The following is a 57671-nucleotide window of genomic DNA, read 5'->3' as shown; positions in this document are numbered from 1 at the left end:
ATCCAGCCAAGGCTAAGAATATCACTAACACTGCCACGCATATTTTGATCAGATGCGAGCGTAGCTCAATCAGGTGCTCAGTGATGGGCATATCAGCCAATGAACTTAATATATCACCAGATTTCTCGTTACTGGCTGTCTCAGTTGTTTTTTCTAAATCTGCATCGGCAATTTTTTCTTGACGACTTTTTTTGCGCTTAAATAAATTCATCAATCAGTCTCCTGCTTATTGACAGAAGCCTGTGTTTTTAAAGAAAGATCTAAATAGCTGTTTAATAAGACATCGGCTTTATAGTTTGGTAAATAGGGCGGCTGTGGCAAACGACGCGCTTTATCATAAGCGCCCAAACGGAACCACATATTTTCCCACGGTTTGGTGGTGATGATTTGAGTAATTGGTTGAATATTATCACTAGAGGCAGTTTTTGAGGTTTCGTCGTCAGTACCATGTTTCAATAATTGCTCAGAATCTGCTAATTTTTCGTCTTGCCCGTAGGCGTAGTCAAACGCCTTTGGCGTGACAGGTGGCGTGTTTTTTTGATCGCTAGCATCTTGCTGATTATTGCTTGTTTTATTATTGCGATCGTCAGAGTCTAGGTCATGCGTGGCTTTCAGAGTCTGGTTTTGTGAAGACTCAAATTCCTGCATACTGCCACGCATTTCTGCCATCTCACGCCGCATTTCTGCCTCAGTTTCACGGATTTTAGCCAGCTCTTTTTGCATTTGTTGCCGTGTTTCAGCTAGGTCTAGCTCAGCCTCTATTTCAGACTGTAGGGTAGAGACTGTACGGCGAATTTTGGCATACCACTGCCCAGCAGTACGTGCTGCTTGTGGCAGTTTTTCTGGGCCCAAGACAATTAAGGCAATGACGCCAAAGAGGAGTAATTCAGAAAACCCAATATCAAACATAATGGTTGATTATCACTATCTAGATGCCAGCAGTATCATACCCAGCACTATACTTGGTATTATCAATGGTGCTTATCGTCAACAGGTGCAGTATTGATATCGCTATCCTGCACCTTACTGGTTGCCGCGTGATCTGTTGGGTGTGCATTGCCATCATGGTCGAGAACTGCATGCTTTTTGGCATGCTCTGTATTCTCATCTTTGACCGCTTCTTTAAAGCCTTTGACGGCACCGCCCAAATCCTTGCCCGCATTTCTAAGTTTTGAGGTGCCAAATACGACCACCACTACCACCAATAATATCAGCCAATGTGTAATGGAAAAACTGCCCATAATGATATCCTTAATGTCTTGATTGTAATATCTATATATGAATGCTTTTATGTTATAGAATATTGATCTGTTAAACAAAAAATATAGATAAAAGATGCGAAGCTAAAAGAGTTATATTATAACCTGCCATTGTGACAAAAAGGTGAAAGCAATCATAATCAAAACAAGTAGAGATTTGTTTTACGACTTCGCCCGTTATCTTTACTGGATTAACTTTACCGTGTCACAATTTATCGCGAGGCCTTTTCGTCGATGCCTGATAGCCCAAAGCGACGACCCAGCTCGTTTAACACAGCATCCGACTCTATATCGAACCACGCTAGCCCCACCAACGTATGAAACCAGACATCGGCAACCTCATAAATGAGCTCATGACGAGCCTCGTCATATTGTGCTTTGTTAGTTTTCTCATCGCAATTGGCAAAGTCTTTGGCAGCGATAATGCTTTCTGTGCTTTCTTCGCCCACTTTTTCTAGGATTTTATTCAACCCTTTTGCATATAAGCTTGCCACATAAGAGCTGTCGGCATCCGCTTGTTTGCGCTCTGCCAATACGTTATCAAGCTGCTGTAAAATGGAGGTGTTACCTGTTGCGGTATTATGATCTTCAACTGCGTTATTCGTACTATCCGCATTCATAGCATCATTTGTATCAGTATTATGGCTGTGAGAAGTAGCGCCAGACGCTTCAGAAGATTGATAAATATCTGCTGGGTCTTTTAATACTTTATCGACGGTTTGCCATTCAGGGGTCTGCCCAGACAAATCCAAACGCTGATAAAAGCAAGACTCGCGACCAGTATGACAGGCGATACCACCAGCCTGAGTCACACTCAACACAATCACATCAGCATCACAATCTAAGCGAATATCATGGACAGTCTGAGTATGCCCTGATGATTCGCCCTTATGCCACAGCTTGGCACGTGAACGTGAAAAATACACGGCAGTTTTTGTTTGTGCTGTTAATTGAAGTGCTTCAGCATTCATCCAAGCCATCATCAAAATGCGCCCTGACTCGTGATCTTGAGCAATCGCAGGAATCAAACCATCAGCGTTAAACTTTATGGCAGTTAGCCAAGCAGGTAAAGTCATAATCTGTCTATCGTCTTATAATTAGGAAGTGGTCATTAGTCAGTAAGAAAAGTTAAAGCTCGAATAAATGCGGATATAAGGCTTTCTTAATCGTGTTATCCAGCGTGGTTATTTTATTTAGGCGAAAATCATAATTGACAAAATGCTGCCTTGCCTTTGCTACTATTTCGCCATTGTGCATACGCATGGCTTTGAACACAATATTGCCACCATTATCACATAATGGCTCAACGCCGACCTCAAACAAAAGCTCTTCACGCGCCCGTACACAGCTAAAAATGCTCAGCTGTAGCTTATTAATAATCAAGCCTTGATGATCGGCATTGATCTCTTTAATCCCTTTAGAGTATAAAAAGCGCTGCATTGCTTCAGTCAGTAGGGCAGTCAATGATTGCAGTGCTAAATGTTGACCCATATCAATTTCGGTATTGCGCACCCGCATCACCGTTTCAAACACAAATATTCCGTCATCAAAGTTTAGTTCTTGGTTTGACAACGTCGTCTCCTAGAGTGATTGTCCATAATCATTTGTTCTGTTGAGCAATTGGCAAGCTAGCTGAATAGTTAAAAATAAACATGCATCGTATGATCTACGGTCAGTAGATGCAGTAATTGGCGTTGTTTATTGGCACTTAAAATGTTGCGACGCTCAGTCTCTACTTAAGCACAGCTTAAACCGAGATTCAATCTATTTACAAAAAAATTCGTGGTTTATGAAGCTTTATAGAGATTTCAATAATGTATGGTGCTATCGAACACTATTCAATAGTACCTGACATGAGTTTTTATCCAGCAACAAACATGAAATGAGGCAAAGAGCGCTGAAGCCTTGTGTCTGGTTTATGGTAAATAATTGATCGTGGCTGCATGGTTATTAGCGCTATTTTATCTTATTCATATCTTATAAATTAATGGTAGCTAAAAAAGAAAGGTTTTTATGACGCTTAAAACGGCTAGGACATGTACTTTTGTTAAGACGAATGACAAGCATGAATTGTCTATTAGAAGAGGGCTGAAACTTTACTTGGCAAAATAGCACACTATCTGCTAAAATAGCGCCTCCCACCTCGAGGCAAATAGAGGTCTAGTGGTTGTTTTTAAAGCCACTATTCATTCTAACTATTTGACGACCAGGTTCTATTAAAGACAAAGAGGCAAATCATCATGAAAGTTAAGATGAAAACCAGAAGCGGTGCAGCTAAACGCTTCAAAAAAACAGCAAACGGCTTCAAGCGTAAGCAAGCAAACAAAAGCCATATCTTGACCAAGAAATCAGCTAAGCGTATTCGCCAGTTGCGCGGTCTTAAGATGGTGGACAAGTCTGACGAAGCAGCAGTTCGTCGTATGTGCCCATACATCTAATAGCCTATCGTCATATGTATTTAATCAAGCGCTGTTTAATTCATAGCTACTTAGTTAAAAATATTTGACCTTGCAATTTGATAACGATGTCTACTATTTGATGACATCGTGATTCGTTTAATAATGATTAACAATATCTTGGAGTAATTTATGGCCCGTGTAAAACGTGGTGTACAGGCGAATCGTCGTCACAAAAAAATCTTAAAACGCGCAAAAGGCTACTACGGTGCCCGTTCACGTGTTTACCGCGTAGCGGTACAAGCAGTGACCAAAGCTGGTCAATATGCTTATCGTGACCGTCGCAACAAAAAACGTACCTTCCGTCGTCTTTGGATTGCACGTATCAATGCTGGTGCACGCTTAAACGGCTTAAGCTATAGCCGCTTTATCAATGGTATGAAAAAAGCCAACATCTCAATCGATCGTCGCGTACTTGCTGACATCGCTATGCATGATGCAGCGACTTTCACAGCATTGGTCGAAAAAGCAAAAGCGGAACTAGCATAAATATTAACTATCCTTTAGATATTAAATAGATATAACGCTTATCTGATTAAGCCTCTAAACGAATAGGACTAATATTGATTAATAGGTCGATATTAATAAAAGCTACCGCTGGTCGGTGGCTTTTTTTATATTAAATTATTTTATGGCTAGTTTTATTAATGCTTAAGCTCATTGTGCTTTTCGTGATATTGCACATCTAATCGTCTAAATATTCAAGCCATTCATATAACTGGTATTTATTTTTTGTTATTCGAAAGTAATTAGGTACAATTAGCGAAACAAAAGTAGTTAAATAAAAGTAACTAATTACGAGCAACTAATTGAAAGTAGCTAAATACGAATAACTAAATACGAATAACTAATTAAAAGTAACTGGGTAAATGGTTTGCAATATTTGGTCAAGTCCCTACAATTAATAGTCTGTTTAAATCAGGAATGATGCGTCTTATGACTACCCCTGTTGCCACCAACGATTTGTCGGCGCTACCGACTTTGTCTTCAGAGCTCAATGAGCTAAATGAAGCTCAGCTAACTGAATTTGCCAGTGCTGCTGAATCTTTAATCTTACAAGTAACTGATGCGCGTGTGCTGCAAGAGTTGCGTGTGCAATTGACTGGCAAAAAGAGCCCATTAACCGGCTGGTCAAAGCAGATGGGTAAGCTCAGCAGCGACGATAAAAAAACTTACGGTGGCTGGTTACATCAAGTGCGGAGCCGTATTCAAGAATCATTGACCAATCAGCAGCAGCAGCTGGAAGTCGCGGCATTAAACGCCAAGCTTGCAAGCGAGAGCATTGATATTACATTGCCTGCTCGCGGTGGTCAAAAAGGCCATTTGCATCCAGTGACCATGATTACCCAGCGTATGCAGCAGTATTTTATACAAGCAGGTTTTAACGTCGCCACCGGCCCTGAAGTTGAGAGCGATTACTATAACTTTGAAGCGCTTAATATCCCATCGCATCATCCTGCACGTGCGATGCACGATACATTCTACTTTGATGCGCATTATTTATTGCGTACGCACACCAGTCCAGTGCAAATTCGCACCATGGAAAAGAATGAGCCACCGATTCGTATTATTTGTCCCGGTCGCGTCTATCGTAATGACTCGGACCAAACTCATTCGCCGATGTTTCATCAGTTAGAAGGGCTTATGGTTACTGAGTCGAGCACCTTTGCTGAGCTAAAAGGCTTGATTAGTGAGTTCTTAGAAGCTTTCTTTGCCAAAGAATTAACCGTTCGTTTCCGTCCGTCATTTTTCCCATTCACTGAGCCTTCTGCTGAAGTTGATATCTTAGATGACAATGGCAAATGGCTTGAGGTCATGGGCTGCGGTATGGTGCATCCACAAGTGCTGACCAACTGCGGTATTGATGCCGAAAAATACACTGGCTTTGCCTTTGGTATGGGTATTGAGCGCTTTGCGATGCTCTATTATGGTATTGATGATTTGCGCCTGTTTTTCCAAAACGACGTACGCTTCTTAAAACAGTTTGGCTAACGTTTCCCTCGTTGATATAACAGGTTAATACGTCATCCTTTATTCTAAAGTCTTTATTATAAAATTCTGATCCGAGATATTTATGAAAATTAGTGAGCAGTGGCTACGTCAATGGGTAAACCCCAACAATACCAGTGAGCAGTTGGCCGAACAACTCACCATGGCAGGGCTAGAGATTGATGATCGCTATGCGGTCGCCCGTGCCTTTAGTGGTGTGGTCGTCGGTGAAGTCGTCAGCGTCGAGCAACATCCAGACGCTGATAAACTGCGAGTTACGCAGGTAAATATCGGTGAAGCTGAGCTGCTACAAATCGTATGCGGTGCGCCTAATGTCTACGTCGGTATGAAAGCACCTGTTGCGACCGTTGGTGCAGTGCTCCCAAGCGATGACAAGAAAGGCTTTAAAATTAAAAATGGCAACCTACGTGGTGTCGACTCTAACGGTATGCTCTGCGGTGCTTCTGAAATTGATTTAACCGATAGCATTGATGGTCTTCTTGAGCTACCAGCTGATGCACCGATTGGTACAGATATCCGTGAATATCTGGGTCTAGATAACCAAATACTGGATATCTCTATCACACCAAACCGTGGTGATTGTTTTAGTGTCCGTGGTATTGCGCGTGAAATATCAGTCATTAACGACTTGCCTGTACAGATGCCAGAAATTTCTGACAATGTAGCGGTTGCTGATAATGGCACAACGCCAGCCGTAACTGTCAATGCAGTTGAGGCGTGTCCGCGCTATTTGCTACAATCAATCAGCAATATTGATCGTAGCATTGATACCCCAAAATGGATGCAAGATGCGCTGGTTCAGTCAGGACTACGTTCACACAACTTTTTGGTTGATGTGACCAACTATGTATTGATGGAATTGGGTCAGCCACTACATGCTTTTGATGCCGATACTATCGAGGGCGATATAGTTGTGCGTTTGGCACAGCCTGCTGAGACCATTACCTTGCTGAATGAGCAAACCATTACCTTAACGGGCGATGAGTTGGTGATAGCTGATGATAAAGGGGCTCTTGCGCTTGCTGGTATCATGGGTGGTCAGCGTAGTAGTGTGACTGATAGCACGACCAATATTATTGTAGAAAGCGCTTTCTTTGGTCAGCTTGCTATTGCTGCACGTGCACGCCGTTTTGGTTTGCATACTGATGCCTCACAACGCTTTGAGCGTGGCGTAGATTTTGAATTACCAGCGCTGGCACTGGCGCGTGCTGTTGATTTGATTACTAGCGTTACTGGTGGTCAGGCAGGTTTTATAGTCAAAGCAGAAAATACTGAGCACTTGCCAGCACGTGCGCCAATTACTTTGCCAATCGCTAAAGTCCGTGATGTTATCGGTATTGAGATTGACCCAGAGGTTATGGTGCGTATCTTAACCCAATTAGGGTTTGAGGTAGAGCAGCAAGCGGATAGCCTTATTTGCACGCCGCCTTCTTATCGCTTTGATATGAGTATTAAAGAAGATCTCATCGAAGAGATTGCCCGCATTTATGGTTATGACAATATTCCAAGCGTGTTGCCGCACTTGCAGGTAAGCATGGATTATGATGATACGGCGGACTTGACTCACGAGATGAAGCTAGCATTGGTCGATAACGGCTATATGGAAGCGATCAGCTTTAGCTTTAGTGATGCAAAAATAGAAGCATTACTTGATGATGAGGCATTGGGAGAAGTATTAGCACTAGCCAATCCTATCTCTAGTGATTTAGCAGTGATGCGTCGTACTTTACTATCAAGTTTATTGCCTTGCGTACAATACAATCTCAATCGTCAGCAGCCACGCGTACGTTTCTTTGAAACAGGTCTTAGCTTTGTTGGTCAAAGTATTAGTGATTTGGTACAGACGCCAAGTATTGCCTTGGTCGCAGTCGGTGATATTTGGGATGAGCAGGCTTATCAAAACCGTGCGCTAGACTTTTATGACCTTAAGCACGATATCGAGCAACTGCTACCATCGCAAATCGATAGCATGCGTATCCGCTACGAGCGTAGTGAACTTGCCTTCTTACATCCGGGTCAAAGCGCCAAATTATATATCGATGATGCGTATGTCGGTTGGCTTGGTCAATTGCATCCTAATACGGCCAAACAGCTAGACTTACCGGCTACTTGGGTCGCCCAATTATCACTTGCACCTTTGCTAACGCTGGCTCGTGAACAGCAGGCGATTAACACGCCAAGTAAATTCCCACAAGTCCGCCGCGATATTGCCATCTTGATAGATAGCGAGATCAGTTTACAGGCATTAGAATCGACGATTCGTGCTGCCGCAGGTGAGCTATTGACTGATCTATGGTTATTCGATGTTTACCAAGGTGATAAAGTACCAGCAGGTCAGCGCTCATTGGCATTTGCGTTGATATGGCAGGATAGGTCGCAGACCTTGTCTGATGAAGCCGTGAAAACAGCGACTGACAAGGTGGTACAAGCACTAACTGAGCAACATGCTGCAAAACTGCGTGACAGCTAACACATAACATTCATAATAGCCTATGCTCTATAGCCTTTCTTGTTATGAGGCTATAGAGCATTGCTATTTATAAAGATTGTTATCTTAGATAAAATTTTATAAAAAAAGTTAAGTGGTTATTAACAAAGGATTTTAATTCAGACTTTATTAAAAGAATAACAAAAAACCTTTATACTAACTAAGCTTAACCCTCATACCGCTAAACCATGATATTCGACATCACGACATAGCATAGGAGTCGTACTGTGAGCACCTTAACCAAATCTGACATGATTGAGCATTTGATGAGTCATCTTAACCTGACACGCCAAGAAGGCCGCTGTTTGGTAGAGAATTTTTTTGATGAGTTGTCAGAGAGTTTGATTGATGGCAACGAGGTCAAGCTTTCAGGCTTTGGCAACTTCGAGCTTAAAGATAAAAGTAGCCGTCCAGGACGCAACCCTAAGACAGGAGAGCCCGTGGCTGTATCAGCACGCCGTGTGGTCACCTTTAAAACGGGGCAAAAATTTCGTCAACAGGTTGATGAGCGTCTATTTGATGAATAGCTGTCACTCATCTCTATAAAATTATGACCAGTGAAAGATCTTATAATGTCGCGATGATTTTTCTAAATCAGTGTGCGTTGTCTACAGCTGTCAATACAAAGTGTGACAACAAGCGCTAAATTTTCTAAGCCATTATCAAATATATTAAATAATAGGCATAAAAAAAGAGAGCATAGGCTCTCTTTTTTTACTACAGTATGTCTATCGTTGGATACGATAAAATTACTGAGCTGGTTCTTCAACAACAACTTCGTCAGATGCTGCAACAGCAGTATCAGTTTCGCTAGCTACGTCTACGCTAGTAGTAGTACCGTCTACAGGAACTTCAGCGTCCATTTCGTCAGTAGCAGTTGCAGCTTGTGCATCAGCGATGTCAGCTTCAGCGCCGGCAACAGCAGCGTCAGCATCAGCAGTCATTTCGCCTTCAGCAGCAGCTTCGTTTAGCTCTTCTGAAGCGTCTTGCACTTCTTCTTGCGCGTCAGATAAATCTTCAGCAGCGTTTTCTTTGTTGCTGTCACAGGCAGTTAGGCCCATAGTTGCAGTCATGATACCAGCTAGAGCAAGTAATTTAAGTTTCATAAGGTTTTCTCCGGGAAAATGAAATGAGCAGTAGCAGCAACAAAGGTTGAATGTCCGAGATGTCTCAGAATTCAACTAGTCTTAGTCACAGCTACTCAGCTTCCACGCATTCTATATGTTTTCTTTTCAAATGAAAAGACCCTGTACAATTGAGTAACAATAAAATTGTAGAAAGTATTTTACATAGCTTATCTAATATAATTTTTAATACAACAACCTCAATTAATCGACGTATAATTAATGCAAATCGAGCCATTTTCGTAACCGATTGGCGAACATTATGGTGTGGCGTTGCCTCTTAAATAGATTCTATTAGACAAGTTTTAGTAAATAAAGCAGATATCAAGTCAATTGCTTATTAGGGCGGGAACAGCCAAATATAACTAAATTCAAATAATTTCGATACAAGGAAGCCGAGCGCAAGTTATACATTAGTATGCTTAGCGAGGATGACGATGTAGCGGATTTATATGGATTTGACTATATCGAAAGAACAGAAGATATTTAAGATATCTATTAATTGTGACTCATGGAAAGTCGAGTCAACAAATAAGCAATGCAAATAACTACCCATGCGCATGGCAGGGTGTATCGTATGTTTCGGGAGTAAGAGTATGAAATGGCAAGGCAGACGAGGTAGCTCCAACGTACGCACGAGTAGCGGTGGTGGCAAAATGATTGGCGGTGGTATCGGTGGTATTATTATCGCGGGTATTTTGTGGTTAGTATTTGGCGTTAACCCCATGACCGCTTTACAAACGGGCCAAGTAGTAGCAGGTGGCGGTAGCAATACCTCAACTGAGCCGGCGACCAGTGAGGATCGTGATACGCAGTTTGTAAAAGTAGTGTTAGCCGACACAGAAGAAGTGTGGCATCAAATATTTAATGAAGGCGGTAGTACCTATCAAGAGCCGTCATTGATACTGTTTAATGGACAAGTCAGCTCGGCTTGCGGTAGTGCCAGCTCTGCAACGGGTCCATTCTATTGTCCAGGAGACCAGACGGTCTATCTAGATACTTCTTTCTTTGTAGAAATGCGGCAAAACCTTGGTATTACGGGTGATCAACAAGGATCAGGTAATAGCGAAAACCAAGGAAAAGCGGGAGATTTTGCGCAAGCTTATGTGATCTCGCATGAAGTTGGTCATCATGTGCAGACGCTATTGGGTATTACCCAGCAGGTCAATGAGGCGAGTCGCCAAGTCACGCGTGCAGAAGCCAATAAGCTCTCCGTATTACAAGAGCTACAAGCTGATTGCTTCGCGGGTGTATGGGCACAGCGTAATCAGGAACGTGTCCAGTTTTTAGAAGCGGGCGATATAGATGAAGCCATCAATGCAGCCAGCCAAATTGGTGACGATCGTTTGGCGCGTGCAAGTGGAGGCGCGGTAGTCCCTGATAACTTTACCCATGGTACCAGTCAACAGCGTGTGCAATGGTTCACTCGTGGTTTGGAGAGCGGTAATGTGCAGACCTGTGATACCTTTAGTGGGGCATTATAGACGCACTGGCTTTTGACCAATAAACCAAATGCTAAACACAAAAAAGCCTGCAATCGATTGCAGGCTTTTTTTGTCTTAAAACATTCTAAGCAGAGTTATGCGTATACAGAATAAATGCATTTAACCTAATTAGAGATTATCTGCTGTTATTTAAAATATAAGCACCAGCACCACCTATTGCAGCACCACCAAGTGCGCCACGAGCGATGTCTTTGCTATCGCCGCCACTTTTGATAAGTGCACCAGCAGCAGCGCCAGCAGCAGCACCTTTAGTAGTGTTACTCAAACCACTGTTATATCCGTTACAGCCACCCATAATAAGAGCCGAGCTAGTAAGTGCAGTCATTGCAAGAGTTTTAGCAAATTTCATAATGTCACCTGTTGAGTCGTTAAATTTAAAATAGAATATACATGATATTTTCGAAGACGTTCTACTATTTTCTATAGTAATCGTTTAGTAACTTTCTAATCGTGGTAAAAACGCTAATCTTTGCGAATATACTGTAAATTATGTTTCCCCACTGTATCGATGGTAGCGCCTTTGCTTGGGATTATTGTATTTTACTCAACAATACGCTAACTGTTTTCGTGTGCCCTATTTTCTTTAGCTATAAAAAAAAGACCGCTTGGGAGCGATCTTTTTTATAATAGCAGTGATAAGACGATTAGTTTTGCGATTTACGTTTCATTTGCTCAAAGAATTCATCATTAGTCTTTGCTTCTTTTAAGCGATCCAATAAGAATTCGGTGGCTTGCACGCCATCCATCGGCTGTAGCAATTTACGTAAAATCCAAACTTTGCGCAATTTATCTTCATCAAGCAGGCGCTCTTCGCGGCGAGTACCAGATTTTTTGATATTAATCGCAGGGAAGACGCGTTTTTCAGCCAAATCACGCTCAAGCGTAATCTCTTGGTTACCGGTACCTTTAAATTCTTCAAAGATAACGCTATCCATCTTACTACCAGTATCTATAAGGGCGCTGGCAATAATCGTTAAGCTACCACCTTCTTCAACATTACGTGCGGCACCGAAGAAACGTTTTGGACGTTCCAGTGCATTGGCATCCAGACCACCGGTCAACACTTTACCCGATGAAGGAATGACGGTGTTGTAGGCGCGGGCGAGACGAGTAATAGAATCCAATAGGATAACCACGTCTTGCTTGTGCTCCACCAGACGCTTAGCTTTTTCGATGACCATTTCGGCAACCTGTACATGGCGCTGAGGTGGCTCATCAAAGGTTGAAGCAACCACTTCGCCGCGTACCGTACGTACCATCTCGGTGACTTCTTCTGGACGCTCATCGATCAGTAGCACGATTAGATAGCACTCAGGATTGTTACGAGTGATGGATTGGGCAATGGTCTGTAGCAACATTGTTTTACCGGCTTTTGGCGGTGCGACAATAATAGAGCGCTGACCTTTACCAATCGGAGCAATCAGGTCGATGATACGGCCAGTCAAATCCTCAGTAGTACCATTGCCTAGCTCGAGCTTTAACTGCTCAGTTGGGAATAGGGGAGTCAAGTTTTCGAAGATAAGCTTATGACGTGAGCGATCTGGGGTATCAAAGTTGATTTCACCCACTTTCAATAGCGCAAAATAACGCTCAGAATCTTTTGGCGGGCGAATGGTACCAGCGATACTATCGCCAGTCTTTAGGCTAAAGCGACGAATTTGGCTGGGGCTGACATAGATATCATCAGGGCCTGCTAAATAAGAGCCTTCTGAGGAGCGTAAAAAACCAAAACCATCAGGGAGAACCTCAAGTACACCATCACCGTAGATGGCTTCACCGTTACGAGCATGGGTTTTTAGGATAGCAAAGATGATGTCTTGTTTACGGCTACGCGCCATATTATCAAGACCCATTTCTTTGGCGATGGCCAATAGCTCGGCGATTGAGTTTTTCTTTAATTCAGTTAGATTCATAGATAGGTCATTAGCAATTGGTCAGATGAGAGATGCCATTAGCAGCACGAATCACGATATTGATTAAAACAACGATTGTAGGGCGATAGAGGGTGTGGGCACAGAGCTGGATTTATGTAGTAAAAATTTTATGTGTCAGCTTACGTACGCGTTGCGGGTTTTGCTGCAAGGTCATAAGAAATGAAGATAAAGAAGGCCACATAAGAGTCTGCGTCAAAAACTCAGTATCAGTAATTGTGTTTAGTCATTTCGTTCAGTAATGGTGTTTATAATGACGATTGTGTTTTTGTTGATAAACACGAGGAGAATAGCGACAAGATACTTAGGAAAACCGTTAGTTTTCGCTTGTCAGCAGACTATACGGTTTTCATAATGGCATTGTCAATAATTTTTGCTAAAAAAGTCATATAATTGCGCTTTTTGCATAAAAAACAAGCAAAAAAGCCATTACCTATACAAGATAATGGCTTTTTCGATCAATCTGGCTTTCTGTGCATGTGCAGGTATTTAAATGAGTTAAAACCAGCAGTATCACTTATAGGTGTTTATCTATTACTTTAGCCAATTCAGCTTTTGGTTGTAAACCCATTACTGAGTCAACTTTTTCGCCATCTTTGAATACAAATAGCGTTGGGATGTTACGAATACCAAAACGGCTGGCCGCTTGTGGGTTGTTGTCCACATCAACTTTGACGATTTTGATTTTGCCTTGATACTCAGATGCTAGGTCTTCTAGAATAGGGGCAATTGCTTTACAAGGACCACACCACGTTGCCCAAAAATCTACCAATACTGGTACATCTGATTGTAGGACGTCTTGGTCAAAATTTGCATCGGTGGTGTTAACAATAAGGTCTGACATAGTTTTTCTCTCTTGTTTTATTATTTCTATCGCTACTCATCGACATGCATATTGGTTTAATAATAGATTGGTCAGTAGCTAAAGAAGCGTTAAGAAGTGGTGAAAATGTGCCATTATATTAACATGTTTGCCCAGATTTGACAGATACAGGCTGGTTAAATTGCTCAACAATTACTATTAGCACAATAAATCAACACATAACGACACAAGTACTGTTTTACCTGTCACCTTTGCCATCTATTGTCGTTTTAGCTCTGTGCTCGAACATGGTTCTCATGGTCTGGTTCAGTTTCAACTTTTAGCAATAAACCTTATGTCGATAGGTCAGTTTAGATGCGATCTTCGGCTTAGCATTTTTAATGCACGACAGTATTTATTCTCAAGCTCAACAATATAAGTAGCTTCTTTTATGCCTTTTACTGATGAAAAAATCCTAACCCTTAACGCCCAAGAAAGCGCCTATCCGCTTGAGTTTTTCAAAGAATTCGCGAAAGACGTTACCGTTTACGAGGATGAAGATATCTGGGTGGTCGATAAGCCAGCAGGACTGCTGAGTGTCGATGGCAAAACGCTAAAGGTGAGTTTGCTGGCGCGACTAGAGCGTGCCAATCCTGCGGTTAAATTGATTCACCGACTGGATATGGATACCTCTGGTTTATTGATTTTTGCAAAAAATGCCGCTGCGCAAACCAATATCAGTAAGCAGTTTATTGAACGTCTGCCGCAAAAAAAGTATCAAGCACGGGTTTTTGGCGCATGGGAGAGCGTGGGTGCAAAAGGCAAAATCTCAGTGCCAGTACGCTATGAGCCAAGCACCAAACCGCGCCACATCGTTGACCACGACTGGTCAAAGCACGCGCTAACCTTGTATGAAGTGCTTGCGCATGAAGACTGCAACGGTCAAACGGTCACGCGAGTGATGTTAAAACCAGTCACTGGGCGCAGTCATCAGTTACGTGTCCATATGGTGCACGTCGGTCACGTCATGATAGGCGATCCCATTTATGCTGAAGGGAATGCGTTGACAATTGCGCCACGGCTCAATCTGCATGCGCAGCAACTGCGTCTTAAGCATCCGGTACTAGGCGCATGGATGGACTGGGAGAGTCCCAGCCCTTTTTAAGGCGTCTGCTTTGGTTTATAGGTTGTTTAAACATTATTACCAATATTGTGTTATGGGATAAAAAATAAGTAAGCTAACTATAGGGATAAAATTATGCTTAAGATCACGGCGACCAGACAAGCCATCAAGAAGCGCTTTAAACGCAAAAAATCACCAGCGGCGGCGCCAGTAGATTGTGATGTGCTTATCGTCGGTGCAGGGCTTGCCGGTATCGGGATGGCCTGTCAATTACAACAACGCAAGTCAAAAAAGAAAGTGAGTAAGCAGGCAAAAACGCCACCATTTATCGTATTAGAAAAGCGCTCGGATCTAGGTGGTACTTGGGATTTATTTACGTATCCTGGTATTCGCTCTGACTCTGATGCCTTGACCTTTGGCTATAGTTTTAGACCGTGGTTGGATCATCGAATGCTGGCAGCGGGTGAGGACATTAAAAGTTATATCGCTGATACGGCGCGTGAATTTGGCATTACTGAACATATTCGCTATCAGCATGAAGTGCAGCAGCTGTCGTGGTCAAGTCGTGATCAACGGTGGTCAGCCATGATTAAAAATCATGCGAGCGGCGAGGTATCTACCTTGAGCGCTAATTTCGTCGTCGGTGCCACGGGCTATTACGACTATGAGCAGGGTTATCAACCGCATTTTGAAAAGGAAGAAGATTTCCAAGGTCAAATTGTCCATCCGCAGCATTGGCACGACGTTGATTATCATGATAAAAAAGTGGTCATTATTGGTAGCGGTGCCACAGCGATGACGTTGTTGCCTGCGATGGTCAATGAAGACGACGGTCAATGCGTGCAGCACGTTACGATGTTGCAACGTTCGCCGACTTATGTGGCAAGCGTACCTGGCGATGATTATGCGCTTGACTGGCTATCTGCTAAATTCTCGCCTTTATCAAAACAGCAAGCTTATACGCTATTGCGGGCGCGTAATGTTTTAAGACAGCAAGGCGTTTATCAGTTTGCTGCCCACGCACCGAAAGTGTTAAAAGCGCTATTAACCTATGGCGTGAAAAGAGAGCTAAAAGGTAGTGGTGTCGCTGTTGATCATTTTGTTCCTGCGTACAATCCATGGGATGAGCGACTCTGTGCGGTGCCAGATGGTGACTTATTCAATACCTTACACAGCAAAAGAGCAGGGGTGGTCACTGACCAAATCAGCCACTTTACTAAAACGGGCATCATGCTTGAGTCGGGTAAACATCTTGATGCTGATATTATTGTCACCGCAACGGGATTGAAGCTGCAAATGCTCGGCGGCGCGTCATTGTATATTGATGGTCAGCCAGTCAAAGTGGGTGCACGTATGACCTACAAAGCAGTCCTAGTTGAGGATGTGCCCAATATGGCCGTGATGTTTGGTTATATCAATGCCTCGTGGACTTTAAAGGTAGACTTAGCCTCTCAGTATATCGTACGGCTACTTGATTATATGCAGACCCATCGTTATCAGGTCGCTGTGCCACAAGCTGAGACCAAGCGTGAAAAAGTACAAGTTCAGTCAGATACGGTGATGGGTGCGCTATCGGCGGGTTATATTAAGCGAGCTCAGGACGAGTTACCCAAGCAAGGCGATCGCTACCCTTGGCATGTGACGAATAATTATGTCAGCGACCGTATCATGCTCAAACACCGTAAAATAAAAGACGACTGGTTACGTTTTAGCCGTTAGCATTTTGGTGGTCATCAATAAAGTCAGCGACTTGGTTGCTTAGCATTTGCCATAAGGTTTCTTGCGCACTCTTGCTGCCCCACGCATTGTGCGGACTAAATATGACGCGTGGATGGTTAGCAAGGGTCAATAAAGGGTCGTCTTTGACAATCGGCTCTTGCTCAAATACATCGCTGGCATAACCGATGACTTGCTCATTATTGATGGCATCGGTCAGTGCTTGGCTATCGACAACGCCGCCGCGAGCCACATTGACGATAAGTGGTTGCTTGGTCATTTTTGCCAAGGTGTCTTTATTAATCAAGTGGTGGGTTTGTTCGTTTAATGGACAATGCAAGCTCAGCACATCAGACTGCGCCAGTACATCCTCAAACGCAGTATAGTCATCATTGCGTGGCGTGCGCCCCTGATGCTCTGCCCACAAGACTGTCATGCCAAAGGCACGGGCGATTTCAGTGACGCGTTTACCGATAGTACCGATGCCGATTATCCCTAGCGTCTTATCTTCTAAGTCGATTAATGGAATATCAAGCAGGCAAAAATTACCGTTATTTGCCCACGTACCATCGGTAACTTTATTATGATAATGCAGACCAGCACGCATCGCATTTAGCATCAGCATAAAGGTATGCTCAGGGACGCTTTTGACCGCGTAACCAGCGACATTATAAAGCGGAATGTTACGCTTCCTACAAGCCTCTTGGTCGACGTTATTCATACCGGTCGCTGTCAACTGGATAAGCTTTAGGTTGGGGAGTTTGCTTATTACGTCAGCGTCAATTTGGACTTTATTAGTGATGATAATATCAGCGTCTTTGCAGCGCGCCAAAATGACCTCATTGTCTTTTGGCGTGTCATCATAAGTCACATAATCACTGATGCCTGTCGGTGCTGGCAAGTCGACGCCATCAGAAAACGTACCTTTATCTAAAAAAACCGCTTGCATGGCTATTCCTTATCTCATTGTTATTTTAAATGGGTTTGCATGATTATCGACTTAATGTAGCACGTTGGTGATTTTAGTCAAAAAGCGCAAAGTAAAAAACCTCTACTTCAATATTGAAATAGAGGTTTTAATTTTTGCGACAGGAGTTTTTGTGCTCATGTCATTTTTACGCTTATAAAGAGAAACGTTTGCGCAATTTGCCAATTAGGCTACGTACGCGACTGCTTAAATCAATGCGCACATCGTTTTCAGGGTCATGTTCGACTTCATAACGCTTCACCAACTCAGGACTGGCTTTCAGTTTTGTATGATGTTGGAATGCACGGTTGACACTAATCTCGAGTAGGCTAGCGCGCATTGGCTTCGGTAAGCAGCGATAGACTTGACCTTTATTAATCAAATCAATCAGCAAGCCTGCATCTTGGAATTCGGTCTGTACTAAAACCACCAAGTGCGGCGCATCTTGTTTTAAGGTAAAGATAATCGGGGCGATATTTTCGCCGCTGACATTAATATCGGTGATACAAACACCGATATCTTCGTTCGCCAGATAATCATAAGCCTCTTCTAAGCCTTCAGCGTGCAGTACTTTATAGCTGTTAGAGAACTGCTTGCGTATCTGCTCAATCAGCTCGTTGGTCTCATCAATCACCAACAGTGTTTGCTTATTACCTGAGCTATCAAATTGGTTGGCATCTTCGTCTGGATTATAGGTCAAGGCGATTTCGGTGGCGCGGCCAATGACGGCCAGTAGCTCTTCAGATTTGCACGGCTTGGTTAAATAACGATAAATCTCACCATCGTTAATAGAGCCAATAATGGCGTTTAAATCGGCATAGCCCGTCAATAAAATGCGCATGGTAGACGGAGAGATGTCTTTTACTTCGCGTAAGATATCCACACCGACTCGCTCAGGCATACGTTGGTCACTGACCGCGACGTGTACATGATTGTTTTTAATATAGTCGATATACTCAGTCGGGTCGGTGGTGATAAAGACGTCATGGGTCTTACGAAACAGCAGTTTCATAGACCGTAAAATGCGTTGTTCGTCGTCAATAAAGGCCAATTTTGGCTTTGATTCAGACCCTAGCTCAACGGCATTGGGCGTATTTTCAGATTCATTCATGATGATATCCTTATGATGAATAATAATTGTCGTTAAATATCTAAATATGTTCTACTTAACAGGGCAGTTGACCCAGCGCTTACGCAACTAGGCTTTGCTCTGTTAAGTCATTATTAATCGGTAGCGTTAAGGTAAAAGTGGTGCCAACGCCTTCGGTCGATACGACTTTGATATCGCCATTATGTTGCTCCATAATTTGCTGGCTGATAGCCATACCAAGTCCTGTACCTTCGCCTGCGCCTTTGGTCGTAAAAAACGGCTCGAATATTTGATTGAGAACTTCTGGGCTCATACCTTTACCGTTATCGCTCACATCGATATAAACATTGCTATCATCGGCGTGCGTCCGCACCTCGATTTTGCCATCCGGTTTTTCTCCCATGGCTTGCGCGGCATTATTGAGCAAGTTCACCAATACTTGGTTAATTTGCGACGGTGAGCATTTAATCTCAGGGGTTGGTGCAAAATCAGTGACAATCTCTTGATGTCTGATAGAGTTACCAGCGATTTTGAGCGAGGCTTCAATACATTCGCGCACATCGATGGTTTTTACTTTTGATTCATCAAGACGGGCAAAGTTACGTAGGTTTAACACCATCTCCGTGATTTGCTCAACGCCAAAGAGTGAATCTTTAATCAGCTCTTTTAGCTCAGATGATAGGTCGTCTTCTTGGATTTCATCAGACGCACGGACAATATCTGCTAGTAACTTGTCAATTTTTCCATCAGAAGCTGCCTCAGACTTAACGCCTTTTAATCCTTGTACCAGTTCAATCAGCTCTTCGTATTGCTCCGTCAACTGACCGATAATTTCTAAATTGTTTTGCACATAAGACAAGGGTGTATTCACTTCATGGGCGACGCCTGCCACCATTTGACCTAGAGTCGCCATTTTTTCTGACCGAATCAATTGCAGCTGGGAGTTTTTCAGCTCTTTTAGCGTGTCTTGTAGCTCAGCAGTACGTTCTTCAACTTTAATCTCTAACTGTTGGTTGATATTGGCAAGCTTACCTTCGTTAGATTGGATTCGATCTAATAGATCATTAATAGAGCCGTTTACCAGTCCAATCTCGTTTCGACCTTCAGCAAATTTAACTTCGCTCAGCTTATTGTATTGCTTATCGTTAATCAGGTTTTCCGCTTGTGAGATTTTATCAGTGGTTTCTTTTAGCGGTTTGAAGGCTAAGAAAGTCAACATAAAATAAATCACGCCCGCCGTGATGAGTAGCGCCAATGCAATCCAGTTAATCAAGTTTTCACTAAGATTATCGGCGATGGCGTTAATTTCAGCATCAGGCTGGACAACGATAAGCTTCCAGTAGGTTTCAGGAATCTCAAAAACGTACGCTTGACTACCGTTGTAGTAGCTGTCTTTCGCCAGCGCAAAGCTCTGTAACAAGCGACTGTCCATGGCGTTCTGCTTGTTCTCACCGTTATTTAGATAAGCGGCGTAGTTGACGAGATAATAACCCTTTGCCGTACCGGTTTCTGCTTTATCAAGCGTGGTCAATACTTGTTGGATTTGCGGTGAGACGTTAGCAGCAACTTGCTCGATGGTCTCGTTACGTTGGACATCTAAGAAATCAAGCACCGGTTGCCAAGCAGGGTCTGAGTTAATCACTTGTTTGATATCAAGCGGCGTACCGGTTTCTTCGTCAATATAGCTTAAGCGTTCAGGGTTAGAGGACGCGATAACTTTATCACTATTATCCAATAATAAAATGTAGCCTGAGCCCGAGCTTTCGCTTAACTTCACGATGTTTTCTTGTAGCTGGTTAAGGGTGAAGTTGACGGTACTGGCACCCCAAAACTGATTGTCACGCTCAATAGCGACGCCGCAGCTCATCGCAAGCTCGCCTTTGGTTTGGCTGGCGCGGACATGGTTCCAGATACAGCTCTCAGGTTTGAGCAGCTTCAAGACACTAAACCAATCTTCTTGATAATAAGGGTTAGCTGGATTTGGGTCGCTCAACACCGCTTGATAGTCACCATTTTGACGTACCATCAAGAAAGGATGGGTGGCGGTGTTTGCCCCAAGTGCCCCATTATCAGGCCAAATACCACCACTACCCAACAGGCTATAATCACGCTTATCAAAGGCATTGGCAGTACTGGCTTGTAAAATCGCTTCTTCTGGAGGCAACGTTTGCGCGCTCTGTTGTAGCAGTAACGCACTACGCATCACTCGATTGATATCAGCAGAGATGCTATTGACTGCCGTATTACCACGTTCCGCGACCAGTTTTGCGGATTCAAGACGGATTTTTTCATAGCCTTCTTTATCAACAACGTAGACGACAACTGCGAGTACGATTGCAAAAGCAATAAATAAAATAGTAGTCACTTGGGTACTAACTTGATTAAAAAAGCCAACTTTTTTGGAGGCACTCATGATGGTGATGGTCCTTGGGTGATAGTGACCACAAAAAAGACTGCCAATACAATTTAATGATTGCAATCAGTCGTGTGGTTATATGGAATTTTGATCAATATAATTTGTATATAACGGCAAAACACCTAGAAGTATAAAAGTTATGGCGATATAACTTAACCGACTGAATTGTCTGTGTGCTCATCACTTAAAAATTTATAGACAGCCATACTGTGCCTACAAATCATGAAAGATAATCAATCACAGATATTGTTCAGTTAAGTGGTATGTTTAAGTGAGCGTTTGGACAATTTAGGTCGTTCAGGTAAGAAAAGGGAGATGTTCTATTGCATTTGTTAACAATACAGAAGCAATTTTATAATGACAATATTTTTTCTTTACTTACGAGTCGTTATCTTATTATTTTATATGACCAACTTATGCTTGGTATTGAAATAATCTTGCATCAATCTGCTCTTGAAAAGTCAACTTAACGCACTCATCTAGCCGCTAACGTTATATAATGGTTCGGCCAAAACGTTGGCTTGATTTATGTGGCTGCTTTGCACTGACGTTTTTTGACGGGTAGCGGCGTGAGTAAGTAACCTTTGCCAGCATTACTAGCCACCATTGCTAACTACCTATTTTCTTATCATCTGAGTACAAAAAGACATCGCCTTATGACTATCTCTATCGCTTCATTGCACAGCACCGAATTCGCCGTTGGTCAACGTTATTTATCTGATACGGAGTCCGAGTTGGGCTTAGGTGTGGTCATCGATGTAGACGACCGATGTGTACATATTTTATTTCCGCAAAGTGAAGAGACGCGCGTCTATGCGAAAAACTCCGCGCCATTATCACGCGTGGTGTTCAAAGTTGGCGATAGCATTTATGACCAAGACGGCAAGTGCTATCTGGTCAATGCCGTTGATGAAGTGATGGGCGTGCTCAAATACGGTGTCGATGAACACGAGCGTGGCATCATGGAAACCCGTCTCGCTGCCAATATCACCTTGGCTAAGCCGCTTGAGCGTCTGCTAGCTGGTCGTATTGAGCGCGGTGATTGGTACGAGCTACGTCAAGATATCTTGCGTATGCAATCGGCGCTTGCTGGTCATCCACTCAAAGGCATGATGGGCGCACGTGTCGATATCATTGAGCATCAGCTCTATATCGCCCACGAAGTCGGCAAACGTATTGCACCGCGCGTGTTGCTCGCTGACGAAGTGGGTCTGGGCAAAACCATCGAAGCGGGTTTGATTATTCATCAGCAGTTGTTAACAGGCAAAGCTGAGCGTGTGCTTATCCTAGTGCCAGACAGTCTACAATATCAGTGGATGATTGAGCTGCGTCGTCGCTTTAACTTAAATTTTGCGCTGTTTGATTTGGTACGTGCGGCAGCCATTAAAGAACACGATCCTGAACAAAATGTCTTTGCGACTGAGCAATGTATCATTGCGGGTATGGATCTGTTGCTCGATCATCCTGACTTGTATGATCAAGCGATGGATGCAGGGTTTGATTTATTGGTCGTCGATGAGGCGCATCATCTGCATTGGGACGAGGCGCAAGGTGGCAACGATAAATATGACTTGATTGCTGACTTTGCCGAAGAGACGCCAGGAGTTATGCTACTGACAGCGACGCCTGAACAGCTTGGGGCACAAAGTCACTTTGCTAGATTGCGTTTGCTCGATCCAGATCGCTTTGATGATTTGGATGAGTTTATCGATGGTCAAGAAGCTTTTGCTGAAACGGCTGCTGTCGCTGGTGTGTTAATCGAAGATAAGCCTTTGAGCGACAGTCAAATTGCCGCGTTAAGCAGTTTGCTAGACATCAGCATGGATGAGTTGGTAACGATTAATGATGATGAAAAACTGCGTACACATGCGCTCAATGAGCTATTAGATCGTCATGGTACAGGCCGTATTTTATTCCGTAATACTCGTGAGAGTGTTAAAGGGTTTTATGGTCGTAGCAGTCAGCCTTATCCGCTGCCATTGCCTGCCGCATGGATAGACAGCTATCAAACCACTGGCAAATTGCGCGAGCAGCTATGGGGCGAAGAAAATCAACCTGATGGTGGCTGGCTAGAAGACGATCCACGTGTGCCATGGTTGATTGAGATTTTGCGCGGTGAGCTTAAGCACAAAAAAGTATTACTGATTGCCCGTAGTGGCGCGACCGTTGAGAGTTTGGAGGCGGTATTACGTCTGCATGCAGGCATTAAGACGGCTATCTTTACTGAGCAGATGACGCTACTTGAGCGTGACCAAGCAGCGGCATTCTTTGCCGACAGTGAAGGCGCACAGATATTATTGTGCTCGGAGATTGGCTCAGAAGGTCGTAACTTCCAGTTTGCCAGCCAGTTGATACTATGGGATTTACCTGCCAATCCAGATACCTTGGAGCAGCGTATCGGTCGCTTAGATCGTATCGGACAAACACAACAAATTATGCTGCACGTGCCTTATGTACAGGGCACAGCGCAAGAGCGATTGTATCATTGGTATCATGATGCGCTGAATATGTTTAATCAGATTTCACCGACCGCGCAGAGTGTACAAGAGCAGTATATCCAAGAGCTTAAGCCGATGCTTGAAGGCGCGGATACCGATGCTAATCGTACGATTCTGCAAGGTATTATTGAAGAAGCACAACAGACGCGATTGGGGCTAGAGGCGCAGCTACAAGCGGGTCGTGATCGCCTATTAGAATATAACTCGTGCCGTCCCCGTGTCGCTGGTCGTATCGCGGACGCCATGCGTGATTTTGATGGTCATAATCTATTGCCGCAGTTTATCGAGCGCTTTTTTGCCTCAGCCAATATTGATCACAATATTCAGCGCGATGGCTCGTGGGTGATTGCCCCGATTGATAGCACCGAGATTAGTGATTATATCGATGGCCTGCCACTTGGTGATGAAGACGGTATGACGTTGACCTTTGAGCGTGAGCAAGCACTACAGCGCGAAGATATCGAATTCATCACTCATGAGCATCCATTGATGCGCGCTATCTATGAGCTGGCGAGTACCAGCACCTTTGGTAATACCACGGTTGCGATGCTAAAAAGTTCTGCTGTGCCACAAGGTATGGTACTGCTCGAAGTGAATTTCCGCGTCGAAGCGATTGCGCCGAGATTGCTCAATTTGCCAGCGACGTTGACGACACAAAATATCCGTGTGTTTATCAGTGAGCAAGGCAGTGATTTATCCGCCCGTATCAGTGCCGATATGATCATGCCGCATATTGAGCGTCTGGATAAAAACCGTGCCCGCCAAGTGATTAAAGTACGTGGCGATGTGATTGAGCAGCGTTATTATGAAGCCGAAGACATTGCCCGTCAGCAGCTTGCAGAGATTGGTGAGCAGGCGAGCGCCCGCTTTAGCCAACAGTGGTCACGTGAAATCAAACGCTTAAAGCACCTACAAACCATCAATCCTAACGTCCGTCCTGCAGAGATTGAACGTCTTGAGCAACTAAAAGCCCAAGGCGAGCAAGCTTTGAGTAATTTATCGCTAGTGCCAGACTCTATCCGCGTGCTAGTGGCAGTAAAACCATAAGTTAAAAGTCTGATATAAAAACGAGGTGTCTAATCGTCTCGTTTTTTTGTTCATTTATCATAATTGATATTAGGGTCTGTTGAACATTCAAATATTAGGACTGATGATCGCTAAAATCGCATCAAACGTTTTATCAAATCAGGCGTAAACCGACGATAATGTTGAGACCTTAGTTAGGTTTACAACAACGTTTGGGGTGATTTTAGCATCAGCCTTTCAGGGCAGGGCTATTTTTTGCCAATACATGGCGAAATTGTCTACCCTAGAACGACTAGGCGTCAAAAATTTCACTGCGTATTGTCTAAAAAATAGCCACTGCCAGTACCACATTTGAATGTTCAACAGACCCTATGTGCTTTAGTCGCTAAGTTAGCGCATTCGACGGATACTGGTGGATACACCGCCGTTATCTAGTCAAAGCTCGCAATTTTGGGTAAGATGTTGACCTTCTTGCCGAATAATGAATGTTTAATCATTGCGATACTTCATCGGTATTTTTTGTTCTAAAATCTCTCTTGTGTATTTTCAGCAAGTGATTTCATATTATTTTACATTCAACCGCAAAGGATCTTGCTCGATATCATATTGATATCGTTGGATGCATGTTTTCAGATGCCCATTTTCAGATGCTTAGCGTTTTTGATAAAAATAAGGAAACATATCGTCATGTCCGATTATTCGCAACTGATTGATGAGCTGCTAACTACGGTGGCGCTTATCGAGGTTACTCCTGATGTCTTTGAGGGTAAAAGCCACGATTATGTCGGCAGTCGTATTTTTGGTGGACAAGTCCTTGCCCAAGCCATCATGGCAGCGGCGCATACACTAGATAAAGACAAACCCTGTCACTCACTGCATGGGTATTTTTTACGCGGTGGGGATATCACTCAGCCCGTCATTTATCAAGTGCGTCGCCTACGTGACGGTCGTAGTCTGTCTGCGCGTGAAGTGACCGCGATTCAATATAAAGAAGTGCGTGGTAAGCCACCAGTTGAGCAAGTGATATTTTCGATGATTGCTTCATTTTCACCGATGGAAGAGGGCTTGGAGTATCAAGAAGATATGCCAGTCTATCCGCCGCCTGAAGATTTGCTCGCCGAGCAGGATTTAAAAGAAGAGTATGTCGGTAAAGTGCCAGACGCGCTCAAAGCCCGTTTTATGCGCCGTCGTCATGTCGAGATTAAGCCAGTCAAACCGCGCGATCCGATTCATCCGGAGCCGATGAAACCTAAACAGGCGAACTGGTTGCGCATTCGTGAGCTTGGCAAGCAGCCCATTGCTATTCAGCAAGCACTATTGGCATTCTCTTCTGATTTTTATCTGGTGGGAACCGGCCTGATGTCGCATGGTGTCAGCTTTATGACTAGCGGCTTACAAGCGGCCAGTATCGATCATTCGATGCATTTTCATCGCAATTTTGATTTAAATAATTGGCTATTGTACGACATGTGGAGTGATACCACGTCTAATGCCAAAGGTTTAAACCATGGGCAGTTCTGGCAAGACGGTAAACTGGTTGCCACTGTGCAGCAGGAAGGATTGATGCGCTTGCGAGTGCCAAAGTCTTAAGTTTCTAGTATTTCATAAATAAAAAAAGCGACTCATGATTCATTGTGAGTCGCTTTTTTTATGGTGTATGAGGTGGTTCTTTAAGAAGTTATTCTAGATATGGTTGATTAAAAAATTACTTTAGCATAAAGAGCATTAGATATCTTCTTGGTACGTTCTAGTATCATATTCTCGTTCCACTCTGAATTATCTAAAAAGAATTTAGTTAGTGGAAAGCCGGTTTGAGTTAGTAATGCTAGTTTTTCAGTAATGATCTTATCTTTTAGTCCATGACCGTTGGTATTTGAATCTGTCAAAATAAGGTTTCCTATGCTACCAACTATATCACTTTCTAAATCTATTTTAATTCTAGCTTCAGGTATCAGGTGTTCTATAGTTAAGTTATCATGATTTATATCTAAACCATTGCTGTTATTTCCTACTAACCTTCTCAACGCATACTTAATAATTGATTTGTTTCTAGTCTTATTTGATAAGTAATTCAATTCTAGAAATTTGACTTCAAATTCTTCATAAGAAGGTAACTTATCTTTTAACTTCCTACTTAAACTTGCCAATATTTTCTGCAATTCATCAGGGTTTTCAGTATTTGATAAATCAATAGCATGCTGTGAATACATGGTTGCGATACTACCAGATGATCGTTGTTGTGTAATCGCATTAAAAACGAAGTGGAAATGCTCAATTTTATTTAACATAGTCTTTAATTGTTTGAGCGTGATTTTTCTTTCTTTATAAGCGGATAAGAGAGATAAAACAAAGGATGATTGCTGTTTCACCTTAAAACTATTTAAAGCTTCTAAAGACAATTTAACCTCAAATTGCTCTTTAGTCCATACTGAGTTTTCAGGGCTGAGCATTTCGCAGTAATTTATAGCAGACGTGCTTAAACTTTCTAGTAGTGTTCTAGCGTTACTAGGAGATTTCAGTATATGGCTTTTGATACATGAAAACAGTTTCTTATCAGTTGTATATTCCTGCCTTGAAATCCAATAATGTAATAAAAAAGTGTTTATTACATCATTTTCAGATATATCGTCGAAACCTTTTACAAGTTTGTTCCAAGCTTGCTTAGGGCTATCATAGGTTGTATTTGCAGATTTGATTGTTTTTAAGAGAAGATTTTTGACTAAGTCGGACGTTCTCAAATCTCGACCACGTGCATTTAAAGTTTCAAAAATTAAGTAAGCATCGTCTTCGTTGTCTAGTTGTATAAATACAAGCTTTAACGAAAGAAATTTATCGCGTAATGCTTTTAGCTCAATAATAGAGTCTTCAGGTGTAAAAAGGTCTCTTTGATGACTATTTTCAGAGATTTTTGGAATATGGTCTTCTAGTTTATTTGAAAGAAGATCGTAAGCTAGCTTTAGATTTGTTTCCTCTGCACCTACATCACAATCGAAGTTTATTTTGGAAGGTGATTCGTCAAAAGACTGTATATGTGTTTGTAAATAAGGAAAAGAAGTCTCTGTATCCAATACAAACTCATCAACAAAGTCATTATTAGGCCTTTCAATGTATCTATGAATACCTTTCGCTAAATTAGTATCGCCCAGTTTGGCAAAAGCGTCTCTAATGACAGACAGGACAATAGTTATTGTTGTCAATCTTTGTTGTCCATCCACGATCCCGAAATATGGTTTTTTGGTCTGATATACAACCATAGAGCCTATAAAATAGCTATCAGTAACATCGTTGATGATATCGTCCCAGAAGTTTTCTACTTCAGCTTTACCCCAAGAGTAAGGTCTTTGAAATCTCGGGATCTTGAATATGCCTAAAGAAAAGATATCTTGGATTTCCTTATCATCTGCCTCAATTTTCATTGTTTCTCATTCCGTTGTACTGAATTATTTTCTAAAGATTAATATAACAGATAAATTATTCCGTAATATTTATTCTACTCTCCATCTTCTAAAATCTTAACCATCGCGCGTGGCAATCCAAGTGTTGCCTGCGCATCAACAGCATTTAACCAATGAATATTAATCTCTGCTGCTTGTAAGGCTTCGGTCATTTCAGCAGTTTGCTTAGCGTTTAAAGTGACAGATTGCGGTGTCAAATACCAATGGAAATGGGTCAGCGAATGCTTAATAGGGGCGTCGTCTAATAAAGTTTTACTGACTGCTTTTGCAGCCACTTTATTGTTATTCAGCCACTCGTTAATAATCTGCTCAGCAGTGGTAAATTCTGTTTCATATACTTTTTCATTGCTAGCAACTTTTAATGGTGTATCATCGCTGACTTCTGATTTTTTAGCAGTCGCCTTACTACCAGCTTTGCCTGCTATTTTTTCTACAAACTGCAAAGGCAAACTCCACAGTCCGCCCCAAATACCGTTGTCAGGACGTTGTAGCCACAATATATTGCCATCAGCATCTTCAATCAGCAGTGCATTGCTAAACTTGCTGGGCTTTGGTTGCTTTTTTGCTTTGACTGGATAATCCGTCTCACGCCCTTGCGCATGGGCTAGGCAGTCGTCTTTTAACGGACATAATAGGCAAGCAGGTTTGCTACGGGTACATAATGTCGCACCCATATCCATCATCGCTTGCGCAAATAGTCCAGAGTTCTCTGCTGGCGTTAAACGTTCTGCCAATGCCCACAGTTCTTTGGTCGTGGCTGACTTGGTAATATCGCCGTCAATCGCTGCCCAACGTGTCAGCACTCGTTTGACATTACCATCACAGATGACGCCATAATGATGTAATCCCATCGCCATGATTGCGCCAGCAGTCGATGGCCCAACACCAGAAATAGCTTCCCATCCTGCTAGTGTCTGCGGAAACTCGCCCGTTTCATCGATTACTTCGACCAATTGCTTGGCACCTTTATGTAAATTACGCGCACGCGCATAATAGCCAAGTCCTGCCCAATGCTCTGCTACTGTATCCCACTCTGCTGCGGCCAAATCCTGCACGGTCGGAAACGACGCCATAAAACGTGCAAAGTAGGGCAGCACAGTGGTCACTTGCGTTTGCTGGAGCATGACTTCGGATAACCAAACGATATAAGGGTTGGGCGTGTCGGTCTGGTGCTGTTGCCAAGGTAAGTCATGGCGACCGTTTTCGGCGAACCAATCTAGTAGGCGTGGGGCGAAGGAGTTGAGGTTAGTATCGGCATGGATAAAATTAGTAGCTGTCATAGGCAATGGGCGAACAATTCAAAAGTAAGAAGTTTATATGAGGGTCGCATGTTGGGATTAAAGGCGTTAGCGATAGATACTATCTAAAGTTTGACCTGCTTCATTTTTCCACTCAATCCAGCCATTGGTTGAACGACCTGATACCAATACGCTAGCGCCACTGGGTGTTTTAAATAGTTGGTTTTCAGTAAGTTTATAGCTTTTATCATTTACTGCTATTAGTTTGCCGCTACTGAGCAAGCTCTCTTTTAATCTAGTCACAAATGGCGGTGCTGATGGCGTTTGTGCTTGTCGTATTAATGATCCTGCCAGTAATACAAAGCCATCATCGTCATAATAGCCTTCAGCATTAGCATCCTTAACCTTGTAATAAAATAATACTGGCGTGGGTTTAATTGGAAATGCTTCAATTTCTTTTTCTGCTTTAGCAAGGGAAGAAGTAGTTTTATTTTTATAAGTGTTATTGCTATGTAGGCTATCATGGATAGCCAAAGATTCGAAAATAGGTTGTCCTAGATTTGATAACAGGACATCAAGGGTGTGAAACAGTTCTTCGCAGTCAGCTTTTAACGGGTCGGGAGTATGCGGTCGATTCCCATTATTACCGTTTTTAATTTCATAGCGTCCAACTTGAGTAGCAGTCGCTATAGCTTTATGTTCCATATAAAGTGCATGAGTTTGGGTCATAGAGTTATTGGTCGAGAGCATGACAAAAGCTCGCGTCCAAAAATCCTTATCATCATGTTGGTTAAGACGCCTTTTAAGGTCACCAGTTTGCCCAACATAAAGCAAGGGTTTTTCTGTGCTTTCTGTTTCACCAATTAAGAAGTATAAACCCACTTGATTAGCATCGGGCATCGCAAAAAAGTCATCAATGTGGATACGTGGGATTTCAATCAATCTTACCGTGCGCGTAGTCATCTCTGCCAAACGCAACCCACGAGGGTTACCTTTTGGCAGATAAATTTGAATAGTTTTAGCTGATGGTATTAATGGATTCATAGTCGCTTATATTATTAGTGAATGCTTACTTCCGATTCTTTCGAGTTTTCAAACGACGTAAACGCTTCTCTTCTTCTTTAGCAATTCTTTTCGCTTCTGTAGCGAGTCTTTGTTCGGCGACGACGAGTTCTTCAGCCTCGGTCATTGCTGGCGTTTCTAACGTAATGCGCCCAATTTTAGCGCTACGTAATTCATTCACGAGAATCTCAGACATGCGGTAAGTATCGACTTGATTACCCGAACGTACACAGCCGCGATTACGCCCAGCGACTTCAAAAAACTCCCAATCTGTCTTAGGTAATTCTTCAATTTTATAGCGAGTTTTTAGCAGCTCAGGATAGGCATGCATCAAGTACTCAGCGGTGTAACTGGCCACATCAGCGAAGTCAAAAGCCGTATCACGAATACCACCAGTCGCTGCCAAACGATAGCCAGAGTGTTCGTTTTCGACTTTTGGCCATAGCATTCCGGGGGTATCATAGAGCATGATGTCATCGTCAAGCTTAATCAGCTGCTGCGATTTGGTCACGGCTGGCTCGTCACCTGTCTTTGCCACCGCGCGTCCCGCTAGCGTATTAATCAGCGTTGATTTGCCAACGTTTGGTATACCCATAATCATGGCTTTGATTTGGCGACCCGTGCCGACTTTATTGGGCACCAGTTGTTTACAGATGGCGATGATACGTTTCACATCGTTGGCTTTCTCGGTATCGCAAGCAATGGCTTTGACACCGCTTTGCTGCTCAAGATATTCCATCCACGCTTGGGTCAATTCTGGATCAGCAAGGTCGGCTTTGTTCAGGATTTTGATGACAGGTTTTTCGCCGCGCAATGCCGCAACCATTGGGTTTTCACTACTATAAGGGATACGCGCATCGATGACCTCGATGACCAAATCCATCTGCGGCATGATTTCTTTGATTTCGTTACGGGCTTTGTTCATATGCCCAGGGAACCATTGAATACTTACTCTCTTATCCATCTGCTTTCATAACCTTTTATAAAAAATGCTAAAAGTAAAACAATCAACGTTTACTTTCTAATGGTGTCCAGTTTACTACAGAACCACATTGCTCACGCCACAATTTCACTTAACCAGATTTGTCATTACGCCTAATTTTGGTTTTCTGTTTCCTCGTGCGCGGGTGGTAATGGGGCAAGATAACCAATTAACAGTATCAAGCTGCCTGCACCAAGGAAGGATATCACTCGCCAGATTGCCTCCGTTTGTGACAAATCTACCAAGACCAATTTAAGCACAACGATACCCAGTAGCCCGATGCCCATAAACCAAAGCGCGCGCTGCCAGTAGCGACTGGCGATGATGGTGGCGACTAAAGCCAAGAGCGTCCATAAAATAGTCAATCCTGTCTGTACTTGCTCGCTTTGCCACGCGCCGCCCTGAGCACTGCTCCATAGCGGTGTAGCGATAAAGGCGTGTAGCGTCCTGACCAACATGCTAGATATCAACCAAAAAATGATAAGCCCCAACACAGTTAGTAAAGTATCAGTGGTGAATATACGCTTGGATTTGACATCGGTATTTGATGCAACGTGCCCCTCATCGCGGCGATGTTGGCTCATGTAATATAGACTGCAACCAACGAATAGCGCGAGCCATGAGGTAATGTCGTATAAATTTAGCAGTGGGAAGTAGGGCAGTTCCCAGATCAGGCCATCATAAGACCAGTTGGTAATGACGACCCAAAATAAGGCGATAGATGCGAAGATAGCCGCGCAGCTTAATAGCGCTTGTTGCCAATCAAACCAGTACAGCGAACCTTGATTTAACACCTCATGCGTTTGCGTGTTTTGCTGACGATAACCGGAATCACGATAGCTGAACCATAACCCAGCCAATATCAAAACGGCTGGAATCAAGATAGCCATCACCCCAGCTGAATCTGCGAGTCCATAGTGAGCTGCGGCAGCGATGACTAAAATTCCAGCGCCCAACCAGCTCGCGCCATCGTAGCGTGACAATTCTGAATGCTCGTACCACGTCTTTAACCACAACTGTCCGATGACCAACCCACCAATGATTAGGATAGTAAATAACAACCAATCTGCTGTCTGCCATGCTAAATGGAATTCGAATTTTTGCGGTAGCTGTAGAACAAGCATTAGATAAAACACCACTAATAAGCCGTGACTAAACTGTCTGATCTCTGCCCACGAGCGATAACGATTGATGACCCAGTAAGTACTTAAGCTGATCAGTGCTGCCAGCGCTATCATTGTCGTCGTTGCCAATCGCCAACTGGTAAACCATTGATTAAAATCAAGCAATAATACTTGTAGCAGCCAAGCCATAGCAGTAAAAGTTAAAAATCGTATTAATAGAGGACTGCGCCAAACAAGGTTAAAGATTTTGCTTTGGCTATTGATTGAGGTTAGCCATTGCTGCGCGGCTTGGGTGCTAATACCCAGTGCATTGGCGTAGGTTACTATCGAATCTGAGGTGGTGGTTTGCTCTTGAGAATGTGTTGAGGGATAATCTAAGCCACCGTTTAAGTCATCGTTCAAACTATTATTTAGGATAGCCGGCGAGTTGCTAGCGCGTAAAATAAACACAGTGGTTAGATAAGCCATAGCCGAAATGGTTAAGGCCAATGTTTGGTAGTCTTGAACGGCAAAGACCACCTTTATCATCAACATGCCTATACTGATTAGCTGCAATAGTAAACCAAATAACACTGACCAAGCGCGTAGCGAGCGCCGTCCGAACCACACCAGTGCCAATCCTTGTACCGACCAGCCAAAAGCAATCCATTCGGCATCTAATGCCAACGGAATGACCAGCGCCAAAAAGCCAAATCCTAATGCCAACATGCCTTCGGTAATTAAAGCATAACGCTGACTGCGCTGGACAAACAACCAGCCAAGTCCCAAATAAATGACTGCTAAAACTGCGCTAGTAATGGTTAAAGCGTTAGGTATGTCATCTAATAAGGCAGCAAATAAGCCAAATGCCAATATCGGTACTGAAAACAGTAAGCCTGTATCAATGGGAAATACATAGCCGTTATTTTCTGAATGGATTTTGCCCACGTTATCTGCGTTGTTTGCGTTATCTGTATGAGAGGAATTTTCTTCATTAAGAATGTTATAGGCGATGATTTGTTGCGCGTAGCGAATGACGACAAACAGATAAAGCAGTAAATGTAAGGTAACCAATATCACCAATGACCAACGCTGTGTCTCAATGATGGCGGTTAAGTTCTCACTTATGCCCCAGTAGTAGGCCAAGCCAAAGGTTACCGTCACACCGAATAAGTTCAATATTTTCCATGGTCGATAATGAGCGATGACGGCAATCGTGACGTTCAATAATAGATAATAGCTGAACAAGGTGATCAAGCTGCCAGTATCATCACTGGTCAAGATCGGCGCAAAGAAACCGCCAGATAATGACAGTAAGGCTAAAGGAAAAGCGTTCTGACGGACGGCGAGCGCAATAGTGATAGCGGACAATATGCCAAGCCCGATAAAGCTCGGTAAACTCGGAATGATTTCATAAACACTATAAGCAAAAAAGGTACTCAAATACGCAATGGCTAATCCTGCGCCTTGTAAAGTAATGCCATAGGAGAAACGTTTTGCGGTCAGCTTTAATCCAAGTGCTGCCAATCCTAACCCTGTGACACCTATCGTCATGAGCTTAAAGGCAATTGGAATCTCAATATAATCACTCAGTAAGCGCAGCAGTAATACGACGCCCACCAGCAGTACCAATACGCCGACACGTACCACTAAATTGCCACCGAAAAACCAGTTTTTAATAGAGTGGAATAGCGAGGTGACGATCGGCAAGGAGCTTTCGTCCGGCTGAATAGCGGCAGTTGGCGTTTTACTTTTTATGACGCTCAACGTTTCGTTCATGCCAGTAGTAGAAGTGCTGGATACTGTATTGTCTTGTAGGCTAGATTGAGGCGTCGTTGGGCGTGATGGTGGCCATGCATGCACGGTGGTATTTGTTTCATTGGTTGTATTCAGTTTAGCAGTGTCAACAGCGCTGTCTGCTATTACATGATTATTACTAGAGATAAAGTTGTCAGTTGGTTGAACAGATGAGCGTCTGGCATTACTGTTTCTTTGGTTTCTAAGCTGAATTTGTAGTTTACCCACATCACGACGTAGTTGTCCAATCTGTCGATTTATTCTGACATAGAGTACAACCACAACGATTAATAGTACGGTAAAAGCCAGCCAGCCCAACTGGTTCAATATATAAAACATCTTTATCACTTAATACAATTTATAATGCAGTGATAATGACGTTATTTATCTATAAGTACAAGACTCTCCTTACGCATCAATCAAAATGTTATTGATGAACGGTTGTTTATAAATAAAGAAGGGCCGCTTAAATACTAAGCGGCCCTTCTTTTTCTCTTATTTGCTAGTTAAGCTTTACAGTATACAGAGAGCTTTTACGCTTCTCTGCTATTGCCCTTTATGCCAAGTTTGCTTTCATAAACTCAAGCATGTTTTCCCAGCTTTGTTTGGCAGCGGCTTCATTGTAGCCAAGATCCACTTCATTTTTGGCAGCACGCTCATCGGCATGCGGATTGGTAAATCCATGCTTAGCATTGTCATAGACATCGATAGTGTAATCCACATCGGCAGCGTCTAGCTCTGATTTTAGACCTTCGATGGCCTCCATGGATACCATTGAGTCATCGCGGCCATGGGCGACCAATACTTTGGCAGTGAAGTTTTTGTCCGCTGGCTGTTTCGCTGATGGGTTACCATGGAAGGTTGCCACTGCTTTTAGTGGCATACCGTCACGTGCCATATCTAAGACGATTTTACCGCCGAAGCAATAGCCAATGGCTGCTAAGTTGTCACCATCAACGGCCAATTGATCACTGAAGTCATTGAGAATCAAACGGCAGCGTGCCATTAGCATATCTTGATCTTCTAATACTTGTTCCATCCACATGTTGGCTTGGGCTGCATCCGTGGTTAGTTTGCCTTCGCCATAGACATCCATAGCGACTGCTGCATAACCTGCTGCTGCCAAGCGTTCGACCACTGATTTTGGATGTTCAACCACGCCCCACCATTCTGGAGCCACTAAAATACCTGGCACTGCCGTATCATCTGATGCATTTTCTGGTAGCGCCACATAGCTAATAAGCTCAACACCATTTTCGGTTGTACTGATTAATTCGAAAGTCTTAATTGACATATTATTGTCCTTTTTTATGTTGTAAGTTTTATTTATTCGTCATTGTGAGGGTTCGTTTTTCTGACTTGTACTACCTTAACGCCCATATCCAGTAAAAACAGCTATAATACTGTAACGCTCTTTATCAAAATGTCTCTTTATAAAAAATCGACTACAATGCTATGACTATTAACTTGTTAAATAAATCTGCTGCCAATTTAAACGCTGATGCTGTTCAGCCGCTGAAATCAGACCCAATCGTGAGCTTGTTTCCTGACAGCGAATCAAATGAAACGTCTGAGACATTGCGCCCACAGTTTTGGGAACGCTTTAGCTTAGATAAATTAAACCATAGCGAATGGGAAGCGTTGTGCGATGGCTGCGGCAGTTGCTGTTTGATTAAGTATATCGATGAAGATGAGAATGGCGATGTGGACGAGGAGCTAGTCGAATATACCGATGTCACTTGTCAGCTGATGGACTGTGCGACGGGATACTGTGGTCACTATGCAACACGTCAAGAGCACGTGCCAGATTGTATTCAATTGACCATGGACAACTTACCGCAGATGATGTGGCTACCATCGCACTGCGCTTACAAGCGCTTGTATAAAGGACAAAACCTACCGAGTTGGCATCTGTTACTGACCCAAAATGCGGTAGAGACTCAGCAGAAAATGCGCGCTGTCAATGTGGGCGTAGCAGGTCGCTGTGTCTCTGAAATTGGCATGTCTGATGAAGAGATGGAAACGCGCGTGGTAACGTGGGTTAAGCCTTAATCTATGATTAGTTAGACGCTTGAGCCGCAGATTGGGCTTGTGCCTCAGCGCTTGCTTGCGAATCAGCCAAGGGCGGAATAGGAATGCCTTGGCGAATTTGCGTAGAAAATTCGCGACTGTTAATACCTGATTCTAGATTAGATTGATTGTCAAATCCGCGAACTTTTGGATTGATATGGGTGCGCTCGTACCAAGTGTCCATCGACCAGTTTTGCTCGCCTTGCTGTTCTTCATTTAATTGGGAGTTGGTATCGAGCATGCCGACGTCATAGAGATAGTTTGGTAGCCAGCCAGAGACCCAAATTCGGTAATCCCACGGCAGACGATCACCACTGACCAGACGCGCCATATAAAAGATAATATTGGTACAGTTACTGGTCAAGGTGTTATACCACGCAGGCTGAGCATTTAGCTCATCGGCAGCGGTTAGATAAGACTCAAATAATGATTTGACCTCGCGTTGCTGCAAATGGCTAACCGGCAATAGATAAACTTGCTCACCGCGTTTATTCGTCCGCGTATAGATAATATCGCGCTCTTCTGCCGCAATCAGGCTCAGCTCATAACGTCTAAAAAATCCTGCGAGCGCCGAAAAAGACTCGCCTTGTTCTTTACGAATCTCAAATGAGAAAGCGAGCGGTCTATCATCTTCAAAACGAAAGCTCACCAAAGTATGGGCAATTAGTGGTCCCATCCAATAAGAGTTCGCTACATCGACGCCAGACAATTTTGACATATCAATCGTCCGCGTCTCCCAGCGTGCCGTCGCGTCGTCTTCGGTATGCCAATCAAAGTTGCGGACATTGGTGAGCGTAATCAAATCGGGATTGTTCGGGTTACGCTCATAAGTGATTTTTTGGCTGACTTCTGGCATCCAGTCGCGTTGTTGCTGGGGTTCGATAGACATAAACCAACCAACACCTAAGCACCAAATCGCCGCGTATAGTCCGATTAGCCATTTGACCTTTGTTTGCTGAGTCGTGGTTTTTTTGCCGCTAGCTTGTCTGTCCGCCGTTATATTCTGAGATGCTTGCTTAGCATCAATTGTCCAATAACGCATAAAAAACAAAGCGCTAAGCACGCCAATAATGACGATAGTTGCCAGCCACGTTATAGCTGAGCGCGGACCAAACTGATACCAAATCGCCAATAGTAACCAGACTGCTGATAGCAACAGTGTGACGGCGATAAAAAACCGCACAAGACGATGTCGCCACTTATGTTTTGGCGGCTTACTGTCTGATGATGCATTCTCTAAGTCATGATTTGCAAGACGACTGTTTGCCGCAGAGCTGTGCGAACCAATCGAGAGTAAGCGAGAAAAAAAGGAACGTAGCGACATAGGATTTTTTTTGATGAGTAAAGGCTTTGACCATAGCAAAGTTTATAACACACTGACAGTACAATTTGAGTGAATTTGTCGTTGAATGTCTTTGAGCCTTGCGATAAAGTGAAGCTAATTTAAACTGGTCTATGTATTTATTAATCATAAACGACTGGTTTTATTTAGTACTTTAATCCCCATCTACAATTTTACGATATTAATGTTTTTACGATATTAATTACCATTAACTAAAGAGGTTAAATCACACCACCATGTCTGACGACACTCCCAGCCCGAGTAGTTGGTCGATGCGCGGCTTAAAACGCTGGCTATCGACCGCCCCCGAAACCCGTGATGAACTGATTCGTTTGGTACAGGATTCGCGCCAGTTCTTAGAGCCTGATACTGTGGACATGCTAGAGGGCGTGCTCGATCTGCCTGCGACACAAGTGCGCGAGATCATGACACCGCGTCCGCAAGTGATTGGTATCCACGAGAGCACCAGCCTTGCTGAAGTGATGGATATCATCCTTGAAACCACCCATTCGCGCTATCCCGTCTTTGACAGTCAAGATGATGATGCGGTCATTGGTATCTTATTGGCCAAGGATTTGATTCCTATTCTCGTCCATATGGTGCGTGACCAAGAAGATAAAATCGATAGCAAACGTCTAAAAGATTTGGTACGTCAGCCGCTCTATATTAGTGAGACTGCGCGTTCTGATACCTTGTTGCGCTCACTACAGCGTACCCAAGTACATATGGCGATTGTGGTCGATGAATTTGGCAACTTCGGCGGTGTGGTCACCATGGAAGATTTACTCGAGGAAATCGTCGGTGATATCGTTGATGAGCATGATGACTTCGATGAAGACAGTGATATAAATAATATCATCGCTGATCCCGACAAACCAAATACTTGGCGTGTGCAAGCATCGACAGTCATTGAAGACTGTAATGATGAGCTTGGCAGTCGTTTTGATGATACCGATGTCGATACCATGGGCGGTCTGGTCATGCAGGCGCTGGGTTATGTAGGCGACCTAGAAGGTGAGAGCGTAATGATAGACGACTGGCAAATCACCATTACTGATGTCGAAGGACGTTTTATTCAAAACCTAGAACTGACCAAAACGAATCCTGAGCAGCACCTATTGATAGGCAGTCATTAATGTATTTTTGACGTTATTGTCATACATGCCATTCATAAGTTTTATAACGCACTGATAATTTTTATAAAAACACGATTGCGATCGTGTTTTTTGCTGTCTGTCTGTCTGTCACTTTCAATAGCCACTTTTAGCAGTCACTTTTAGTATCTACTTTTATCAGCCACTTTTAGCAGTCATTTTTTTACTACGCAAATTTACCCATTGATTAGCACAGACTGGTATCATGGGCGGGTTTGATTTTTAGACGCTGTATTTATATCAATCTTATATAGTCAGTGAAAAGTAATATCGATACATCACGCACTGCTGATATCAATTTTTCTTGCTTGCTGTGCCTACGCAGCCAGAGGCTACAAAAAATTGATATCAGCAGTATCGTCGCGTTTTCGGGGTATTTTGACTATATTTATAAGACGATGGTGCTTATAAGAGAATGGTATTTATAAGACAATACTATTGAAAAGATAGGGCGTTTATAACCATTGAGCCAGCTTTAGGTTAAATATCGACTGAATACTAAACATGTAACATTTTAGATAATATGGTTTTGGATAACTGCTATGCGTCTGTCTACTGTTGATTTGCAAAAACGTCTGAACCCCGAAAAACCGAAGGGTTTGCCTATGGGGCTGGCCATATTGATTGCTTGGTTGGCAGGGGCAATCTTTATCTTTGCGCTCGCGCCTTATGGTATTTGGCCAGTAGCACTGGTATCGCCCGCTATCTTATACGCGCTATTGATGCCTGAGATGACAGGCCGCCGCGCCTTTTTTATTGGTCAAGCGTACGGTACGGGATTGTGGTGCGTGGGTGCATTTTGGCTGTATACCTCTATCCATGTCTATGGTGCGACGCCTGCATGGCTGGCGCTGATTATGATTGCGTTGATGGGTCTTGGTATGGGCTTGTTCCACGGACTTTTGGCGTTGGTTTTTAATCGCATGGTCGGTAAGCAGCCCTTGGCTTTTGCGGCGCTTTGGGTGTTGCAAGAGTGGATGAAAACATGGTTATTTACCGGTTTTCCATGGCTGTTCGTGGGTTATGCATTTACCGAGCAGTATTGGCTGTCGTCATTAGCACCTGTTGCTGGTGTTTTTGCGGTTTCTTTCGTGGCTATATTACTGGCTACAAGTGCCGTTGAGCTCTTGCGTCGCCGTGGTGGTTATATGGTTGTGACTGCCGCATTACTCGTGGTGAGTGTCTCATTATGGCTGATTAATCCACAATGGACGAAACCAAAGGGCACGCCCGATTTATCGGTATCGCTGATCCAAGGCAATATTCCGCAAGACCTAAAATGGCTGACCGAATATCAAGTAGAAACCTTAAAAATCTATGCAACCTTGACGCGTACCGAGTGGGGGCGTGACATTGTTTTATGGCCTGAATCCTCGATTCCAATGTTTCAGACCGAAGCCGTTGGCTTTATAAACGAAATGGTCAAAATGGCTAAAGAGACTGATACCACATGGGTCACAGGCATCCCTTATAAGGATGAAGCGGCGTTTGATGCCAGTACAGATAAATATCCACCATTTTATAATAGCGTGGTTGCATTGGGTGCACAGGCAGAAGGATTGTATAAAAAGCAACGTCTCGTGCCATTCGGTGAATATATTCCATTTGAAGGCCTGCTCGATATCCTGCCTAACTTAGCTGGTAGCCAAGACATTATGAGCTATAGCCGTGGTAGTGATCAGCAGTCACCATTACGTGTACGCGGACATAATTTGGGTGCAGCCATCTGCTATGAAGTTGCTTATCCTGATACCACGCGTAAAAACGCGATTGGGACTGACTTCTTATTGACTATTTCAAACGATGCATGGTTTGGCACATCGGCAGGTCCACTGCAACATCTACAAATGGTACAAATGCGTGCGCTTGAAAACGGTCGCTGGTTTATGCGGGCGACCAACACTGGCGTGACGGCTATTATCGATCATAAAGGGCGTATCGTCGAGCGTGCACCGCAGTTTGAACGTACCGTATTACGCGGTGATGTTCAGGCACGGGTAGGTAACACACCATTTATGCGCTTTGGCAATTATCCGATTTTGCTCATTATTGCGCTTTTGTTATTATTGAGCTATCTTGGCAAGCGTGAGACTCCTCGAGGCCGTTCGATCAGCTAATTAATTAGAATGATACATGCTAAGTTTCGCAATTTTTCGATAATAAACCCTTTAAATAGTTAAGGGTTTTAACAAATGGGCATAAATTGCGATATAATAGCCAAATATTTCAAATATTCTGTGCAAGGTAGATAAGGTATGTCAGAAGATATCGTCAACAACAATCCAAAAAAAGAGCTGTTGTATGCTTTAGGCGGCGTTGGCTTATTTTTAGCGATTGTATTACTCATTGGTGTCTCAGCATTCTTGCGTCCAGCAGGAGAGCATATTACGGCTGACACGACAGAAAGCTCAGCCGCTGCTAATGAAGCAGAAACTGTGGCTGCTGAAGATGCCGCGCCAGCTGAGGCAGACGCCGTAACCGCAGAAGAAGGGACCGCACTTGCAGCAGCAGATGCAGCGACCGCCTCTGGCACAGTAAGTCAAGTGGCAGTTGCTGATGCTGATTTGACAGCTGAACAAGCAGATGGTGATCTAGATGCGGGCAATGCCGCTGATGATACGGCAGCAGCACAGTAGTCTGTAACATGGTCATTTGAATCGCTAAATAGTGACACTCTACGCTAAAATGAGTGGCATTATGGCGTCTTTATCGGCAGTGATATCAATAGGATAGTACTGCTGTCAAGACTCAAAAGAAAAACTCGTTCTCATCTGATGAGAACGAGTTTTTTTATGGGTATTTGTGTAATTTATAGCCAACTTTTTCTTTACTTGGCCATAACTAAGTGAAACAATATTCCGCCTATAATGACCGTTCATCCAAATAATTGGGGGTTTGGTCATTACTAATATGATCTTTAAAGGAATAAAGTTATGGGCATAGAAACACAATCAGGGGCTAGCGCGGCTGAATTGGAAGCGCTAGACAACGGCTTTATGGGGCATCCCAAGCCATTACGCTCGCTATTTTTTACGGAAATGTGGGAACGTTTTTCTTATTATAGTATCCGTCCTTTATTAGTCCTGTTTATGGTAGCAACGGTAGGCAGCGGAGGCTTTGGTTTTGATGAGGTCACTGCATCTGCTATCTATGGTATTTTTGCTGGTTCATTGTATTTAGCGGCAGTACCAGGCGGTTGGTTAGCAGATAACTGGTTGGGGCAAGAGCGCGCTCTTTGGTGGGGCAGTATTATTATTGCGCTCGGTCATTTATGCATTGCGCTCTCTGCGTTATTTGGCATGACGCTGTTTTTTGTCGGTCTGATGTGCATTGTGTTGGGTTCAGGGTTATTTAAGACCTGTATTTCAGTGATGGTTGGCGCTCTATATACCAAGGGTGATGTACGCCGTGATGGTGGCTTTACCTTGTTCTATATGGGCATCAATATTGGTGCGCTACTAGCGGCACTGATTGTCGGAATCTTTAAAGAAAAAGGCATGTGGCATGTCGGCTTTGGTGTCGGTGGTCTTGGTATGCTGGTGTCGTTACTTATCTACCGCTTTGCGGCGCAAAAAAATCTAACACGCTACGCAAAGGCTAAAGGCATCAGTGCTGAATGGGAACATGCCAACGGTCGTTATAAAAATATCGGTCGCTGGGTTGCAGGGTTTTTAGCATTGTTGGTTGCGGTTATTGTCTTGGTGTCTACGGGTATTATGCCGTTCAATCCTGAGATGGTCGCGCAGTATATGACTTATATCATTGCAGCCGTGGTGATACTGTACTTTGCTATTATGTTTATCTCACCGCGTTTAGATAAGACGGATAAGTTACGTCTATTGATCTGCTTTATCTTAATTATTGGCTCAACGTTATTTTGGTCAAGTTTTGAGCAGCAGCCAACGTCTTTTAACTTATTTGCTGATCGCTATACCGACCTTAATGTCTTAGGATTTGAGGTACCAAGTATTTGGTTCCAGTCATTGAACCCTTTATTTATTCTTATCTTAGCGCCAATCGTCAGTATTATCTGGGTTAAGCTGGCTAACCGAGGTCTTGAGCCGAGCAGTATGGCTAAGTTTGCACTTGGTATGTTACTTGCGGCAGCAGGTTTTTCATTGATGATTTTTGCCTCTAAGAGCATTTTAGCGCCTGGTGCTGGCTTAGCGTCGCCACTATGGTTGGTTGGTAGTTTATTACTATTAACGTTGGGTGAGTTGGCACTTAGCCCAGTTGGTTTGTCTGCAATGACCAAACTGGCACCAGAGGGCATGCAAGGCCAAATGATGGGACTTTTCTTTGCCTCTATTGCCATGGGTAACTTGGTTGCCGCTTTCTTTGGTGGTCATGTATCTGCTGACAAAATTGAAGGGTTACCGGGTTTGTTTACCACCATGACGATCTTTTTGGTGGCTACCGCTGTATTGTTATTAGTATTAGCAAAACCTATCAATAAAATGCTCAAAGATAGCGAGCGTGAAAAACAACTGGCCAAATCATAGAATAAGCTGATGTACATTTGTGAATAACAACAGCACAAGTGACGTATGACAAGACGTGTTACCATTATCGGTAGCACGTTTTTATTATTCTATTAAACCAGTTGTTTCTATATTTAACTGACACATGAAACCATTCTAATCACCCAAATAAGACGGCTATCCATAGTCGCCTCACAGTAGTGTTTTTTTAACTCTAATTTCTCCAAAATCAATTGCTCTACCTCTAATAAGGACACATCCAATGAATAAACAAATCATTCATGACCGTATTGACAGCTTACGTAAAAGCCTAGCGACGCAGGATCTCACTGCGATTATCGTACCCTCTGCTGACCCGCATTTATCTGAGTATTTACCAGAATACTGGCAATCACGTTTATGGCTATCAGGATTTACCGGTTCGGTCGGTACGCTCGTTGTGACTGCTGATTTTGCCGGACTATGGACTGATAGTCGCTATTGGGTACACGCTGCCGATCAGTTGGAAGGCACGGGTATTACTTTAGAGAAGCTTGCTCCAGGTCAGCCAAATCATATCGATTGGCTAGCAGATCATTTACAAGAAGGCGATAGTGTCGCCGTCGATGGCAATGTACTGTCTATCGCCGAGCAAGATCGACTGCTAAATGCTTTTGATGTCAATGACATTACATTGATCACTGAGCGCGATGTATTGACAGAGATTTGGACAGATCGTCCAGCGCTGCCAGCTGCCAATTTGTATCAACATGACGCGCAGTTTGTGGCACAGTCTGCTACCTCAAAACTTGCTGCCGTGCGTGTAGGTATGGCAGAGGCAGGAGCGACACATCATCTACTTTCAAGTTTAGATGACATCGCATGGTTGACCAACTTACGTGGTGCTGATGTTGACTATAACCCTGTGTTTTTGTCACATATGCTCATCAGTGAAAACGACGCGACGTTGTTTATCGATAACAATAAAGTCAGCGCTGATATCGCTACAGCTCTAAAAGATAGTGGCATTACGATTGCTGATTATGAGGCGGTACAACAAGCATTGAGTACGCTTACGCCAGAAGATTTATTGTTATTAGATCCAAGTAAGGTTGCAGTCGGTACGCTATCGAAGATGGCAGACGATGTTGGCTTTATTGAGCAAATGGCGCCAAGTACATTACTCAAATCTGTTAAAGCTGATGCTGATATCGATCATGTGCGTGAAGCCATGTGTCAAGATGGTGCTGCCTTAGCTGAGTTTTTTGCGACATTTGAGCAGCGCCTAGCAAACGGTGAGCGTTTAAGTGAGTTAGATGTTGATAGCATGCTAATCGATGTACGTAGTCAGCAGCCACACTATGTATCACCAAGCTTTCCAACGATTGCAGGTTTTAATGAAAACGGTGCGTTGCCACATTACCGTGCAACTCCTGAGAAGTTCAGCTACCTTGATGTGGCCGAGGGCGAGGGTGGGCTACTACTGATTGACTCAGGCGCGCAATATCAGAATGGCACGACTGATATCACTCGTGTGGTCGGTATCGGACAAGTAAGCTCTGAGCATAAAAGTGACTTTACCACCGTGCTCAAAGCCCATATTGCATTGGCAAAAGCGCATTTTCCTGACGGTATTGCCTCACCATTGATTGATGCCATTTGCCGTGCGCCATTATGGCAAGCACAGATGGACTATGGTCATGGTACCGGTCATGGGGTTGGTTACTTCTTAAACGTCCATGAAGGTCCACAAGTCATTGCTTATAGTGCCAGTACGCCAAAAGAGCGTGCGATGAAAGAAGGTATGATTTCAAGTAATGAGCCAGGTCTGTACCGTGAAGGGAAATGGGGTATTCGCATAGAAAACCTAATGGTTAATACACGTGTGCCAAGCCCTACCGAGACAGAGTTTGGTAAATTCTTAAACTTTGAAACCGTTACTTACTGCCCGATAGATACGCGTTTGATTGAGTCGTCATTGTTGAATCAAGTAGAGATTGATTGGCTGAACGACTATCACAGCCAAGTTTATGCGGAGCTAAAAGACCGTGTCGATGGCGCAGCACTTGAGTGGCTGACCGAGCGTACTCAGGCTATCTAAAGTAAGAGCCTATATCTGCGCATTTGAAATAAAAAAATCCCCGTAAATTTTACGGGGATTTTTTTTCTAAACAGTAGCATTTAGTTTTCTTATGACTTTTTACTAATCTCTAATTTATCCTGCTCACTTAAATGCTGAGTGACCTCTGCACGTAGCCAAGATTTTAGGTTTTCAGACATGAGCATCATCTGATCGCTTAGGTAGTCATCAATCTGCATTTCCAACTCGCGGATTAACTCTTGATGCGTTGCGCTCAATTTTGCATCTTTTAATGCCAACTTGATGGCAGTACTGGCTGTATCATTAATGGCTTTAATAGCGTTATCATTTTTAACGCTGCTATTATTATTGACTGTATTATCTTCAGCAGCGTTTGCATGTTCGCTGATGGTTTTATGGTTCGCCGTAGGGTTTTCAGTAGCCACACTTTGGGTATTATTTTTTTCAGAGTTATCAGTGGCACTACTATTAACGTTTGCTTTGTCCGCAATATTTGTCTCGATCGCTGTTACTGACTTGTCATCATTGCGCTTATCAACGGCTAGTATTGCATTCTTTTCTTGTTCTTTTTGCGCGGCTTCTGCTTCTTCGCGCAGTTTGGCCTCTTCTTTTAATTTAGCTTCTTCTTGGAGTTTGGCATCCGCTGCTGCTTTTATTTTTTGTTCTTCTTCGAGACGTTCTTTTTCAGCAGTGGCGCGTGCTTGTTCTTGTTTTTCCGTGATCGCTTTGGCAATCGCTTGCTCGGCTTCGTGGTTTTCATAGAGCTCATCGATATGAGCATCTAAATCATGGGTTTGAAATTCAAAGCTCTCAAAGGGTGTATCGCTTTGCAGTAAAGTGGTGATATCTTTTAGTTCTTGGGTGATTGCTGCGCGTATAGGCTCAGGCGCACACGTCCAGCGTTGATAAAACTGATGGGAAAATGAGTAGCTTGACATGGTATCTTCCATAAATATTCCAAAAATTACCCCTTATCATACGCAAGTACGATAAGGGGCTGCAAGTGGACAAACGTAGCAAATCTGACACCAAGGTTACAACAACGCGTGTTGTATGCTTTTATGCTCTACTCATGGCTAGGCCAACGTGCAAAGACTAACGAGCCATTGGTGCCACCAAAGCCAAAGCTATTCGAGACAGCGTACTGTAGATTTTCGACTTTGCGAGATTGATTGGCGACATAGTCGAGGTTACAGTTGTCTTCCACATTATCCAAATTGATGGTTGGTGGTACATGTTGATGCTGTAAGGAAAGCACTGTAAATATAGCTTCAACACCGCCTGCGGCACCTAGCAAGTGACCAGTCATTGACTTGGTCGAGCTGACTAGAATACTGTCTTTCACTGGAGCAAATACGGTTTCAATGGCGATTGATTCAGCGACATCACCAGCAGGCGTGCTGGTACCATGAGCATTGACATAACCAACACTCGATGGCTCAATACCAGCATCGTGCAAGGCATTTCTCATTGCGCGTGCAGCACCATTGCCATCTTCTGGTGGCGCAGTAATGTGACCTGCATCATCACTCATACCGAAACCGACCAATTCAGCCAGTATGGTCGCGCCGCGTGCTTTGGCATGAGCCAAGCTTTCGAGCACGACCATACCTGAGCCATCACCGAGTACAAAACCATCGCGGGCTTTATCAAATGGACGTGAGGCTTTGGTTGGTTCATCATTGCGGGTCGAGAGTGCATGCATAGCACCAAACCCTGATATACCAAGCGGGCTTGAGCCTTTTTCACTACCACCAGCCAGCATCACATCGGCATCACCATAAGCAATCAGGCGTGCTGCAAGTCCGATCGCGTGAGTGGCTGTTGTACAGGCAGTCGATGTTGCGAGGTTGGGGCCTTTTAAGGTGTGCTTAATCGCCACCAATCCAGCCGCCATGTTTATAATAGAACCTGGAATAATAAACGGTGAGACTTTCAGCGCGCCTTTTTCACGCAGGGTATCGCGGCTGTTTTCAATGGTTTGAATACCGCCAATCCCTGAGCCTAAAATAATACCAAAACGCTCTTGGTCAACGCCTTGTACAGGCGCATCAGCCGCGCTTATTTGGTCGATAAAGCCCGCGTTCTGTAGTGCCATGCTAGAGGCGGCGATACCATAATGAATAAATTCATCATAGCGACGTGCGTCTTTGGCATTCATATATTGTTTGGCGTCGAAGTCTTTGACCACACCCGCGATTTTCGCACGATATTCGGCAGCATCAAAATGGGTAATCGGTGCGATACCACTCTCGCCATTGAGCAGTTTCTTCCACGAGCTATCAACGTCTAGACCCAGTGGTGTAATGGCACCCATGCCAGTGATCACCACGCGCAACTCATCAGAGCGCTCGTAGTGAGGTGGTTTATGGCGCGGTTTGTGCGCCGAGGTTGCGCTAACCTGATCGGCTTGTGAGGTGGTTGAATTGCTGTGTTGGCTCATGCGATATATCCTGTACTTACGGTCCTAAGAGGATGTTATTTCGGAAGTCATTATAAAACACATAGGTGCACGTATGTAAACTAAAATTAATGGACTAGGCAAAGCACACTTGACCCAACACCACGTTTTTACTTGCACCTGTCACTGCTGGCAAATTACCTGTTTCACCCATCAATGTCTGTCTCGCTAGCCATGCAAAAGCAACGGCTTCTACCCATGTTGGATTTAGTCCTAAGCTCGCAGTGGTTTCTACCGTGCAATGCGGGAGATGTGCCTGCAAACGCGTCATCAAGTAGTCATTTAAAGCACCACCACCGCAGACGTACACTGAAGTGTTTCCGTTAGCGTCGATAAATTTATTAATTTGCGCACTCGCACTGATGGCCGTCAGCTCAGTGAGTGTGGCTTGTACATCTGCTGATGAATAACGAATGACCGCAGATGCCTGTTCGAATTTTTGTAGCTCGTCTTGCAGCCATGCTAAGTTAAAATCTTCACGGCCAGTGCTTTTAGGATAAGGTTTTGCAAAAAATGGATGTTCCAACAGCTGGTTGAGTAACGGCTCAATGACTTGACCAGACTGCGCCCATGCACCACCCGCATCATAACCCTTATCCGTATGCAATGCGGTCCACGCGTCCAATAATAAATTGGCAGGACCCGTGTCGTAACCTGCAACGCCATAGCCAACGACATTACCTTCGACATTATTTACAACATTACCTAGGACATCGTCTGGTTGATTTGATGAGTTATCAGAAGTCGCTGGCAAGACAGTGATATTAGCAATACCGCCTAAGTTTAATAACACGCGCGTGCTATCAGGCGTGGCAAACAACGCTTGATGAAAGGCTGGAACCAGCGGTGCACCTTGACCACCGACTGCCATATCACGGCGTCGAAAATCGCTAACCACGCTGATGCCTGTACGCTCAGCGATGATATTGGCATCCAGCAACTGCAAGCTAAACCCCATCTGCGGACGATGGCGCACCGTCTGTCCATGACAGCCAGTGGCCAGCACCAACTCTACATCGGTATCGGCTTGTGTTAATAAAGTATTGACCACCTCGCTTGCAAACTCACCATACTCGCGGCTTGCCCAGCCGAACCAGTCCAGCTCACTGTTTGGTTCGTCAGCCGTTGGTGTCAATGTCTGAACACCATTGGGCTGACATAATGCCAATAATACTTCACGCAGTCGCAGTGGAAAGTCTTGGCTATAAGAAGCTAACAAGCGCATGGGCTGCTGCGTTTTTTCTTCACTACCAGTATCTGTACCGAATTGACAAAGAACGGCATCCATACCGTCCAAACTGGTGCCCGACATCATGCCGATATATAAGCCATCATCGAAGTTTTCAAACACTGTTTGCTCAAGTGCCTCAGTAAGTGTGGCATAATTTAAATCGTCAATATTTTCCAAGCTATTATCCAAATCACTGTCCATCTCTAAATCTGGACGAGTATCAGCAGTCGATGCGGGGTTGGTCATGGCAATTTACCTTAAAAAACGCTAGTATATCCGTCAAATTCTAACATCTTTTGACAGCGACGAGATTCTAAATCGCTCAAACGTTTAACCCTTAATAAAGACAATAAAGAGATCATCATGACCACGCAAACTTACACCCTAGAAGAACAACTTGCACTTATCCAACGCGGTACGCAAGAAATCCTATCTGAAGAGGATTTAGTGGCGAAGCTTAAGCTAAACCGTCCATTGCGAATCAAGGCGGGCTTTGATCCCACCGCACCTGACCTGCATTTAGGTCATACCGTGCTAATCAATAAGCTCAAGCATTTTCAAGATTTGGGTCATGAGATTTATTTCTTAATCGGTGACTATACGGCCAAAATTGGTGATCCTTCTGGCAAAAACAGCACGCGTCCGCCATTGACTGATGAGCAAATCAAAGCCAATGCCACGACCTATGCTGAGCAAGTATTTAAAATTTTGGACAAAGAAAAGACTCGCGTGGTTTTTAACTCTGAGTGGTTCAATGACATGAGCGCCGCTGATATGATTCAGCTTGCCAGTCAGCAAACCGTTTCGCGTATGCTTGAGCGTGATGATTTCTCTAAGCGCTATGCCTCACAAACCCCAATCTCTATCCATGAGTTTTTGTATCCGCTCGTGCAAGGCTATGATTCTATCGCGCTGAAAGCCGATGTTGAGCTTGGCGGTACCGATCAAACTTTTAACCTGTTGATGGGGCGCACGTTGCAAGGCCGTTATGGTCAAGAGCAGCAAGTATGTATCACGGTGCCGATCTTAGAAGGGTTGGATGGCGTTAATAAAATGTCTAAGTCTTTAAACAACTACGTGGCCATTTATGATGCGCCGGGCACAATGTACCAAAAAATCTTATCTATGCCAGATACGCTAATTCGCCGCTATTTTGAATTTTTAAGCTTTAAACCGATGGATGAAGTCGAAGGTTTATTGGCAGAAATGGAAAACGGTCGCAATCCACAAGAAATTAAACGTATTTTAGCCGAAGAGTTAATCGAGCGTTTCCATGATGCTGATGCCGCTGCTAATGCGCACAAATCAGCGGGTAATGTGTTGGCTGATGGCGAATTGCCAATCGATTTGCCAGAAGTAACGGTAGATCTAGAAGGTCAGGATGCACTGTTTATCACTCAAGTACTGAACCAGTCTGGGCTTGCTAAAAACAGCTCATCTGCCAAAGATATGGTAAAACGTGGCGTAGTAAAAGTAGATGGCGATGTGGTTGATGGTAGCTTTAGTCTAACGTCTGGTCAGACAGTCGTTATCCAAGCAGGCAAAAAGGCGTATGCGAAAGTGACAGTTGCCTAAGTAGCTGTTGCTTAAGTGACCATTGCTTAAGAGACTACTGCCTAAACTCATAGTGGCTTAAGGAAAAATAAATGCTAGATTTACCGACGTTATCAAGTAACGGTATTACCCTTAAGCCATTGATGCTCAGTCATGCAACTGACTTAATGGAGGCTTGCCAAGATGGTGAGCTATGGAACATAAACGAGACGTCGGTACCTGAGCCAGACAAGGTCATCGACTATATCAATACCGCAGATTCCATGCTTGACAGACAAGCATTTGTGGTTATTGATGAATCAAATGGTAAAGCAATTGGTACAACGAGTTTTCATGATATTTTACCTATCAGCAAACGCTTAGAGATTGGCTATACTTGGTATGCTAAATCGTATTGGCGAACGCATGTTAATACGACTTGTAAGCTTATGCTGCTAACCTATATATTTGAAACCTTGAAGTATCAAACCGTAGGCTGGCGTACAGATATTGACAATCATCGCTCACAACAAGCCATTGAGCGCTTGGGTGCTAAAAAAGATGGGGTGATTCGAGGCAATCGTGTACGCCGTGATGGCATCATTTCAGATACAGTCATGTATAGTATGGTCAGTTCTGAATGGCCACAGATAAAGTCCAAGCTAGTAGAAAAATCACAAAGCGTTTATTAGTCCTTTAATTATCAATATGAATGAGCTGTTTATGTCTCAACAAAATCAATCCATTGTCACCCAAGGTATCTACCGCCATTATAAAGGCAGCCTTTACCAAGTGTTGCATACTGCTCAGCATTCTGAAACCGAAGAATCGCTAGTGGTTTATCGCTGCTTGTATGGTGAGTATGGCGTATGGGTACGACCTTTAGCGATGTTTACAGAGACCGTTGAAGTTGACGGTAAAGAAGTGCCAAGGTTCGAGTTGATTAAATCATTAGTTGATTAATGAATCAACTTCGTTAAAATCCATTGCCCAAATAAAAGGCGACCCATTAAGGTCGCCTTTTTTATGTCTGTCAAATGATCATTAGCTATTTAAGAAATCGATCAAGGCTTTATTAAATTCTTTCGCATGGGTCACATTGATACCGTGTGGACCACCTTCGACAATATGCAATTGACTGTTGGCAATCATATCGTGCGAACGCTGACCACTGGCCTCAATCGGGACAATTTGATCGGCATTGCCATGGATAACTAAGGTTGGCACATCGAATTTTTTCAGATCATCACGGAAGTCGGTATAAGCAAAAGATTTAACGCAATCATAAGTCGCTTTCGCTGAAGCAAACGAGGCGATATTGCGGTTATATAAACGCATCGGTTTGCTGACTAACAGCTTGCCATCTGCCGGCGTAAAGAAATTCTTGGTAAAGTCGTTTAAGAAGGCGATACGATCTCCGCTTACGCCGTCTAAAAATGCTTGGATATCTGCTTCTGCTAAGGCCCCATCAGGATTGTCATCAGCTTTAAACAGATAAGGCGGAACGGCAGAGGCGAGTACCGCTTTGCTGATACGCTCTGAACCAAAGTTGCCCAGATAGCGAGCGACTTCTCCGCCACCCATAGAGAAGCCAACGATAGTAGCATCTGTTAAATCCAGCTCATCCATCAAGGCTTTTAGATCTTGTGCCAAAGTATCATAATCATAGCCATTCCATGGTTTAGAAGATTGACCAAAGCCACGTCTATCATAGGTAATCACTTGATAGCCGGCTTCGACCAGTGCAGGAAGTTGTGCCTCCCAAGCGCGTCCACTCAGCGGCCAGCCATGGATTAATACTACAGGTTTGCCAGTACCTTGGACTTCGTAATATAGGTCGACAGATTGTTCATCTTGCTGTGCAACGTTAACGTAAGGCATAAGTTTTTCCTTTTAGAATTATTATTAAAAAGTATTTTATTTTAACGTTAATGCGCTTACACAGCTAACGTCAGGTTTTTAGTATAAAAGGTGGATAGAGCGATTGCTATGACGGGTTGTACAGTAACAGTGTCGATTATAGAGTGGTTCTGTGACATCGCAGTAAGTTGCACTGAGCTATCGATTCTGCAAAAACTCTTTTAACACTTTATAAAACCCAATCGGCTCGTCCAAAGGAATGGCATGACCTGCACGTGGCAAAATAACTTCAGTGGCATCAGGCAGCATTTGGGTCACTTTCTGCTGCCATTTGGGATCATAAAGTTTAGAGCGACCACCGATGAGATTAACCACAGGAATAGTCATTTTATCTATGGCACTGCGAAAATCGTAAGGTAAGATCAAATAGGCTTGCAAGCAGCGCATTTTTTGATGCCAAATGCCGTGGTCGTAAAGCGCGAGTGTGTGGTCGTTTTTATGAGTCATCGCTTGTATAAAAGCTTTTGAACGCGTGCGATTGACGGATAACAAAGAAAACAGCCTTTCGACATCGGTTGCACGGCGCTTGAGCGCAAAAGGCAGATGGGCAAAGCTATTAGAGTCCGCATAAGGTAAGGTCAGATCGATTACTTCTTGAAAAATATCGAACACTTCTTGCTGCCGCGTGCCAAACAGACCCCCTTGCCAGTCGTCTTGATTATGAATCGCTGGATTTTGATCAATATTAAGATAGTGACTGACCCTTGAGGCGCCAAAACGCTCAAAATAAGACCACATGACTTGCGCGCCCATCGAAATAGCCGCCACTGGCAAAGCCTCTATTTGACGCCATTCACAAATTTTCTCAATCACAGCGTTGGCATCATCCGCATATTGACGGACAAAATCAAACTGTTCCATCGTGAGAGCTTTTGCAGCGCCAAAACCACGCAGATGCGGCAAATAAAATGTATATTTACCCGTCAATGCCAAAATAAAAGGCAAGAACTCGCGTGCATCCATCCCATAAGCATGCAGCATTAGCACTGGCGGACCTTGACCAATGACTGAAACTGGCAGCGACGTACCGTCAGCAGCAGTAACCGTCAGCGTTTGCAACTGATAACGCGACTGGTAGCGACTGGGCAACGTCATTAGATTGGTCATCATAGCGTCGTATTTCCGTGATAGATATTGTAATTAATTAGGGTATGTTGAATATTCATCATAAAATATTTTTATCTTATCGATGAGAGCTTGTTATAGTAAAATCTGTGCTAATAAAACTTATATTAATCAAACACAGTTAAGCTGACCATAGCATAAAATGTATAGACAGTAAGTGACGCTTGTGATTAACAGCCATTATCCTAAACTTGAAATAAAAGAATAAAAGGGCGATGCTTATGAGCACACCGACACTAGCGTCACTGGATCGCAGCCTTTACCCACAAGTTTGGGAGCAGCAGACATTTACCGATGCGCACAGCTTATTGATAGCGATGTTAATGGGCAACATTAAGACAGATGCCAAGGCTTTTTCCGATGCTTTCACTAGGCAATTACTGGCCAATGATACTTATCAACAGTGGATTAACTTTACGGTATTTGGCGGTTATCTGCAGCGTCACTTTATTGCTTTTTATCGGCAGACAGAAGACAGTTTTAATGCGGATATGCCAGCGTTATTTCGCCGAGAGTTGATACGTCATGCTCAGTATTTACCACTTGCGCAGACGTTGTTTTTGGCAGGAAATATGCCAAAAAGTGTGCGCTTAGATAAGCTGTTAACCGCGACTGTGAATCCTGCGACAGCAGTCACCAATGCGCAGCAAGCCCATAAAAAATCTGTCACGAATCATTCAGAAGTAGTGATTAATCAGATAACCGTCGTCGGCAGGCAGGTAGTTGGATTTCCGATACGTCACAACAAGCGCACCAGTGAGCGCACGCGCAACGAAGTATTGATTTTAGATTTTCAGGAGTTGCGCTTGGTCAATGAAGAAAATGTCATTAGCAAAAAAAGAAGCAACATAGATGAGACTATGTTGCTTCGATATTATGAATTACGTTAATGAGCCGAACGGTCGACTAAACGTTTAAGAATCTTTCTTAGCAATCGTCAACCCGTTATAAGTTTGCGCAACTGGCATCACTTCCAAGCGATTGACATTAATATGAGCTGGTGATTCGATTAGCCATAATAAAATATCGCCAATATCATCGCCGGTCATGGTTTTAAAGCCATCATAAACCTTGGCGGCTTTATCATCATCGCCATGATAGCGGACGTTTGAAAACTCAGTGCCTGCGACATTACCCGGTTCGAGATTGGTCACGCGCACTTGGGTACCGATTAAATCCGCGCGCAGATTTAGACTGAATTGCTTGACGAATGCTTTGGTCGCGCCATAGACGTTCCCACCAAAGTACGGCCAACTGCCAGCAATCGAGCCAACATTGATAATATAACCGCTATCGCGTGCGACCATTGCTGGCAAGACCGCGTGAGTCAGCGCCATGAGACCTTTTATATTGGTATCAGTCATACGCATCCAGTCATCAAGACTGCTACTTTGTGCAGGTTCAGTACCGAGTGCCAATCCCGCATTATTCACCAAAACATCGATTTGCTTAAAACCATCCGGCAAGTCAGCAATGATTTGTGGAATAGAAGCCGTATCGCTCACATCCATCACCACAGGTAAGAATGATTCGCCCAATGTCTCTGCTAGAGCGTTCAGCTTATCAAGGCGTCTAGCACAACCAATCACACGATGACCATTAGCGATCAGACGCTCTGCCAGTGCTTTACCAAAACCGGCGCTTGCTCCTGTAATCAATACGTTCATTATCTATCCTTATCGTTGATGCTGTGTTTGTATCCTGATTTTTAAGACGACTGTTTGTCTTAGCGTATATGTTTTGATTTGCTTACATTAATCACAATTGTCGCAACTACGGTTACTTACTATTTAGGCAGTTACTTGTTAGCTAACTGTTTACCAAATATCTTATCACCTGCATCACCAAGACCTGGAATAATATAACCGTGCTCATCCAAATGACTGTCTAATGCAGCGGTATAAATAGTTACGTCAGGATGTGCTTCATTGACCACACGCACGCCTTCAGGTGCGGCAACCAATACCAACGCTTTGATATTGGTACAGCCATTTTTCTTTAGCATCTCGATGGTCGCAACCATTGAGCCACCAGTGGCTAGCATTGGATCAATGATCAGGGCAGGGCGTTTGTCCATGTGGCTGACGAATTTTTCAAAGAACGGCACTGGCTGTAAGGTTTCTTCATCACGCTGTAAACCAACCACAGAAATCTTAGCAGTAGGAATCAAATCGAGCACACCGTCCAACATGCCAATACCCGCACGTAAAATCGGTACAATCGTTGCTGTTTTACCGATAATTTGCTCACCAGTGATTTCACCACACCAGCCTTCCATTGGGAACGTTTCAATTTCAAAATCGCGGCTTGCTTCATACGCCATCAAGCGTGCAAGCTCTTTGGTCAATGTACGAAACTTATAAGTACTACAGTCTTTTTCGCGCATTAAACTGAGTTTATGACGGACTAGTGGATGATCGATTACCGTAATTTCTAAACCGCTATTTAAGTCGCTCATAAATACTCTCTTGGTTTTTGGTCTGATGCTTGCGCAGTCATTGCGTTTGCTATTAGTATAAAAGATACAAACACTTACTACACTTCAACCCTATAGGTAACACAGTAATCATAAGCTTAGCGTTTCCATAATCGCAATCAAAGCAAAGATAGTTTAAGCCAATTAACTTATCATTTGCCTACCTAAGCCGACTATATGCCATGGTTAAGTACGAAGTAGTGTTTAGGCCTGCTATGATACCAAAAAAACTGCTTTTCTGATGAAGAATCTTATGAACAATCAACCAGCGAACACTGAAGATGTAATGAATAATGCCAATAGTGCTAGCGCCTTATCCAAAACGAAGGCTGTAGAAGTAGAAACCCATCCGTTCGCTCCTGTGTTACCGCCAGATGCCACCGTAATGATGATGGGCACCTTTCCTCCGACTGCCGATAAATGGGCAATGAGTTTTCACTATCCGAACTTTTATAATGATATGTGGCGTATCTATGGCAGCGTATTTTTTGACGATATTGATTATTTCAGAGTAGGGGATGAGAAGCGCTTTGATCCTGAGCGTATCCGCGACTTTATGTTTGAGCGTGGCATAGCTTCTTGCCCCACAGTAAAACAAGCGATTCGTGAAACCGGTAATGCTTCAGATAAAAATTTAACGGTTGTGACCACTGTCGACCTAGATAATATCTTGCCGCAAGTGCCAAAGGTTCATACGTTATTTACCACAGGCGGTAAGGCGACTGAGGTATTGCTCAACTTACTGGCCGAACCACCAGCCAAGTCCAAGTATCCTAAGACCAATCAAAATATGGATTATCCCTATCAATGGCAAAACGATAACAATCAAAAAGTGGATGTAAATAATCTTACCTTATATAGGTTGCCTTCAACCTCACGTGCCTATCCTTTAGCCTTAGATAAAAAAGTCGCGGCCTATAAAGACTTCTTTAAAAAGATAGGTAAGCTATAAAAGCATCATATATAGAAGAAGTCTATATAGAAGCTCCGACTAAACTTAAGGAAAAGCGTTATTCTTGGTAAAGGAAAAGTTATTTTTAGCCCTAACCAACTGATAAATAGATGGTATTAATTATAAAATTAAATAGTCCTTAAAATAGAAGACAAACCCCTTGACCCAGTCTTAAAACCCCGTATAATGCGCCCTAGTCGAAAGGGAAGGCGTTTAGAATGAGTGATGAAATATTTACTTCAAACTAAATAGAAATTACCTCTTGACACAGCATTTAAAGCGTCTATAATACGCCCTCATCAAGACGAGCTGGAAGTAACTAGTGTGTAGATTACACATTAATAACCCAGTTAACCTGATGAAACAAATTATAAAAAAGCTTGACAATCCCAATCATTATGATAAGATAGTCGGCTCGCTAGATAGCTTAACCCGCAAGGGTTTGAGACTAAACAGTAAGAGAGATACCCAATATATCAGTTACTGGACGACAGTGATTGAGCACTATTTAAAAGCATAACTAAAGAACAACTTGTGTGGATTTTTGCTGATTCAGAATGCTAAAAAATAAAGTTGGTTTTAGCTCCTTTTCGGAGTTCATTCTAACTATAAAAATTATCATTTAAGACAGCAGAAAAACTCAAAGTTAATTCATTACGAACATAATTTTTAGCGATTTTGCCAGATTAGATGAGCCAAGTTTAGAAGTCTCTTTAAAGGACTTCATAGCAAGATTAAACTGAAGAGTTTGATCATGGCTCAGATTGAACGCTGGCGGCAGGCTTAACACATGCAAGT

47 protein-coding genes (1 of these 47 running past the window's edge) are annotated in these 57671 nt (G+C 43.5%); 21 read left to right on the top strand and 26 right to left on the bottom strand.

Annotated features, from left to right (window positions below; genetic code table 11):
• The 5 genes from tatC to AAEY72_RS12360 form a co-directional block, all read right to left on the bottom strand.
• Nucleotides 1-211 carry the 5' end (the start) of a twin-arginine translocase subunit TatC gene (gene tatC, locus AAEY72_RS12380; RefSeq protein WP_352310709.1) on the bottom strand. It extends 647 nt beyond the left edge of the window, so 211 of the gene's 858 nt are visible here — the first part of the coding sequence; the start codon lies at nucleotides 209-211; its stop codon lies off the left edge, out of view.
• Complete coding sequence (gene tatB / locus AAEY72_RS12375) at nucleotides 211-909, bottom strand: Sec-independent protein translocase protein TatB (RefSeq protein WP_194620918.1); 699 nt, start codon at nucleotides 907-909, stop codon at nucleotides 211-213. The genes tatC and tatB overlap by 1 nt, the downstream gene beginning before the upstream one ends.
• Before the next feature lie 62 nt (nucleotides 910-971).
• Complete coding sequence (gene tatA / locus AAEY72_RS12370) at nucleotides 972-1241, bottom strand: Sec-independent protein translocase subunit TatA (RefSeq protein WP_189586058.1); 270 nt, start codon at nucleotides 1239-1241, stop codon at nucleotides 972-974.
• Nucleotides 1242-1471: 230 nt separating this feature from the next.
• Nucleotides 1472-2335: a phosphoribosyl-AMP cyclohydrolase gene (gene hisI / locus AAEY72_RS12365; RefSeq protein WP_189586061.1), complete on the bottom strand. Its 864-nt coding sequence runs from the start codon at nucleotides 2333-2335 to the stop codon at nucleotides 1472-1474.
• Between the two features lie 52 nt (nucleotides 2336-2387).
• Complete coding sequence (locus AAEY72_RS12360; protein WP_194620917.1) at nucleotides 2388-2831, bottom strand: acyl-CoA thioesterase family protein; 444 nt, start codon at nucleotides 2829-2831, stop codon at nucleotides 2388-2390.
• Nucleotides 2832-3499: 668 nt separating this feature from the next.
• Here AAEY72_RS12360 and rpmI point away from each other — a divergent pair.
• The 5 genes from rpmI (at nucleotide 3500) to AAEY72_RS12335 (ending at nucleotide 8740) form a co-directional block, all read left to right on the top strand.
• Nucleotides 3500-3697 (top strand): 50S ribosomal protein L35, encoded by a 198-nt coding sequence (rpmI, locus tag AAEY72_RS12355; protein ID WP_010197866.1) that lies wholly within the window; start codon nucleotides 3500-3502, stop codon nucleotides 3695-3697.
• 150 nt (nucleotides 3698-3847) lie between these two features.
• Nucleotides 3848-4204: a 50S ribosomal protein L20 gene (gene rplT / locus AAEY72_RS12350; RefSeq protein WP_010197865.1), complete on the top strand. Its 357-nt coding sequence runs from the start codon at nucleotides 3848-3850 to the stop codon at nucleotides 4202-4204.
• Nucleotides 4205-4651: 447 nt separating this feature from the next.
• On the top strand, nucleotides 4652-5707 hold the full coding sequence (gene pheS / locus AAEY72_RS12345) for a phenylalanine--tRNA ligase subunit alpha (protein WP_201590082.1): 1056 nt from the start codon (nucleotides 4652-4654) through the stop codon (nucleotides 5705-5707).
• Between the two features lie 82 nt (nucleotides 5708-5789).
• Entirely contained in the window at nucleotides 5790-8195 is a 2406-nt protein-coding gene (gene pheT, locus AAEY72_RS12340; protein ID WP_352310708.1) for a phenylalanine--tRNA ligase subunit beta, read from the top strand.
• 245 nt (nucleotides 8196-8440) lie between these two features.
• Nucleotides 8441-8740, top strand: coding sequence for an integration host factor subunit alpha (locus AAEY72_RS12335; protein ID WP_010197859.1), 300 nt, complete (start codon nucleotides 8441-8443; stop codon nucleotides 8738-8740).
• A 222-nt stretch (nucleotides 8741-8962) separates the two neighbouring features.
• Here the strand turns inward: AAEY72_RS12335 and AAEY72_RS12330 are convergent, their stop codons facing one another.
• Nucleotides 8963-9319 carry a hypothetical protein gene (locus tag AAEY72_RS12330; protein ID WP_194620914.1) on the bottom strand — a complete coding sequence of 119 codons (357 nt, stop codon included), beginning with the start codon at nucleotides 9317-9319 and terminating at the stop codon, nucleotides 8963-8965.
• A gap of 614 nt (nucleotides 9320-9933) precedes the next feature.
• On the opposite strand from AAEY72_RS12330, the gene ypfJ reads away from it, so the two are divergent.
• Nucleotides 9934-10821: a KPN_02809 family neutral zinc metallopeptidase gene (gene ypfJ / locus AAEY72_RS12325; RefSeq protein WP_352310707.1), complete on the top strand. Its 888-nt coding sequence runs from the start codon at nucleotides 9934-9936 to the stop codon at nucleotides 10819-10821.
• Nucleotides 10822-10957: 136 nt separating this feature from the next.
• Here the strand turns inward: ypfJ and AAEY72_RS12320 are convergent, their stop codons facing one another.
• The 3 genes from AAEY72_RS12320 to trxA form a co-directional block, all read right to left on the bottom strand.
• A complete protein-coding gene (locus AAEY72_RS12320; RefSeq protein ID WP_194620912.1) occupies nucleotides 10958-11191 on the bottom strand; it encodes a YMGG-like glycine zipper-containing protein in 234 nt (77 codons plus the stop codon).
• A 295-nt stretch (nucleotides 11192-11486) separates the two neighbouring features.
• A complete protein-coding gene (gene rho / locus AAEY72_RS12315) occupies nucleotides 11487-12755 on the bottom strand; it encodes a transcription termination factor Rho (protein WP_010197854.1) in 1269 nt (422 codons plus the stop codon).
• A gap of 535 nt (nucleotides 12756-13290) precedes the next feature.
• Entirely contained in the window at nucleotides 13291-13617 is a 327-nt protein-coding gene (gene trxA, locus AAEY72_RS12310; RefSeq protein WP_010197853.1) for a thioredoxin, read from the bottom strand.
• A gap of 409 nt (nucleotides 13618-14026) precedes the next feature.
• On the opposite strand from trxA, the gene AAEY72_RS12305 reads away from it, so the two are divergent.
• Complete coding sequence (locus AAEY72_RS12305) at nucleotides 14027-14740, top strand: RluA family pseudouridine synthase (protein ID WP_352310706.1); 714 nt, start codon at nucleotides 14027-14029, stop codon at nucleotides 14738-14740.
• Between the two features lie 93 nt (nucleotides 14741-14833).
• Entirely contained in the window at nucleotides 14834-16417 is a 1584-nt protein-coding gene (locus AAEY72_RS12300; RefSeq protein ID WP_352310705.1) for a flavin-containing monooxygenase, read from the top strand.
• Here the strand turns inward: AAEY72_RS12300 and AAEY72_RS12295 are convergent.
• The 3 genes from AAEY72_RS12295 to AAEY72_RS12285 all read right to left on the bottom strand — a co-directional run bounded on the left by AAEY72_RS12295 (nucleotide 16407) and on the right by AAEY72_RS12285 (nucleotide 20884).
• A complete protein-coding gene (locus AAEY72_RS12295; protein WP_352310704.1) occupies nucleotides 16407-17363 on the bottom strand; it encodes a D-2-hydroxyacid dehydrogenase in 957 nt (318 codons plus the stop codon). The genes AAEY72_RS12300 and AAEY72_RS12295 overlap by 11 nt on opposite strands.
• 172 nt (nucleotides 17364-17535) lie before the next feature.
• On the bottom strand, nucleotides 17536-18492 hold the full coding sequence (locus AAEY72_RS12290; RefSeq protein ID WP_352310703.1) for a response regulator: 957 nt from the start codon (nucleotides 18490-18492) through the stop codon (nucleotides 17536-17538).
• Between the two features lie 79 nt (nucleotides 18493-18571).
• The gene (locus tag AAEY72_RS12285; protein WP_352310702.1) at nucleotides 18572-20884 is read right to left on the bottom strand and encodes a sensor histidine kinase; all 2313 of its coding nucleotides are present in this window, start codon (nucleotides 20882-20884) and stop codon (nucleotides 18572-18574) included.
• Between the two features lie 659 nt (nucleotides 20885-21543).
• On the opposite strand from AAEY72_RS12285, the gene rapA reads away from it, so the two are divergent.
• Nucleotides 21544-24432, top strand: a complete 2889-nt coding sequence (gene rapA, locus AAEY72_RS12280; protein WP_352310701.1) for an RNA polymerase-associated protein RapA — start codon at nucleotides 21544-21546, stop codon at nucleotides 24430-24432.
• A gap of 666 nt (nucleotides 24433-25098) precedes the next feature.
• Nucleotides 25099-26001 carry an acyl-CoA thioesterase gene (locus tag AAEY72_RS12275; protein ID WP_010197837.1) on the top strand — a complete coding sequence of 301 codons (903 nt, stop codon included), beginning with the start codon at nucleotides 25099-25101 and terminating at the stop codon, nucleotides 25999-26001.
• 107 nt (nucleotides 26002-26108) lie between these two features.
• Here the strand turns inward: AAEY72_RS12275 and AAEY72_RS12270 are convergent, their stop codons facing one another.
• The 6 genes from AAEY72_RS12270 to AAEY72_RS12245 all read right to left on the bottom strand — a co-directional run bounded on the left by AAEY72_RS12270 (nucleotide 26109) and on the right by AAEY72_RS12245 (nucleotide 35342).
• Nucleotides 26109-27827, bottom strand: a complete 1719-nt coding sequence (locus AAEY72_RS12270) for a DUF262 domain-containing protein (RefSeq protein ID WP_352310700.1) — start codon at nucleotides 27825-27827, stop codon at nucleotides 26109-26111.
• Nucleotides 27828-27901: 74 nt separating this feature from the next.
• A complete protein-coding gene (mutY, locus tag AAEY72_RS12265) occupies nucleotides 27902-29146 on the bottom strand; it encodes an A/G-specific adenine glycosylase (protein WP_352310699.1) in 1245 nt (414 codons plus the stop codon).
• 66 nt (nucleotides 29147-29212) lie between these two features.
• On the bottom strand, nucleotides 29213-30148 hold the full coding sequence (locus AAEY72_RS12260; RefSeq protein WP_352310698.1) for a GIY-YIG nuclease family protein: 936 nt from the start codon (nucleotides 30146-30148) through the stop codon (nucleotides 29213-29215).
• Between the two features lie 25 nt (nucleotides 30149-30173).
• Nucleotides 30174-31130: a ribosome biogenesis GTPase YlqF gene (gene ylqF, locus AAEY72_RS12255; protein WP_189586099.1), complete on the bottom strand. Its 957-nt coding sequence runs from the start codon at nucleotides 31128-31130 to the stop codon at nucleotides 30174-30176.
• Between the two features lie 131 nt (nucleotides 31131-31261).
• Nucleotides 31262-34387 carry a DUF2339 domain-containing protein gene (locus AAEY72_RS12250; RefSeq protein WP_352310697.1) on the bottom strand — a complete coding sequence of 1042 codons (3126 nt, stop codon included), beginning with the start codon at nucleotides 34385-34387 and terminating at the stop codon, nucleotides 31262-31264.
• Between the two features lie 217 nt (nucleotides 34388-34604).
• Nucleotides 34605-35342: a dienelactone hydrolase family protein gene (locus AAEY72_RS12245; RefSeq protein ID WP_352310696.1), complete on the bottom strand. Its 738-nt coding sequence runs from the start codon at nucleotides 35340-35342 to the stop codon at nucleotides 34605-34607.
• A gap of 161 nt (nucleotides 35343-35503) precedes the next feature.
• On the opposite strand from AAEY72_RS12245, the gene AAEY72_RS12240 reads away from it, so the two are divergent.
• Entirely contained in the window at nucleotides 35504-36100 is a 597-nt protein-coding gene (locus AAEY72_RS12240) for a YcgN family cysteine cluster protein (RefSeq protein ID WP_240216763.1), read from the top strand.
• 7 nt (nucleotides 36101-36107) lie between these two features.
• On the opposite strand, the gene AAEY72_RS12235 is transcribed toward AAEY72_RS12240, so the two are convergent.
• Nucleotides 36108-37442, bottom strand: a complete 1335-nt coding sequence (locus tag AAEY72_RS12235) for an Lnb N-terminal periplasmic domain-containing protein (protein WP_352310695.1) — start codon at nucleotides 37440-37442, stop codon at nucleotides 36108-36110.
• A 254-nt stretch (nucleotides 37443-37696) separates the two neighbouring features.
• Here AAEY72_RS12235 and AAEY72_RS12230 point away from each other — a divergent pair, with 254 nt between their 5' ends.
• The 5 genes from AAEY72_RS12230 to AAEY72_RS12210 all read left to right on the top strand — a co-directional run bounded on the left by AAEY72_RS12230 (nucleotide 37697) and on the right by AAEY72_RS12210 (nucleotide 45175).
• Entirely contained in the window at nucleotides 37697-38596 is a 900-nt protein-coding gene (locus AAEY72_RS12230; protein ID WP_189586115.1) for a CBS domain-containing protein, read from the top strand.
• Nucleotides 38597-39156: 560 nt separating this feature from the next.
• Nucleotides 39157-40731, top strand: coding sequence for an apolipoprotein N-acyltransferase (gene lnt / locus AAEY72_RS12225; protein ID WP_352310694.1), 1575 nt, complete (start codon nucleotides 39157-39159; stop codon nucleotides 40729-40731).
• A gap of 138 nt (nucleotides 40732-40869) precedes the next feature.
• A complete protein-coding gene (locus AAEY72_RS12220) occupies nucleotides 40870-41250 on the top strand; it encodes a hypothetical protein (protein ID WP_352310693.1) in 381 nt (126 codons plus the stop codon).
• A 297-nt stretch (nucleotides 41251-41547) separates the two neighbouring features.
• Nucleotides 41548-43116, top strand: coding sequence for a peptide MFS transporter (locus tag AAEY72_RS12215; protein ID WP_210541207.1), 1569 nt, complete (start codon nucleotides 41548-41550; stop codon nucleotides 43114-43116).
• A gap of 241 nt (nucleotides 43117-43357) precedes the next feature.
• A complete protein-coding gene (locus tag AAEY72_RS12210) occupies nucleotides 43358-45175 on the top strand; it encodes an aminopeptidase P family protein (protein WP_352310692.1) in 1818 nt (605 codons plus the stop codon).
• An 89-nt stretch (nucleotides 45176-45264) separates the two neighbouring features.
• Here the strand turns inward: AAEY72_RS12210 and AAEY72_RS12205 are convergent, their stop codons facing one another.
• The 3 genes from AAEY72_RS12205 to AAEY72_RS12195 all read right to left on the bottom strand — a co-directional run bounded on the left by AAEY72_RS12205 (nucleotide 45265) and on the right by AAEY72_RS12195 (nucleotide 49113).
• Nucleotides 45265-46125 (bottom strand): coiled-coil domain-containing protein, encoded by an 861-nt coding sequence (locus AAEY72_RS12205; protein WP_352310691.1) that lies wholly within the window; start codon nucleotides 46123-46125, stop codon nucleotides 45265-45267.
• A 116-nt stretch (nucleotides 46126-46241) separates the two neighbouring features.
• Nucleotides 46242-47618, bottom strand: a complete 1377-nt coding sequence (gene fabF, locus AAEY72_RS12200; RefSeq protein ID WP_352310690.1) for a beta-ketoacyl-ACP synthase II — start codon at nucleotides 47616-47618, stop codon at nucleotides 46242-46244.
• A gap of 94 nt (nucleotides 47619-47712) precedes the next feature.
• On the bottom strand, nucleotides 47713-49113 hold the full coding sequence (locus AAEY72_RS12195; protein ID WP_352310689.1) for an anhydro-N-acetylmuramic acid kinase: 1401 nt from the start codon (nucleotides 49111-49113) through the stop codon (nucleotides 47713-47715).
• Nucleotides 49114-49230: 117 nt separating this feature from the next.
• On the opposite strand from AAEY72_RS12195, the gene tyrS reads away from it, so the two are divergent.
• The 3 genes from tyrS to AAEY72_RS12180 all read left to right on the top strand — a co-directional run bounded on the left by tyrS (nucleotide 49231) and on the right by AAEY72_RS12180 (nucleotide 51363).
• Nucleotides 49231-50442, top strand: a complete 1212-nt coding sequence (gene tyrS / locus AAEY72_RS12190; RefSeq protein ID WP_352310688.1) for a tyrosine--tRNA ligase — start codon at nucleotides 49231-49233, stop codon at nucleotides 50440-50442.
• A gap of 71 nt (nucleotides 50443-50513) precedes the next feature.
• Nucleotides 50514-51092 (top strand): GNAT family N-acetyltransferase, encoded by a 579-nt coding sequence (locus AAEY72_RS12185; RefSeq protein WP_352310687.1) that lies wholly within the window; start codon nucleotides 50514-50516, stop codon nucleotides 51090-51092.
• A 31-nt stretch (nucleotides 51093-51123) separates the two neighbouring features.
• Entirely contained in the window at nucleotides 51124-51363 is a 240-nt protein-coding gene (locus AAEY72_RS12180) for a DUF1653 domain-containing protein (RefSeq protein ID WP_352310686.1), read from the top strand.
• An 81-nt stretch (nucleotides 51364-51444) separates the two neighbouring features.
• Here AAEY72_RS12180 and AAEY72_RS12175 read toward each other — a convergent pair whose 3' ends face one another.
• Nucleotides 51445-52281 (bottom strand): alpha/beta fold hydrolase, encoded by an 837-nt coding sequence (locus tag AAEY72_RS12175; RefSeq protein WP_352310685.1) that lies wholly within the window; start codon nucleotides 52279-52281, stop codon nucleotides 51445-51447.
• A 177-nt stretch (nucleotides 52282-52458) separates the two neighbouring features.
• The gene (locus AAEY72_RS12170; RefSeq protein ID WP_352310684.1) at nucleotides 52459-53430 is read right to left on the bottom strand and encodes an alpha/beta fold hydrolase; all 972 of its coding nucleotides are present in this window, start codon (nucleotides 53428-53430) and stop codon (nucleotides 52459-52461) included.
• 236 nt (nucleotides 53431-53666) lie between these two features.
• On the opposite strand from AAEY72_RS12170, the gene AAEY72_RS12165 reads away from it, so the two are divergent.
• Nucleotides 53667-54335 (top strand): hypothetical protein, encoded by a 669-nt coding sequence (locus AAEY72_RS12165; protein WP_352310683.1) that lies wholly within the window; start codon nucleotides 53667-53669, stop codon nucleotides 54333-54335.
• 24 nt (nucleotides 54336-54359) lie between these two features.
• Here the strand turns inward: AAEY72_RS12165 and AAEY72_RS12160 are convergent, their stop codons facing one another.
• Together AAEY72_RS12160 and upp are read right to left on the bottom strand one after the other, a co-directional pair.
• Nucleotides 54360-55112, bottom strand: coding sequence for an SDR family NAD(P)-dependent oxidoreductase (locus AAEY72_RS12160; RefSeq protein ID WP_194620880.1), 753 nt, complete (start codon nucleotides 55110-55112; stop codon nucleotides 54360-54362).
• Nucleotides 55113-55243: 131 nt separating this feature from the next.
• On the bottom strand, nucleotides 55244-55903 hold the full coding sequence (upp, locus tag AAEY72_RS12155; RefSeq protein WP_189586156.1) for a uracil phosphoribosyltransferase: 660 nt from the start codon (nucleotides 55901-55903) through the stop codon (nucleotides 55244-55246).
• 271 nt (nucleotides 55904-56174) lie between these two features.
• Here upp and AAEY72_RS12150 point away from each other — a divergent pair, with 271 nt between their 5' ends.
• Entirely contained in the window at nucleotides 56175-56873 is a 699-nt protein-coding gene (locus AAEY72_RS12150) for a DNA glycosylase (protein WP_502945377.1), read from the top strand.
• Nucleotides 56874-57671: the final 798 nt, after the last annotated feature.

This window comes from Psychrobacter sp. W2-37-MNA-CIBAN-0211 (assembly GCF_040309405.1).
In the GTDB taxonomy this organism is placed as follows: domain Bacteria; phylum Pseudomonadota; class Gammaproteobacteria; order Pseudomonadales; family Moraxellaceae; genus Psychrobacter; species Psychrobacter glaciei.
Note: the sequence above shows the minus strand (reverse complement) of the source record. Positions and strands in the feature narration are given on the sequence as shown.

Excerpts from the sequence above, each read along its gene's own strand:
- tatB (WP_194620918.1), bottom strand. The coding sequence starts at position 909 with ATGTTTGATATTGGGTTTTCTGAATTACTCCTCTTTGGCGTCATTGCC.
- tatA (WP_189586058.1), bottom strand. The coding sequence starts at position 1,241 with ATGGGCAGTTTTTCCATTACACATTGGCTGATATTATTGGTGGTAGTG.
- hisI (WP_189586061.1), bottom strand. The coding sequence starts at position 2,335 with ATGACTTTACCTGCTTGGCTAACTGCCATAAAGTTTAACGCTGATGGT.
- rpmI (WP_010197866.1), top strand. The coding sequence starts at position 3,500 with ATGAAAGTTAAGATGAAAACCAGAAGCGGTGCAGCTAAACGCTTCAAA.
- rplT (WP_010197865.1), top strand. The coding sequence starts at position 3,848 with ATGGCCCGTGTAAAACGTGGTGTACAGGCGAATCGTCGTCACAAAAAA.
- pheS (WP_201590082.1), top strand. The coding sequence starts at position 4,652 with ATGACTACCCCTGTTGCCACCAACGATTTGTCGGCGCTACCGACTTTG.
- pheT (WP_352310708.1), top strand. The coding sequence starts at position 5,790 with ATGAAAATTAGTGAGCAGTGGCTACGTCAATGGGTAAACCCCAACAAT.
- AAEY72_RS12330 (WP_194620914.1), bottom strand. The coding sequence starts at position 9,319 with ATGAAACTTAAATTACTTGCTCTAGCTGGTATCATGACTGCAACTATG.
- ypfJ (WP_352310707.1), top strand. The coding sequence starts at position 9,934 with ATGAAATGGCAAGGCAGACGAGGTAGCTCCAACGTACGCACGAGTAGC.
- AAEY72_RS12320 (WP_194620912.1), bottom strand. The coding sequence starts at position 11,191 with ATGAAATTTGCTAAAACTCTTGCAATGACTGCACTTACTAGCTCGGCT.
- rho (WP_010197854.1), bottom strand. The coding sequence starts at position 12,755 with ATGAATCTAACTGAATTAAAGAAAAACTCAATCGCCGAGCTATTGGCC.
- trxA (WP_010197853.1), bottom strand. The coding sequence starts at position 13,617 with ATGTCAGACCTTATTGTTAACACCACCGATGCAAATTTTGACCAAGAC.
- AAEY72_RS12305 (WP_352310706.1), top strand. The coding sequence starts at position 14,027 with ATGCCTTTTACTGATGAAAAAATCCTAACCCTTAACGCCCAAGAAAGC.
- AAEY72_RS12300 (WP_352310705.1), top strand. The coding sequence starts at position 14,834 with ATGCTTAAGATCACGGCGACCAGACAAGCCATCAAGAAGCGCTTTAAA.
- AAEY72_RS12295 (WP_352310704.1), bottom strand. The coding sequence starts at position 17,363 with ATGCAAGCGGTTTTTTTAGATAAAGGTACGTTTTCTGATGGCGTCGAC.
- AAEY72_RS12290 (WP_352310703.1), bottom strand. The coding sequence starts at position 18,492 with ATGAATGAATCTGAAAATACGCCCAATGCCGTTGAGCTAGGGTCTGAA.
- AAEY72_RS12285 (WP_352310702.1), bottom strand. The coding sequence starts at position 20,884 with ATGAGTGCCTCCAAAAAAGTTGGCTTTTTTAATCAAGTTAGTACCCAA.
- rapA (WP_352310701.1), top strand. The coding sequence starts at position 21,544 with ATGACTATCTCTATCGCTTCATTGCACAGCACCGAATTCGCCGTTGGT.
- AAEY72_RS12275 (WP_010197837.1), top strand. The coding sequence starts at position 25,099 with ATGTCCGATTATTCGCAACTGATTGATGAGCTGCTAACTACGGTGGCG.
- AAEY72_RS12270 (WP_352310700.1), bottom strand. The coding sequence starts at position 27,827 with ATGAAAATTGAGGCAGATGATAAGGAAATCCAAGATATCTTTTCTTTA.
- mutY (WP_352310699.1), bottom strand. The coding sequence starts at position 29,146 with ATGACAGCTACTAATTTTATCCATGCCGATACTAACCTCAACTCCTTC.
- AAEY72_RS12260 (WP_352310698.1), bottom strand. The coding sequence starts at position 30,148 with ATGAATCCATTAATACCATCAGCTAAAACTATTCAAATTTATCTGCCA.
- ylqF (WP_189586099.1), bottom strand. The coding sequence starts at position 31,130 with ATGGATAAGAGAGTAAGTATTCAATGGTTCCCTGGGCATATGAACAAA.
- AAEY72_RS12250 (WP_352310697.1), bottom strand. The coding sequence starts at position 34,387 with ATGTTTTATATATTGAACCAGTTGGGCTGGCTGGCTTTTACCGTACTA.
- AAEY72_RS12245 (WP_352310696.1), bottom strand. The coding sequence starts at position 35,342 with ATGTCAATTAAGACTTTCGAATTAATCAGTACAACCGAAAATGGTGTT.
- AAEY72_RS12240 (WP_240216763.1), top strand. The coding sequence starts at position 35,504 with ATGACTATTAACTTGTTAAATAAATCTGCTGCCAATTTAAACGCTGAT.
- AAEY72_RS12235 (WP_352310695.1), bottom strand. The coding sequence starts at position 37,442 with ATGTCGCTACGTTCCTTTTTTTCTCGCTTACTCTCGATTGGTTCGCAC.
- AAEY72_RS12230 (WP_189586115.1), top strand. The coding sequence starts at position 37,697 with ATGTCTGACGACACTCCCAGCCCGAGTAGTTGGTCGATGCGCGGCTTA.
- lnt (WP_352310694.1), top strand. The coding sequence starts at position 39,157 with ATGCGTCTGTCTACTGTTGATTTGCAAAAACGTCTGAACCCCGAAAAA.
- AAEY72_RS12220 (WP_352310693.1), top strand. The coding sequence starts at position 40,870 with ATGTCAGAAGATATCGTCAACAACAATCCAAAAAAAGAGCTGTTGTAT.
- AAEY72_RS12215 (WP_210541207.1), top strand. The coding sequence starts at position 41,548 with ATGGGCATAGAAACACAATCAGGGGCTAGCGCGGCTGAATTGGAAGCG.
- AAEY72_RS12210 (WP_352310692.1), top strand. The coding sequence starts at position 43,358 with ATGAATAAACAAATCATTCATGACCGTATTGACAGCTTACGTAAAAGC.
- AAEY72_RS12205 (WP_352310691.1), bottom strand. The coding sequence starts at position 46,125 with ATGGAAGATACCATGTCAAGCTACTCATTTTCCCATCAGTTTTATCAA.
- fabF (WP_352310690.1), bottom strand. The coding sequence starts at position 47,618 with ATGAGCCAACACAGCAATTCAACCACCTCACAAGCCGATCAGGTTAGC.
- AAEY72_RS12195 (WP_352310689.1), bottom strand. The coding sequence starts at position 49,113 with ATGACCAACCCCGCATCGACTGCTGATACTCGTCCAGATTTAGAGATG.
- tyrS (WP_352310688.1), top strand. The coding sequence starts at position 49,231 with ATGACCACGCAAACTTACACCCTAGAAGAACAACTTGCACTTATCCAA.
- AAEY72_RS12185 (WP_352310687.1), top strand. The coding sequence starts at position 50,514 with ATGCTAGATTTACCGACGTTATCAAGTAACGGTATTACCCTTAAGCCA.
- AAEY72_RS12180 (WP_352310686.1), top strand. The coding sequence starts at position 51,124 with ATGTCTCAACAAAATCAATCCATTGTCACCCAAGGTATCTACCGCCAT.
- AAEY72_RS12175 (WP_352310685.1), bottom strand. The coding sequence starts at position 52,281 with ATGCCTTACGTTAACGTTGCACAGCAAGATGAACAATCTGTCGACCTA.
- AAEY72_RS12170 (WP_352310684.1), bottom strand. The coding sequence starts at position 53,430 with ATGATGACCAATCTAATGACGTTGCCCAGTCGCTACCAGTCGCGTTAT.
- AAEY72_RS12165 (WP_352310683.1), top strand. The coding sequence starts at position 53,667 with ATGAGCACACCGACACTAGCGTCACTGGATCGCAGCCTTTACCCACAA.
- AAEY72_RS12160 (WP_194620880.1), bottom strand. The coding sequence starts at position 55,112 with ATGAACGTATTGATTACAGGAGCAAGCGCCGGTTTTGGTAAAGCACTG.
- upp (WP_189586156.1), bottom strand. The coding sequence starts at position 55,903 with ATGAGCGACTTAAATAGCGGTTTAGAAATTACGGTAATCGATCATCCA.
- AAEY72_RS12150 (WP_502945377.1), top strand. The coding sequence starts at position 56,175 with ATGAACAATCAACCAGCGAACACTGAAGATGTAATGAATAATGCCAAT.